Source organism: Streptomyces sp. NPDC031210 (assembly GCF_055570395.1).
Genome location: NZ_JBVIHH010000005.1, coordinates 1 through 57,671, shown reverse-complemented (window position 1 = coordinate 57,671; position 57,671 = coordinate 1). Strand labels below are relative to the sequence as shown.

General features: G+C 72.8%; 46 protein-coding genes and 1 rRNA gene (1 of these 47 running past the window's edge). 28 read left to right on the top strand and 19 right to left on the bottom strand.

Annotated features, from left to right (window positions below):
• From ACZ45Z_RS11635 to ACZ45Z_RS11625, 3 genes are all read left to right on the top strand, one after another.
• Window positions 1-615 carry the 3' portion of an LPXTG cell wall anchor domain-containing protein gene (locus ACZ45Z_RS11635; RefSeq protein ID WP_468360770.1) on the top strand. 93 nt of this gene lie to the left of the window's left edge, so the window shows 615 of its 708 coding nt (coding positions 94-708); the start codon falls outside the window, past its left edge; it ends in the stop codon at window positions 613-615.
• A gap of 1,044 nt (window positions 616-1,659) precedes the next feature.
• Entirely contained in the window at window positions 1,660-2,706 is a 1,047-nt protein-coding gene (locus ACZ45Z_RS11630) for a hypothetical protein (RefSeq protein WP_468360767.1), read from the top strand.
• A 44-nt stretch (window positions 2,707-2,750) separates the two neighbouring features.
• Window positions 2,751-4,130, top strand: coding sequence for a hypothetical protein (locus tag ACZ45Z_RS11625; RefSeq protein ID WP_468360764.1), 1,380 nt, complete (start codon window positions 2,751-2,753; stop codon window positions 4,128-4,130).
• A gap of 71 nt (window positions 4,131-4,201) precedes the next feature.
• On the opposite strand, the gene ACZ45Z_RS11620 is transcribed toward ACZ45Z_RS11625, so the two are convergent.
• The gene (locus ACZ45Z_RS11620; RefSeq protein WP_468359974.1) at window positions 4,202-5,731 is read right to left on the bottom strand and encodes a peptide MFS transporter; all 1,530 of its coding nucleotides are present in this window, start codon (window positions 5,729-5,731) and stop codon (window positions 4,202-4,204) included.
• 488 nt (window positions 5,732-6,219) lie between these two features.
• On the opposite strand from ACZ45Z_RS11620, the gene ACZ45Z_RS11615 reads away from it, so the two are divergent.
• Window positions 6,220-6,900, top strand: a complete 681-nt coding sequence (locus ACZ45Z_RS11615; RefSeq protein WP_397847611.1) for a response regulator transcription factor — start codon at window positions 6,220-6,222, stop codon at window positions 6,898-6,900.
• 68 nt (window positions 6,901-6,968) lie between these two features.
• Window positions 6,969-8,216: an ATP-binding protein gene (locus ACZ45Z_RS11610; protein WP_468359969.1), complete on the top strand. Its 1,248-nt coding sequence runs from the start codon at window positions 6,969-6,971 to the stop codon at window positions 8,214-8,216.
• Between the two features lie 96 nt (window positions 8,217-8,312).
• Here the strand turns inward: ACZ45Z_RS11610 and ACZ45Z_RS11605 are convergent, their stop codons facing one another.
• Window positions 8,313-8,819, bottom strand: coding sequence for a GtrA family protein (locus ACZ45Z_RS11605; RefSeq protein WP_468359966.1), 507 nt, complete (start codon window positions 8,817-8,819; stop codon window positions 8,313-8,315).
• A gap of 168 nt (window positions 8,820-8,987) precedes the next feature.
• The gene (locus tag ACZ45Z_RS11600) at window positions 8,988-9,419 is read right to left on the bottom strand and encodes a protease inhibitor I42 family protein (RefSeq protein WP_468359961.1); all 432 of its coding nucleotides are present in this window, start codon (window positions 9,417-9,419) and stop codon (window positions 8,988-8,990) included.
• A 175-nt stretch (window positions 9,420-9,594) separates the two neighbouring features.
• Here ACZ45Z_RS11600 and ACZ45Z_RS11595 point away from each other — a divergent pair, with 175 nt between their 5' ends.
• The 3 genes from ACZ45Z_RS11595 to ACZ45Z_RS11585 are packed head-to-tail and all read left to right on the top strand — an operon-like array spanning window position 9,595 to window position 12,469.
• On the top strand, window positions 9,595-10,725 hold the full coding sequence (locus tag ACZ45Z_RS11595; RefSeq protein WP_468360761.1) for a 5-(carboxyamino)imidazole ribonucleotide synthase: 1,131 nt from the start codon (window positions 9,595-9,597) through the stop codon (window positions 10,723-10,725).
• Entirely contained in the window at window positions 10,722-11,276 is a 555-nt protein-coding gene (gene purE, locus ACZ45Z_RS11590; RefSeq protein WP_468359957.1) for a 5-(carboxyamino)imidazole ribonucleotide mutase, read from the top strand. The genes ACZ45Z_RS11595 and purE overlap by 4 nt, the downstream gene beginning before the upstream one ends.
• Window positions 11,276-12,469, top strand: coding sequence for a dipeptidase (locus ACZ45Z_RS11585; protein WP_468359954.1), 1,194 nt, complete (start codon window positions 11,276-11,278; stop codon window positions 12,467-12,469). Before purE ends, ACZ45Z_RS11585 begins: the two co-directional genes overlap by 1 nt.
• 71 nt (window positions 12,470-12,540) lie before the next feature.
• Here the strand turns inward: ACZ45Z_RS11585 and ACZ45Z_RS11580 are convergent, their stop codons facing one another.
• Window positions 12,541-12,906: a VOC family protein gene (locus ACZ45Z_RS11580; RefSeq protein WP_468359951.1), complete on the bottom strand. Its 366-nt coding sequence runs from the start codon at window positions 12,904-12,906 to the stop codon at window positions 12,541-12,543.
• A gap of 74 nt (window positions 12,907-12,980) precedes the next feature.
• On the opposite strand from ACZ45Z_RS11580, the gene ACZ45Z_RS11575 reads away from it, so the two are divergent.
• A complete protein-coding gene (locus tag ACZ45Z_RS11575) occupies window positions 12,981-13,541 on the top strand; it encodes a CGNR zinc finger domain-containing protein (RefSeq protein WP_468359948.1) in 561 nt (186 codons plus the stop codon).
• Between the two features lie 52 nt (window positions 13,542-13,593).
• Here the strand turns inward: ACZ45Z_RS11575 and ACZ45Z_RS11570 are convergent, their stop codons facing one another.
• On the bottom strand, window positions 13,594-14,934 hold the full coding sequence (locus ACZ45Z_RS11570) for a UDP-glucose dehydrogenase family protein (protein WP_468359945.1): 1,341 nt from the start codon (window positions 14,932-14,934) through the stop codon (window positions 13,594-13,596).
• Between the two features lie 210 nt (window positions 14,935-15,144).
• On the opposite strand from ACZ45Z_RS11570, the gene ACZ45Z_RS11565 reads away from it, so the two are divergent.
• On the top strand, window positions 15,145-16,332 hold the full coding sequence (locus tag ACZ45Z_RS11565) for an acyl-CoA dehydrogenase family protein (RefSeq protein WP_468359943.1): 1,188 nt from the start codon (window positions 15,145-15,147) through the stop codon (window positions 16,330-16,332).
• 75 nt (window positions 16,333-16,407) lie between these two features.
• Here ACZ45Z_RS11565 and ACZ45Z_RS11560 read toward each other — a convergent pair whose 3' ends face one another.
• The gene (locus tag ACZ45Z_RS11560; protein ID WP_468359941.1) at window positions 16,408-17,682 is read right to left on the bottom strand and encodes an LCP family protein; all 1,275 of its coding nucleotides are present in this window, start codon (window positions 17,680-17,682) and stop codon (window positions 16,408-16,410) included.
• A gap of 251 nt (window positions 17,683-17,933) precedes the next feature.
• On the opposite strand from ACZ45Z_RS11560, the gene ACZ45Z_RS11555 reads away from it, so the two are divergent.
• Window positions 17,934-18,488, top strand: coding sequence for an acyl-CoA thioesterase (locus tag ACZ45Z_RS11555; RefSeq protein ID WP_468359938.1), 555 nt, complete (start codon window positions 17,934-17,936; stop codon window positions 18,486-18,488).
• On the opposite strand, the gene ACZ45Z_RS11550 is transcribed toward ACZ45Z_RS11555, so the two are convergent.
• The 3 genes from ACZ45Z_RS11550 to ACZ45Z_RS11540 are packed head-to-tail and all read right to left on the bottom strand — an operon-like array spanning window position 18,439 to window position 21,007.
• Window positions 18,439-19,011, bottom strand: coding sequence for a VanZ family protein (locus tag ACZ45Z_RS11550; RefSeq protein WP_468359935.1), 573 nt, complete (start codon window positions 19,009-19,011; stop codon window positions 18,439-18,441). The two genes, ACZ45Z_RS11555 and ACZ45Z_RS11550, sit on opposite strands and share 50 nt — an antisense overlap.
• A gap of 29 nt (window positions 19,012-19,040) precedes the next feature.
• Window positions 19,041-19,541 (bottom strand): hypothetical protein, encoded by a 501-nt coding sequence (locus ACZ45Z_RS11545; RefSeq protein ID WP_468359932.1) that lies wholly within the window; start codon window positions 19,539-19,541, stop codon window positions 19,041-19,043.
• Window positions 19,538-21,007: an LCP family protein gene (locus tag ACZ45Z_RS11540; RefSeq protein ID WP_468359929.1), complete on the bottom strand. Its 1,470-nt coding sequence runs from the start codon at window positions 21,005-21,007 to the stop codon at window positions 19,538-19,540. Before ACZ45Z_RS11540 ends, ACZ45Z_RS11545 begins: the two co-directional genes overlap by 4 nt.
• A 292-nt stretch (window positions 21,008-21,299) precedes the next feature.
• Here ACZ45Z_RS11540 and ACZ45Z_RS11535 point away from each other — a divergent pair, with 292 nt between their 5' ends.
• Window positions 21,300-22,343 carry a glycosyltransferase family 2 protein gene (locus ACZ45Z_RS11535; protein ID WP_468359926.1) on the top strand — a complete coding sequence of 348 codons (1,044 nt, stop codon included), beginning with the start codon at window positions 21,300-21,302 and terminating at the stop codon, window positions 22,341-22,343.
• Window positions 22,344-22,491: 148 nt separating this feature from the next.
• On the opposite strand, the gene ACZ45Z_RS11530 is transcribed toward ACZ45Z_RS11535, so the two are convergent.
• The 4 genes from ACZ45Z_RS11530 to ACZ45Z_RS11515 form a co-directional block, all read right to left on the bottom strand.
• A complete protein-coding gene (locus ACZ45Z_RS11530; RefSeq protein WP_468359923.1) occupies window positions 22,492-24,159 on the bottom strand; it encodes an LCP family glycopolymer transferase in 1,668 nt (555 codons plus the stop codon).
• A gap of 70 nt (window positions 24,160-24,229) precedes the next feature.
• Window positions 24,230-26,002, bottom strand: a complete 1,773-nt coding sequence (locus ACZ45Z_RS11525) for an LCP family protein (RefSeq protein WP_468359920.1) — start codon at window positions 26,000-26,002, stop codon at window positions 24,230-24,232.
• Between the two features lie 228 nt (window positions 26,003-26,230).
• On the bottom strand, window positions 26,231-27,688 hold the full coding sequence (locus ACZ45Z_RS11520; RefSeq protein ID WP_468359917.1) for an LCP family protein: 1,458 nt from the start codon (window positions 27,686-27,688) through the stop codon (window positions 26,231-26,233).
• Window positions 27,689-27,891: 203 nt separating this feature from the next.
• On the bottom strand, window positions 27,892-28,656 hold the full coding sequence (locus ACZ45Z_RS11515) for a TIGR03089 family protein (protein ID WP_468359914.1): 765 nt from the start codon (window positions 28,654-28,656) through the stop codon (window positions 27,892-27,894).
• A gap of 127 nt (window positions 28,657-28,783) precedes the next feature.
• Here ACZ45Z_RS11515 and ACZ45Z_RS11510 point away from each other — a divergent pair, with 127 nt between their 5' ends.
• From ACZ45Z_RS11510 to ACZ45Z_RS11500, 3 genes are all read left to right on the top strand, one after another.
• Window positions 28,784-30,139: a peptidoglycan recognition protein family protein gene (locus ACZ45Z_RS11510; protein WP_468359911.1), complete on the top strand. Its 1,356-nt coding sequence runs from the start codon at window positions 28,784-28,786 to the stop codon at window positions 30,137-30,139.
• Window positions 30,140-30,302: 163 nt separating this feature from the next.
• Window positions 30,303-31,385 (top strand): mannose-1-phosphate guanylyltransferase, encoded by a 1,083-nt coding sequence (gene manB, locus ACZ45Z_RS11505; protein ID WP_468359908.1) that lies wholly within the window; start codon window positions 30,303-30,305, stop codon window positions 31,383-31,385.
• Window positions 31,386-31,492: 107 nt separating this feature from the next.
• A complete protein-coding gene (locus ACZ45Z_RS11500) occupies window positions 31,493-32,398 on the top strand; it encodes a DNA-3-methyladenine glycosylase family protein (RefSeq protein WP_468359905.1) in 906 nt (301 codons plus the stop codon).
• A 24-nt stretch (window positions 32,399-32,422) separates the two neighbouring features.
• Here ACZ45Z_RS11500 and ACZ45Z_RS11495 read toward each other — a convergent pair whose 3' ends face one another.
• The 3 genes from ACZ45Z_RS11495 to ACZ45Z_RS11485 all read right to left on the bottom strand — a co-directional run bounded on the left by ACZ45Z_RS11495 (window position 32,423) and on the right by ACZ45Z_RS11485 (window position 35,338).
• On the bottom strand, window positions 32,423-33,754 hold the full coding sequence (locus tag ACZ45Z_RS11495; protein WP_468359902.1) for a coenzyme F420-0:L-glutamate ligase: 1,332 nt from the start codon (window positions 33,752-33,754) through the stop codon (window positions 32,423-32,425).
• Window positions 33,751-34,707 (bottom strand): 2-phospho-L-lactate transferase, encoded by a 957-nt coding sequence (gene cofD / locus ACZ45Z_RS11490; protein WP_468359899.1) that lies wholly within the window; start codon window positions 34,705-34,707, stop codon window positions 33,751-33,753. Before cofD ends, ACZ45Z_RS11495 begins: the two co-directional genes overlap by 4 nt.
• Before the next feature lie 100 nt (window positions 34,708-34,807).
• Window positions 34,808-35,338 (bottom strand): cysteine dioxygenase, encoded by a 531-nt coding sequence (locus ACZ45Z_RS11485; protein ID WP_468359896.1) that lies wholly within the window; start codon window positions 35,336-35,338, stop codon window positions 34,808-34,810.
• A 716-nt stretch (window positions 35,339-36,054) separates the two neighbouring features.
• Between ACZ45Z_RS11485 and ACZ45Z_RS11480 the strand changes: the two genes are divergently transcribed.
• From ACZ45Z_RS11480 to ACZ45Z_RS11470, 3 genes are all read left to right on the top strand, one after another.
• A complete protein-coding gene (locus tag ACZ45Z_RS11480) occupies window positions 36,055-36,318 on the top strand; it encodes a WhiB family transcriptional regulator (RefSeq protein ID WP_003983763.1) in 264 nt (87 codons plus the stop codon).
• A gap of 319 nt (window positions 36,319-36,637) precedes the next feature.
• A complete protein-coding gene (locus ACZ45Z_RS11475; RefSeq protein ID WP_468359893.1) occupies window positions 36,638-40,423 on the top strand; it encodes a glycosyltransferase family 2 protein in 3,786 nt (1,261 codons plus the stop codon).
• The gene (locus ACZ45Z_RS11470; RefSeq protein ID WP_468359890.1) at window positions 40,420-42,006 is read left to right on the top strand and encodes a DUF5719 family protein; all 1,587 of its coding nucleotides are present in this window, start codon (window positions 40,420-40,422) and stop codon (window positions 42,004-42,006) included. Before ACZ45Z_RS11475 ends, ACZ45Z_RS11470 begins: the two co-directional genes overlap by 4 nt.
• Before the next feature lie 82 nt (window positions 42,007-42,088).
• Here ACZ45Z_RS11470 and ACZ45Z_RS11465 read toward each other — a convergent pair whose 3' ends face one another.
• Window positions 42,089-42,571, bottom strand: a complete 483-nt coding sequence (locus ACZ45Z_RS11465; protein WP_468359885.1) for a metallopeptidase family protein — start codon at window positions 42,569-42,571, stop codon at window positions 42,089-42,091.
• A 259-nt stretch (window positions 42,572-42,830) separates the two neighbouring features.
• On the opposite strand from ACZ45Z_RS11465, the gene ACZ45Z_RS11460 reads away from it, so the two are divergent.
• From ACZ45Z_RS11460 to ACZ45Z_RS11435, 6 genes are all read left to right on the top strand, one after another.
• Window positions 42,831-43,286, top strand: coding sequence for a DUF3499 domain-containing protein (locus ACZ45Z_RS11460; RefSeq protein ID WP_468359882.1), 456 nt, complete (start codon window positions 42,831-42,833; stop codon window positions 43,284-43,286).
• Window positions 43,287-43,448: 162 nt separating this feature from the next.
• The gene (locus ACZ45Z_RS11455) at window positions 43,449-44,807 is read left to right on the top strand and encodes a phosphomannomutase/phosphoglucomutase (RefSeq protein ID WP_468359879.1); all 1,359 of its coding nucleotides are present in this window, start codon (window positions 43,449-43,451) and stop codon (window positions 44,805-44,807) included.
• 169 nt (window positions 44,808-44,976) lie between these two features.
• Window positions 44,977-45,189 (top strand): Trm112 family protein, encoded by a 213-nt coding sequence (locus ACZ45Z_RS11450; RefSeq protein ID WP_468359876.1) that lies wholly within the window; start codon window positions 44,977-44,979, stop codon window positions 45,187-45,189.
• A 75-nt stretch (window positions 45,190-45,264) separates the two neighbouring features.
• Window positions 45,265-46,401 carry an SIS domain-containing protein gene (locus ACZ45Z_RS11445; RefSeq protein ID WP_468359871.1) on the top strand — a complete coding sequence of 379 codons (1,137 nt, stop codon included), beginning with the start codon at window positions 45,265-45,267 and terminating at the stop codon, window positions 46,399-46,401.
• Between the two features lie 88 nt (window positions 46,402-46,489).
• Complete coding sequence (gene manA / locus ACZ45Z_RS11440; RefSeq protein ID WP_468359867.1) at window positions 46,490-47,722, top strand: mannose-6-phosphate isomerase, class I; 1,233 nt, start codon at window positions 46,490-46,492, stop codon at window positions 47,720-47,722.
• Window positions 47,723-47,906: 184 nt separating this feature from the next.
• A complete protein-coding gene (locus ACZ45Z_RS11435) occupies window positions 47,907-48,866 on the top strand; it encodes a cation diffusion facilitator family transporter (RefSeq protein WP_468359864.1) in 960 nt (319 codons plus the stop codon).
• A gap of 176 nt (window positions 48,867-49,042) precedes the next feature.
• Here the strand turns inward: ACZ45Z_RS11435 and ACZ45Z_RS11430 are convergent, their stop codons facing one another.
• Entirely contained in the window at window positions 49,043-51,274 is a 2,232-nt protein-coding gene (locus ACZ45Z_RS11430) for a fructose-specific PTS transporter subunit EIIC (protein ID WP_468360758.1), read from the bottom strand.
• Between the two features lie 665 nt (window positions 51,275-51,939).
• Between ACZ45Z_RS11430 and ahcY the strand changes: the two genes are divergently transcribed.
• Window positions 51,940-53,397: an adenosylhomocysteinase gene (ahcY, locus tag ACZ45Z_RS11425; RefSeq protein ID WP_468359859.1), complete on the top strand. Its 1,458-nt coding sequence runs from the start codon at window positions 51,940-51,942 to the stop codon at window positions 53,395-53,397.
• A 147-nt stretch (window positions 53,398-53,544) separates the two neighbouring features.
• A complete protein-coding gene (locus ACZ45Z_RS11420) occupies window positions 53,545-54,159 on the top strand; it encodes a hypothetical protein (RefSeq protein ID WP_468359854.1) in 615 nt (204 codons plus the stop codon).
• Window positions 54,160-54,643: 484 nt separating this feature from the next.
• Here ACZ45Z_RS11420 and ACZ45Z_RS11415 read toward each other — a convergent pair whose 3' ends face one another.
• On the bottom strand, window positions 54,644-55,723 hold the full coding sequence (locus tag ACZ45Z_RS11415; protein WP_468359850.1) for an RDD family protein: 1,080 nt from the start codon (window positions 55,721-55,723) through the stop codon (window positions 54,644-54,646).
• Window positions 55,724-55,834: 111 nt separating this feature from the next.
• Between ACZ45Z_RS11415 and ACZ45Z_RS11410 the strand changes: the two genes are divergently transcribed.
• A complete protein-coding gene (locus tag ACZ45Z_RS11410) occupies window positions 55,835-56,842 on the top strand; it encodes a stage II sporulation protein M (RefSeq protein WP_468359847.1) in 1,008 nt (335 codons plus the stop codon).
• A gap of 744 nt (window positions 56,843-57,586) precedes the next feature.
• Window positions 57,587-57,671 (top strand): 16S ribosomal RNA (locus tag ACZ45Z_RS11405); the annotation flags it as partial.

The window sequence follows — 57,671 nt, the reverse complement described above, 5'->3', positions numbered from 1 at the left end:
CTCACCGCACCGGCCGCCCACGCCGCGGTCGTCGACGTCAACTACCAGTGCAAGACCCCGATCGGCAACAAGGGCGCCGTATCGCCCATCGACATCAAGGCGACGCCTGGCGGCAGCGCGTACAAGCTGGTCATGTCCTTCCAAAAGGGCGTCTCCTCCAGCCCCGTCGAGCTGGGCAAAGGGGCGATGAAGCCCAGCGCGCTGATCAAACTGGGCGGGGCCGAGAGCGGCACGGTCGCGGTCGCCGGGCCCCCCAATGACCAGGCGATTCCGGCCAACACCCCGATCAAGATCAGCGACCTGAGCGGTACGTACACGCCCAAGGGCAGCGGCAAGGTCACCTTCACGGCCTCCACCCTCACCATCAAGGCCCTGGGGACCACCACCACCTGCACGCCGAGCAACAGTCCCGGTCCCTCGCTCACCCTGGACGTCAAGGGAAGCGGCGGCTCTGGCGGGAGCGGGGGCGCGGGCGCGGGTTCCTCCGGTGGCCGACTGCCGCAGACCGGACCGGCGGACTCCGCCGTGGCGCTGGGCACCCTCGGCGGGACGGTCCTGCTGGCCGGCGCGGCCGGCGCGCTCTGGCTGACCCGCCGCCACCAGCGTCCGGTCTGAGAGCCGCCGATGCCGTTCCGTACCCGCACAGGGCTCGCCGGCGCGGGCCTCGCGGCCGTCGCCGTGCTGCTGTGCCCCGCCACGGCAGGGGCCCGGCCGGCCGCCGCACCCCTCGCCGCGCCCACCTCCGGCACCGGCTGGTCGGCCGTGCCCGCGCCCGCCGACGGCGCCCGGCCCGGCGCGCGGGACCGCCCGTACTTCTACCTGGAAGGCGGGGCGGGCGCCGTCATGACCGACCGGCTCTCCCTCACCAACCCCTCCCGACACACCGTCACCCTCCGGCTGCGCGCCGCCGACCACGGCTCCGGCGCCGGGGCGTGGATCGCGCCGGCCGCCAAGGAGGTGCGCATCCCGCCGCGTACCCGCGCCGGCGTGCCGTTCACGGCCACCGTGCCCCGGGACGCGCGCCCCGGCGACCACCCCGCGCTGCTCGTCGCGACGGGCGCCGGCGCGACCGCCCGCGTACCGGTCTATCTACGGGTGACCGGACCGGCGTTGTCCGCGCTGACCGTCGAGAACGTGTCGGTGAGCGGGCGGGGAAGCGCCGCGGTCATCGCGTACACGCTGGTCAACCGCGGTAACACGGTCCTCCGGCCGCGCCTGGCGGTACGCGCCGACGGTGCGGACGGGCCATCGCCCCGCCCCGAGGCCCGCGCCCTGCCGGTCGAATTGCCGCCGGGCCGGCGCCTCCAACGCACCGAGAAATGGCCCGATCCACCCGCTTTGGGCACGGCGAAGGTGCGGCTCACGGTGACCGCCGAGGGCGGCGCGCGCGGTACGGCCACGGCCACCTACACCGCGGTCCCGTGGGGCGCGGCGGCCGCGGCGGCGCTCGCCCTGGTGACGGCGGGAGCGGGCGGCTGGGCGGTTGTACGGCGCCGGGGCCGGGGCGGGGAGGCGGAGGAACGCGGTGAGGCGGCGGAAGGGGGCGCGACGCCGTGTGCGGAGGGCGATGGCCGGACCGCCGTCCCGTCCGCCGCCCCGCGCCGTCCCGTCCGCCGAGCCCTGCGCCGGGCCGCCACCGCGCTCGCGCTCCCACCGGCCATGGTCGTCGCCTTCGTGCTCGCCCTGGGCCTGTCCCTCACCCCGCCGCCCACGGCGCACGCCGCCTCTCCGTACGAGACGAGCCCCCGCCCCCACCCCTCCGTGGCGCTTTCCGACCAGGAGGCCGGCAAGGGCGGCACCCTGACCGTGACCGGTCACGGCTGGCGGCCCAAGGCGCTGCTCACGCTGCTGATCTGCGGACAGAACATGATCGGCGGTACCAACGCCTGCGCGAACGGCGACGGGCGGGCCGTCACCACCGACACCCGGGGCGCGTTCCGCAAGCGTCTGCCGGTCGCCGAGCCGCCCAAGCCCTGTCCATGCGTGGTGCATGTGGCGACCGTGACGGGAGGGACGCAGGCCGCGGACGCCGTGCTCAAGGTGGCGGGCCATCCGGTGGCGCCGCTGCCCCGGGAGAGCACCGGCGGCCGCCTGGCCGTAGTGGACCGGCCCCGGCTGGAGGGCAGCGGCGGCCTGCTGACCTGGTTCGGCGCGCCGCCGCAACGGGAGTTGGTCGTCACGGTCGGCAACGTCGGTTCGGCGCCCGCCACCGACCCCGTCTTCCAGGTCGGCACCTCGCACGGCGTCTTCGCCCCCGTATGGGAGGAGCAGCAGTGGCGGGGCAGCGTGCCCGCCGGGAAGAAAGCCGAGATCAGACTGCCGGTGGAACTCGCGGTCGGCGCGCACGGCGACTATCTGGTCTCGCTGAAGTACGGCGGCAGGATCCTGGTCGAGCAGCCGTGGGGGGTCGGCCGGCCGTGGGGTGTGACGCTCTTCTGGGTGCTGCTGTGCCTGGTGATCCCGACGGCGGTGTTCCGTATCGGGATGGCGATCGTGGACCGCCTGCGTCCGCGCCCGCACCGGCCGCACCGCCGCGCGAACGACGGGGGCAGACCCCCCGTACGCGGCAGATCCCCCGTACGCGGCAAGGCGGGGGAGCGGCCCGGTCCGCCGGACGGCTCCGCCGCGCTGCCGTGGTTCACCCCGGACACCGCACCGTCCACGACCACATCAACCGAACGACCGACGTCGAAAGGTTCTGCGTGATGAGGCAACGGAGGAGAGCCGGTGTGGCCTCGGCGGCCGCGCTGATGCTCGCGGGTGCGGGTGTCCTGGTCACGGCCGGGCCCGCCCGGGCCGCGGAAGTGGCGTACCGGACGGAGTGTCTGCCGCCGCCGATATCGGGGCTGCCACCGGTCCAGGGCACGACGAAGGTGGAGGTCAGCGCGCCGGCGACGGCGAAGGTCGGCGACGAGATCGAGGTGGTGTGGAAGACGGTCGAGGGAGCGTCGAAGAACCCCGACATCCTCGATCTGGGCGCCGACACCGTCCAGCCGACCGGCATCATCAAGGTGGCCGGGGCACAGGCCGGGGAGCTGGCGATGAAGGGCGCGCGGGAGAATCCGCCGATCCCGAAGAACAGTCCGATGAAGCTGTCCGACATGAAGGGCCGGCTGAAGCTGGAGAAGCCCGGCGAGGTCACGCTGGCGCCCGGTTTCTACAACATCAACGTCAACAAGCCGATCTCCACGGACACCAAGTGCTCACCCAAGGAGGCCGTGAAGCCCGCGGTCACCATCACGGTGACCGATGGCGGGGGCACGACGGGCGGTACGACCACCGGCGGCAGCGGCGGTACCAGCGACGGCGGTACGAGCACCGGCGGGACAAGCACCGGCGGGACGACCGACGGCGGCACGAGCGCCGGTACGTCGGGCGGTTCGGGCACGTCGGGCGGTACGGCCGGCTCTGGCGGATCGGCCGCTTCGGGCGGATCCGGCGGTACCGGCGGCGACCCCGACGGCACCGCCTACAAAGGCACGGAAGTGCAGGTCCCCTACGCCTGCAAGACCCCCATCGGCGACAAGAAGGCGACCTCGCCGGTGCAGATCAACGCCGTGAAGAAGGGCGGCGCTTACGACCTCACGGTGAAGTTCCGCAAGTCCGTCATGGACAGCCCGGCGGACATTCCCAAGGGTTCGGTCAAACCGTCGATGGACGTCAAGGTTGGCGGCGCGGACAAGGGGACGGTCAAGGTGGACGGTCCGGCGAACGCCGAGCCGATCAAATCCGGGCAGCCGATCGAGATTCCCGATCTGAAGGGCACGTACAAGCCCGGCGCGACCGGGAAGGCGACGCTGACACCGGGCGTGCTCACCGTCAACGCCCTGGGGACGACCACGACCTGCACCCCGGAGAAGGACCCCGGCGTCTCCCTGGCACTGGACACCTCGGCCCAGCCGGGCGGCGCTTCCGGAGGCTCGGCGAGTGGTTCCGCGGGCGGCTCGGCCGATTCCGGCGGTGCCACCGCCGGGACGGCCGGCGCCTCCGGCTCCACCGGCGGCGGACTGGCCGAGACCGGCGCGAGCGACCACGGCGGCCTGGCCGCCCTCGGCCTCGTCGCCGGGACCGTCATCCTGCTGGGCGGCGCGGTCTTCACCTTCACCCCGTGGCGGCGGCTGCGCCGTTAGCACCCGCCCACCGCACACAGAAGGGCCCGGCACGATCAACGTGCCGGGCCCTTCCACGGTTAACGGTCGCATCAGTGGACATCGCCCATCAGCGCGACGATCTTCTTGCGGCTCAGGTAGATCGCCAGACCGGCCAGCACCGCCACCCCGGCCTCGACGGCCAGCACCGGGATACCGCTGAGGTCCGCGCCGCCGGTGGACAGCAGAGTGACGACGCAGTCACCCGCGGTGACGGCCAGGAACCACACGCCCAGCATCTGGCTCGCGTACTTCTGCGGCGCCATCTTGGTGGTCACCGACAGGCCGACCGGGGACAGGCACAGCTCGCCGATGGTCTGGATCATGTAAATGGAGAGCAGCCACAGCGGGCTGACCTTCGAACCGTCCGAGGCCATCAGCATCGGGACGATGAAGACGGCGAACGAGGCACCGATGAAGACCATCGCCATCGAGAACTTCAGCGTGGTGCTCGGCTCGCGGTCGCGGCGCGCCAGCCGCAGCCACAGCCAGGCGAACACCGGGGCGAGGGCCATGACCCACAGCGGGTTCACGGACTGGAACCACGAGGAGGGGAAGCTCAGCCCGAAGACCTCGCCGTTCGTCTTCTTCTCCGCGAAGACGGACATCGTCGAGCCCGCCTGGTCGAAGATCATCCAGAACACCGCGGCGGCCACGAAGAACCAGATGTAGCCGCTGACCTTGGTCTGCTCGGTGTCGGTCAGCTCCTTGTCGCGCTTGATGCGCGCCAGGACCGTGATCGGGATGATCAGGCCGAGCAGGGCGAGCGGGATCAGCGCCCAGTTCAGCGTGAAGTGACCGGTGAAGGCGACCACGCCGTAGAAGACCGCGGCGACCGCGACCCAGATCAGGCCCTTGCGCAGCCAGGTGGTGCGCTCCTCCGCCCGCAGCGGGGTCGGCACGACGCTGGACTTCGGGTTGAGGTGGCGGGTGCCGATCAGGAACGACACCAGGCCAAGGCCCATGCCGAGCGCCGCCAGCGCGAAGCCCATGTGCCAGTTGACGCTCTGGCCGACGGTGCCGATGACCAGCGGCGCCGCGAAGGCACCGATGTTGATGCCCATGTAGAAGATGGTGAAGCCGCCGTCCCGGCGGGGGTCCTGGGGGCCGTCGTAAAGGTGGCCGACCATCGTCGAGATGTTGGCCTTCAGCAGACCCGAGCCCACCGCGACCAGCGCCAGGCCGACGAAGAACATCGCCTGGCCCGGTACCGCCAGTGCCAGGTGGCCGGACATGATCACGCCGGCTGCGACCGCGACGGTCTTGCGCGGTCCCCAGACGCGGTCGCCGAACCAACCTCCGGGCAGGGCCAGGAGATAGACCATCGCCACATAGATGGAGTAGATGGCCGAGGCGGTGGCCGCGTTCATGGCCAGACCGCCGCCCTGGGCGCCGGTTTCGGCGTCCGGGCCGCCGGAGATCAGGTAGACGACGAGCAGGGCGCGCATGCCGTAATAGCTGAAGCGCTCCCACATCTCGGTCATGAAGAGAGGGGCCAGTCCGCGGGGGTGGCCGAAGAAGGTCTTGCCGTCGTCCGCAGGGGTTCCCTGCTGGGCGGTGTCCTTCGTCAGGCTGGACGCCATGGAAGATTCCTTGGTCTGCTCGGGACGCGTTCGAGAGTCCCGATACGCGCCCTTGTGGGGGTGACCGGCACCGGTGCAGACATGCCCGCCCCCACGTCCGGGGGGTTCGGCACCATGCGAGGCGGTGCCGGCAGGACGGTCGTGCACCGGGATCCACGCCCCCCGTGCTGCTGCGCGGCGGACCCGGTCGTCAGGTCATTCACTGCGTGCGGGGCTGGTGGTTCCAGCCCCGCACACAACAGGGACCGCCGGCTCTCAGTTAAGAGCCACGGTCCCGGAGTTGTGCGACGGACGTCCGGACACCATACGTCGCGTTAACGCTCGTTTGGGGACCGTGAGACAACGCTCACATTCGTTCCGGGAACCTTCGTTGCCGCCCGGCCCGCCGGTGGCCGCCCCCCTCGGACCGCCGGCGGCGAAACGGTCCGCCGTCGTCGCGCCCCCCTGGTCCGCCCCTCGGGCGCGATACATCGGACTACCATCGGGCCATGACCCGTGTACTGCTCGCCGAGGATGACGCGTCCATCTCGGAGCCGCTCGCCCGCGCACTGCGCCGCGAGGGTTACGAAGTCGAGGTGCGCGAGGACGGCCCCACGGCGCTCGACGCCGGTCTCCAGGGCAACATCGACCTGGTCGTACTCGACCTGGGACTGCCCGGCATGGACGGTCTGGAAGTCGCGCGCCGGCTGCGCAACGAGGGCCACTCCTTCCCCATCCTGGTGCTGACCGCCCGCGCCGACGAGGTGGACACCGTCGTGGGGCTGGACGCCGGTGCCGACGATTACGTCACCAAGCCCTTCAGGTTGGCCGAACTCCTCGCCCGCGTACGGGCGCTGCTGCGCCGCGGCTCCAGCGCCGAGCCCCAGCAGCCGCCCGCCACCCACGGCGTACGCATCGACGTCGAGTCGCACCGCGCGTGGATGGGGGAGGAGGAACTCCAGCTCACGGCGAAGGAGTTCGACCTGCTGCGGGTGCTGGTGCGGGACGCCGGCCGGGTCGTCACCCGCGACCAGCTCATGCGCGAGGTCTGGGACACGACCTGGTGGTCGTCGACGAAGACGCTGGACATGCACATCTCCTGGCTCCGCAAGAAGCTCGGGGACGACGCCGCCAACCCCCGCTACATCGCCACCGTCCGCGGTGTCGGCTTCCGCTTCGAAAAGAGCTGAGGCGCCCGGGCCCCTGCCGCGGGCGGGAGACCGGAAGAGCACCGTCGAGTTCCCGCCCGGAGGGCACCGTGCGCCGCCGCCTGATCAACTCCACCCTCGCCGTGGTGCTTGTCGTGATCGCCGTCTTCGGCGTCTCGCTCGTCATCGTCGAGACCCGCACCATCCAGTCGGGCGCGCAGGAGAGCGTGGCGTCCGAGGCGGTCCGGCTGGTGGGCATCGTGGAGAGCCGGCTGGGCAGCGGCGAGAAGATCACCCCGCAGATCCTCTCCGAGCAGATCACCGCCAAGCGGCACGCGCTGATCAAGGTGCCCGGCAAGCCGCCCATCGAGATCGGACGGCGTCCCTCGGGCGAGGTCATCGAGTCCTCGGTGCACGGTGACCGGGGCGAGGCCGTCACGGTCCAGGAGTCCCGCTCGACGGTCAGCGCGGAGATCGGCCGGACGCTGCTGGTCATCCTGGCCGTGGCGCTGCTGGCGATCATCGCCGCCGTGATCCTCGCCATCCGCCAGGCCCGCCGGCTGACCGCCCCGCTCACCGACCTCGCCGAGACCGCCGAACGGCTCGGCTCCGGCGACCCCCGCCCGCGCCACCGCCGCTACGGCGTCCAGGAGCTGGACCGGGTCGCCGACGTGCTGGACGCCAGCGCCGAGCGGATCGCCCGGATGCTGACCGCCGAGCGCCGCCTGGCCGCCGACGCCTCCCACCAGCTCCGGACGCCGCTGACCGCGCTCTCCATGCGGCTGGAGGAGATCACCCTCACCGACGATCCGGACACCGTGAAGGAAGAGGCCACCATCGCGCTGGCGCAGGTGGAGCGGCTCACCGACGTCGTCCAGCGGCTGCTGACCAACTCGCGTGATCCGCGCAGCGGCTCGGCGGTCGCCTTCGATCTGGACGAGGTGGTCAAGCAGCAGATCGAGGAGTGGCGGCCGGCCTACCGCAGCGCGGGGCGGGCCATCGTCCGTTCCGGGAAGAAGGGGCTGCGGGCCGTCGGCACGCCCGGCGCGGTCGCCCAGGTGCTGGCCACCCTCATCGAGAACTCGCTGATGCACGGCGACGGAACGGTCGCGCTGCGTACGCGGGTCACCGGCAACCAGGTGGTCGTGGAGGTCACCGACGCCGGCCCCGGGGTGCCCCCGGATCTCGGCTCGCGGGTCTTCGAGCGGACGGTCTCGGGGCGCAACTCCACCGGGCTGGGGCTGGCCGTGGCCCGGGACCTGGCGGAGGCGGACGGCGGGCGGCTGGAGCTGGTGCAGCAGTCGCCGCCGGTGTTCGCGCTGTTCCTGGCCCGGGAGGCCGGCCCGAGCGAGGAGTGAGGCCCGCCCGCCTCGGGGACGAAGCACGTCGCGGGGGACGCAGCACGTCGCGGGGGACGAAGCGCGGCCGGGATGCGAAGCCCGGCCCGGCGACGGCTACTTACGGGTGGTGGTGCGCGGCCGCCGGGAGTCGGCGAGGAACGACTCGGCGGTCTCCACGGCCTCGCGGGCGGGCAGTGCCCGGAAGACCCAGGTGCGGTAGGACCAGAAGCGGAAGAGGGTGGCGACGCCGATGCCGAGGAACTTGAAGATGTTGCTCTGCAGCGGGCTGTCCCAGCCGAAACCATAGGTCGCGGTGTAGAGGACGCCGTTCTCGATCACCAGGCCGGCCACGCTGAACAGCAGGAACAGCGCGAGCTCTTTGGTGCGGCCCCGCCGGTCGCGGTCGCGGTAGGTGAAGTAGCGGTAGCCGAGGTAGTTGGTGCCGGTCGCCACGACGGTCGCCAGGATGCTTGCCCGCACGACGGGCACCTCGGTCAGGTGCCGGATGAGGTTGAACACCGCGAGATTCACGACGACTCCGGTGCCGCCGACGGCGCCGAACTTCAGCACTTCCCGGGCGAGCGCCTCCAGCCTGGACCGCAGTGCGCTCCGTTCACTCATCGTGGTCGTTCAGCTCCCCGTCGTGGGCGGATGTCGCGGGCCGTCAAGCGTGGTCCCCCCTCATGCTAACCAGCGCCCGGAGGCGCTGCCCGCCGCCCGTCGGCCGCGGCTCAAAAGGGACCCCCCGGCACATCGCGCCGGAGCGCGGAGGGCGGGGCGCGCGGGCGGTCAGCCCACGGTGACGCGGAAGTTGAGGGAGCCGGCGCCCTCCTCGTCGGCCGCCGCGGAGCCGCAGCGGCGGCAGTGCAGCAGCCGCAGGTCCGTACGCCCGGCGCCCACCGCCTCGAAGTCGAGGTAGCGGAAGCCGTCCGAGCCGGGGCGTGGCCCGTCGTCGGAGTCGGCGTGCCCGCCGGCGGCTTTGAGGACGGCCGGATCGGGGCGGGGCGCGGCGATGATCCAGTGGAAGCCGTCGGCGGGGTCGTCCCTGACCTTCACCGCGAAGTGTTCGCCGGGCGAGACGGATATCTCGCCACCTTCGGGGCCGAAGACCTCGGGGCCGGAGAGCTGGCTGATCACCGAGTGGACGGCGACCAGCAGCGCCGCGACCGCGACGATGATCACCAGTGTCCCGGAGTGCCTCGATATGCCGCCGTTCCTCATCCGGCATCCCCCTTCGCCGCGTCCCGTTTCCCCGCCGCGTCCCGAGCGTAACCGTCCCCGTCGATCTTGGGTCGAACTCCCCTCGAACGGGCGCTCCTGGATGATCCTCCAAGTCGGGGTCGGGGCAGCGCCTCCGGGCGGATACCCTGGGGGCGTGACGTTCCCGGTAGTCGGCATGGTCGGCGGCGGTCAGCTCGCCCGTATGACCCACGAGGCAGGCATCCCCCTCGGCATCAAGTTCAAGCTCCTCAGTGACACCCCGCAGGACTCGGCGGCGCAGGTGGTCGGCGATGTCGTCATCGGCGACTACCGCGACCTGGCGACACTGCGCGCCTTCGCCCGCGGCTGCGATGTGATCACCTTCGATCACGAGCACGTCCCCACCGAGCACTTGCGGGCCCTGGAGGCCGACGGCATCCCCGTCCGGCCCGGCCCCGACGCGCTGGTGCACGCCCAGGACAAGGGCGTGATGCGGGCGAAGCTCGACGCGATCGGCGCGCCCTGCCCGCGCCACCGGATCGTGAGCGACCCGGCCGACGTCGAGCGGTTCGCCGCCGAGGGCGAGGGCTTCCCGGTGGTCCTGAAGACCGTTCGCGGCGGCTACGACGGCAAGGGCGTATGGGTCGTACGATCCTCCAAGGAGGCGGTCGATCCGTTCCGCGCCGGGGTGCCCGTCCTGGCGGAGGAGAAGGTCCCCTTCGTCCGGGAGCTGGCCGCCAACGTCGTGCGCTCGCCGCACGGCCAGGCCGTCGCCTACCCGGTCGTGGAGTCGATCCAGGTCAACGGCGTCTGCGACACCGTGATCGCCCCGGCCCCCGGCCTTTCCGACCGGCTCTCCACCCACGCGCAGGAACTCGCCCTGCGGATCGCGGACGAGCTGGGCGTCGTCGGCCACCTGGCGGTCGAGCTGTTCGAGGTCCGGGACGCCGACGGCGCACCGGCCGTCCTCGTCAACGAACTCGCGATGCGCCCGCACAACTCCGGCCACTGGACGCAGGACGGCGCGATCACCTCGCAGTTCGCCAACCACGTCCGCGCCGTCCTGGACCTGCCGCTCGGCGATCCGCGCCCGCGCGCCCCGTGGACGGTCATGGCCAACGTCCTCGGCGGCGACTACCCGGACATGTATGCGGCGTTCCTCCATTGCATGGCACGTGATCCGCGGTTGAAGATTCACATGTACGGCAAAGACGTGAAGCCGGGCCGCAAGGTCGGACACGTCAACACCTACGGCGACGACCTGGCCGACGTGCGCGAGCGCGCCGCGCACGCCGCCGGCTACCTGCGAGGAACAATCACCGAATGACCTCCAGCTCTCCCGGGGCGCCGGCCGGCTCCCCCCTCATCGGCATCGTCATGGGTTCCGACTCCGACTGGCCCGTCATGGAGGCCGCCGCCAAGGCCCTCGACGAGTTCGAGATTCCCTACGAGGTCGACGTCGTCTCGGCCCACCGCATGCCGCGCGAAATGATCGCCTACGGCGAGAACGCGGCCGAGCGCGGCCTGAAGGCGATCATCGCCGGCGCGGGCGGAGCGGCCCACCTCCCCGGAATGCTCGCCTCCGTCACCCCGCTGCCGGTCATCGGCGTCCCCGTCCCGCTCAAGTACCTCGACGGCATGGACTCCCTGCTCTCGATCGTGCAGATGCCGGCCGGTGTCCCCGTCGCCACCGTCTCCGTCGCCGGCGCCCGTAACGCCGGACTGCTCGCCGCCCGCATCCTCGCCGCCCACGACGACGAACTCCAGGGCCGCATGCGGGAGTTCCAGCAGGAGCTGAACGACCAGGCCACGGAGAAGGGCAAGCGGCTGCGCAGCAAGGTCGCCTCCCCGGACGCCTTCGGCTTCGGGAGCAAGTGATGCCCGCGGCCGCGCCCGACCCGCGGGTCGCCGAGCTGCTCGCCGAGTTCCCGGTCGTCGACGGTCACAACGACCTGCCCTGGGCGCTGCGCCAGCAGGTCCGCTACGACCTCGACCGGCGCGACCTCGCCGCCGACCAGTCCGCGTATCTGCACACCGACCTGCCACGCCTGCGGGCCGGCGGCGTCGGCGCGCAGTTCTGGTCGGTCTACGTCCGCTCGGACTACCAGGGTGACGAGGCGGTCAGCGCCACCCTCGAACAGATCGACGGCGTACGGCAGTTGGCCGCCCGCTACCCGGACGACCTGCGGCTGGCGCGCACCGCCGACGACATGGAGGCCGCCCGCGCGGACGGCGTCATCGCCTCCCTGATGGGCGCCGAGGGCGGCCACTCCATCAACAACTCGCTGGCCACCCTGCGCGCGCTGCACGAACTGGGCGTCCGCTACCTCACGCTCACCCACAACGACTCGCTGGCCTGGGCGGATTCGGCGACCGACGAGCCGCGGGCGGGCGGCCTGAGCGCCTTCGGCGAGGAGGTCGTCCGCGAGATGAACCGCCTCGGCATGCTCGTCGACCTCTCCCACGTCGCGGCCGAGACGATGCGCGACGCGCTGCGCGTCAGCCGGGCGCCGGTGATCTTCTCGCACTCCTCCGCCCGTGCGATCTGCGGCCACCCGCGCAACATCCCCGACGACGTCCTGGAGCGGCTGCCGGACAACGGCGGCATCGCGATGGCCACGTTCGTCCCGAAGTTCGTGGTCCCCGCGATCGGCGAGTGGACGCTGCGCGCGGACGAGAACATGCGGGCGCACGGCTTCCACCACCTGGACACCACACCCGAGGCGATGCGGGTCCAGCGGGCGTTCCAGGCCGACCACCCGATGCCGCAGGCCACCGCGGCGGACGTCGCCGACCACCTCGACCACATGCGCGAGGTCGCCGGCATCGACCACCTCGGCCTCGGCGGCGACTACGACGGCACCGCCTTCACCCCGGCCGACCTGCCCGACGTCGCCGGCTACCCCCGGCTGCTCGGCGAACTGCTCGACCGCAACTGGTCGTCCGCCGACCTCGCCAAGCTCACCTGGAAGAACGCGGTCCGCACCCTGCGTGCCGCGGAGGACGTCGCCCGCGCGGAACGGGCCGAACGCGGCCCGTCGAACGCGACGATCGAGCAACTGGACGGCTGAGCGCCGCCCCGTGTGACGGCCGCCGGGCTCAGGTGGCCGTCACACGCAGGCGGCGCCGCCTCAGGCTGCCGTCACTTCATGCAGAGGCAGAAGGGGTGCCCCACCGGGTCGAGGTAGACCCGGAAGTCGCGTACGCCCTCGTCGCCCTGGACGAGCTTGGCGCCCAGCGCGAGGACCTTGGCCTCGGCCTCGGCGATGTCCGCGGTGCGTACGTCGAAGTCGAGGTGGAGCTGCTGGGGCTGGTCCTGGCCGGGCCAGCGGGGCGGCTGGTAGTCGGCCACCCGCTGGAAGGCGAGCTTCCTGCCCTCGGGGCCGGCGACTTCGTACCACTCGCCCTCACCGCCGGCCCGCCAGCCGAGCACCTCGGCGTAGAAGTCGGCCAGGGCGGCGGGGTCGGGGCAGTCCAGCACGGTCACACCTAGCTCGATGAGGGCCATGGCGTTACCTCCTTGTCGCTTCAACCGGTAACCTCGTTACTGCATGATGGCCTTCCGGCGGTAACGTTTCAAGGGTGGCCGACCGAACAGCTCCGGAAGTCCTGCTCCTGGTGCAGGACCTGGTGAACACCTTGGACGTGGAGACCGGCGCGGACGCGCTGACCGCCGAGGACGGCCTCGGCGCGTTCCTCCGCGCACACGGCATGCCGGAGCCCGGCGCGGGCCAGGACGAGCGGGCGGCCGTACGGGAGCTCCAGGAGCTGCGGGAGGCGCTGCGCGCCGTCTGCCTCGCCCATACCGTCCGCGGCGCCGTGCCGGGGGAAGCGGCCCGCACCCTGGACCGGCTGCTCGGCCGCGCGCCCCTGGTGCTGTCCTTCACCCCCGACGGCGGCGCGGCGCTGCGACCGGCCGACGGCCTCCAGGGCACCGCCCGCCTGATGGCCCGGATCTCCGCGGGCATCGCCACGGCGGTCGCCGACGGCACCTGGCAGCGCCTCAAGGCGTGCGAGGCGGACGACTGCCGGTGGGCCTTCTACGACAGGAGCCCGGCCGGGCGTGGCCGCTGGTGCACCATGGCGGTCTGCGGCAGCCGGGCGAAGATGCGGGCCTACCGCGCCCGCCGCGCCATGGACTAGGCGCCCGGCGCGGTCGTCCACAGGGCCCGGTCGTCCCGAGGGCCCCTCGCCGTCAGGCGCGCGGGCGGCCCAGCGCCCGGTAGGTCCAGCCGGCCTTGCGCCACAGCTCGGGGTCCAGCGCGTTGCGGCCGTCCAGCACGCGCCGCTCGCTGACCACCTCGCCCAGGGCGGCCGGGTCCAGCTCGCGGAACTCGCGCCACTCCGTCAGATGCAGCACCACGTCCGCGCCGCGCGCCGCCTCGGCCGCGGTGTCGGCGTAGCCCAGGGTCGGGAAGAGCCGCCGGGCGTTGTCCATGCCCTTGGGGTCGTAGACGGTGACCTGCCCGCCCTGGAGGTGGATCTGGCCCGCCACGTTGAGCGCGGGGGAGTCGCGCACGTCATCGGAGTCCGGCTTGAACGTCGCGCCCAGCACGGCGACCCGCTTGCCCAGGAAGCTGCCGCCCACCGCGTCACGGGTCAGCTCGACCATGTGGCCGCGGCGCCGCATGTTGATGGAGTCGACCTCGCGCAGGAACGTCAGCGCCTGGTCGGCGCCCAGCTCGCCGGCGCGGGCCATGAACGCCCGGATGTCCTTGGGCAGGCAGCCGCCGCCGAAGCCGATGCCGGCCCGCAGGAACTTCTTGCCGATCCGCTCGTCGTGCCCGATGGCCTCGGCCAGCTTCACCACATCGCCGTCGGCCGCCTCGCACACCTCCGCCATCGCGTTGATGAAGGAGATCTTCGTCGCGAGGAAGGAGTTGGCGGAGGTCTTGACCAGCTCCGCGGTGGGGTAGTCCATGACGATGAACGGCGAACCCTCGCCGACCGGCGTGGCGTAGACCTGCCGCAGCAGCTCCTCGGCCCGCTCGCTGGCGACACCCACGACGATCCGGTCGGGGTGCAGGGTGTCCTGGACGGCGAAGCCCTCGCGCAGGAACTCCGGGTTCCAGGCCAGCTCGGCGTCCTCACCGGCCGGAGCCAGGTCCGCCAGCCGCCGGGCGAGCCGGGCCGCGCTGCCCACCGGCACCGTGGATTTGCCGACGACCAGCGCGGGCCGGGTCAGATGCGGCGCGAGCGAGTCGAAGGCGGCTTCCACGTACGACATGTCGCAGGCGTATTCACCGTGCTTCTGCGGGGTATTCACACAGACGAAATGCACATCGCCGAACGCGCCGGCCTCCTCGTAGGAGGTGGTGAACCGCAGCCGGCCGCTGGAGCCCTCGATACCGTCGACGTGCTTGCGCAGCAGTTCCGCCAGCCCCGGCTCGTACATGGGGACCTCGCCGCGCCCCAGCATCTCGATCTTCTCGGGGACGACGTCCAGGCCCAGCACCTCGAAGCCCAGCTCGGCCATGGCGGCCGCGTGGGTGGCACCGAGGTAGCCGGTGCCGATCACGGTGATCTTGAGGGCCATGGATGCTCCAGACGCGTAAGGGGAAACTGCGCGGACCGAGCATAGTCGCGCGCGGAGGAGCCCACTCCAGCCGTGCGGCACCGGGGCCCCACCGGGCCTGTCGGCAACCTCACGTATCCCCCCGGCGGCCCCGGCGCCTAGAATCCGGTGCGTAACGGGTTACTTAACGGTAGTTAGCATTTCAGTCAGCTCTCAGGGGAGTGAGAAACCTTGGCGCCAGCGGGAAAAAACTCGGTCGCTGATTTCGGTCTGTACCGGCCGTCCGAGGAGCACGACATGCTCCGCGAGTCGGTGCGTGCGCTCGCCGAGGCGAAAATCGCGCCCTTCGCCGCCGCTGTGGACGAGGAGGCGCGCTTCCCCCAGGAGGCGCTGGAGGCGCTGGTCGCCGCCGACCTGCACGCCGTCCACGTACCGGAGGCTTACGGCGGTGCCGGCGCCGACGCGCTGGCCACCGTCATCGTCATCGAGGAGGTCGCCCGCGTCTGTGCCTCCTCCTCCCTCATCCCGGCGGTCAACAAGCTCGGCTCGCTGCCGGTCATCCTCTCCGGCTCCGAGGAGCTGAAGAAGAAGTTCCTCACGCCGCTCGCCAAGGGCGACGCGATGTTCTCGTACTGCCTGAGCGAGCCGGACGCCGGCTCCGACGCGGCCGGTATGAAGACCAAGGCCGTCCGCGACGGCGACCACTACGTCCTCAACGGCGTGAAGCGCTGGATCACCAACGCCGGCGTCAGCGAGTACTACACGGTGATGGCCGTCACCGACCCCGAAAAGCGCTCCAAGGGCATCTCCGCCTTCGTGGTGGAGAAGGGCGACGAGGGCGTGTCCTTCGGCGCCCCGGAGAAGAAGCTCGGCATCAAGGGCTCGCCGACCCGCGAGGTCTACCTCGACAACGTCCGCATCCCCGCCGACCGCATGATCGGCGCGGAGGGCACCGGCTTCGCGACCGCCATGAAGACCCTGGACCACACCCGCATCACCATCGCGGCCCAGGCGCTCGGCATCGCCCAGGGCGCCCTGGACTACGCCAAGGGCTACGTCCAGGAGCGCAAGCAGTTCGGCAAGCCGATCGGCGACTTCCAGGGCGTGCAGTTCATGCTCGCGGACATGGCCATGAAGCTGGAGGCCGCCCGCCAGCTCACCTACGCCGCGGCCGCCAAGTCGGAGCGGATCTCGGCCGGCGGCAAGGACGAGGACCTGACGTTCTTCGGCGCCGCCGCCAAGTGCTACGCCTCCGACGCCGCCATGGAGATCACCACCGACGCCGTCCAGTTGCTCGGCGGCTACGGCTACACCCGTGACTACCCGGTCGAGCGCATGATGCGGGACGCGAAGATCACCCAGATCTACGAGGGCACCAACCAGGTGCAGCGCATCGTGATGGCGCGCAACCTGCCGTAACGCCCGCGCCCGCGAAAAGGGGCCCCGGACCGCTGCCGTGCGGTCCGGGGCCCCTCGTCGTTATCGGGCGGGCGGTCAGTCGCCGCTGACGGTGACCTTCTCGTCCGCGTTGAACTGCTGGACGAGCTGGGTGAGCTTGGCCTTGTCCCACAGCAGGTTGCCGCCGCTGCTGCCGGCGATCGGCATGTTCATCGACTTGCCCTCGCCGCCCGTGACGCCCTTCATCGCGAAGAACATCTGGCCCAGGTCCCACAGGCTCATGTCCTTGTCGGTGATGAGCGTGTCCAGGCCGGCGCCCATCGTCGGGTAGAGCTTGAAGGGGTTCAGGACCGTGCCCGGGGTGGCCGCCTGGCTCGCCAGCGAGGCCAGGAACTTCTGCTGGTTCTTCGTGCGCTCCAGGTCCTGGGTCGCGAAGGCGTGCCGGGTCCGGACGAAGGCCAGCGCCTGCTGGCCGCTCAGCGTCTGCTTGCCGGCGGGGAAGTCGGCGCCGGAGTCCTTGTCCTTGAACGCCTTGGGGATGTTCATCTCGACGCCGCCGATCGCGTCCACGATGTTGGCGAAGCCCGCGAAGCCGATCTCGACGTAGTGGTCGATGTGCAGCTTGGTGTTGAACTCCACGGTGCGCACCAGCAGCTCGGGGCCGTCCTCGGCGTAGGCGGCGTTGAGCTTGGTGTGGCGGCCGGTCCCCGGGTACTTCTTGCCCGAGTCGGAGCCGACGAACGAGGGGATCTCGACGTCCGAGTCACGCGGCAGGGACAGCAGGGTGGGGCCGTTGCCGCCGTCGTGCAGGATCATCATGGAGTCGGTGCGCTTGCCCTCGGCGGAGCCGGTGTGCAGCTTCTTCTTCTCCGCGGCGGACATGCCCTCACGGCTGTCCGAGCCGACGATCAGGTAGTTCGTGCCGTCGCCGGCCTCCGGCCGGTCGATGACCTTGCTCAGGTCCACCTCCCGGCGCACCTTGCCGTCCGCCCAGAAGTAGGTGGCGACGGAGACGACGAGCAGCAGCGTCACCAGGGTCAGCGCGGTCCACTTGATACGGCGGCCCCAACGGGGGCGGGGGCGGGCGCCACGGCCGGGGCCGTCATAGCCGTCACCGCCGCCGTCGCCGTAGACCTGGCCGGTGTTGTAGCCGCTGTCGTAGTCGTCGTAGACCGGGGGCCGCTGCGGGGCGCCGCCGGGGCGCGGCGACATCTGGGGCGGCAGCGGCGGCTCGCGCCGCGCGTATCCGGGCGCGGCCTCACGCCGCACCTGCGGCATGGCGCGCACGCCGTCCGGCTCGGCGCTGCCGCTGCCGCGTCCGTACCGGTTGCCGTTCTGGTCGCCGGACCACCCATCGCCCCACTGATTCATACCGGCAGTGTGCATGCCGTGGGGGCCCGCTCGACAGGCCGGGTGCCGGATCGGGCCGGGGCTGTTGCAGAGCTGATGCAAAGTGACGGGGGCCTTTGACCGCATACCGCAAGGGGACGCCACCATTCCGGCGCGGCCGATGGAATCCTTCATTCCGGAACGTTTCGGGGCGGCCGCCGGGCGCCGCGGCGAGACGGTCGTCACGTTCCGTGCGGCACGGGGCCGGGGTGCGGCCCGCTTAGGCTGGCGGTATGAGCGAACTCGTCACCAACCCACCGGAGGGCGAGCTGGTGGGCAAGCCCACCTCCGTCTCGCGCACCACGCTGTCGCACATCATGACCGCCGGTGACACCAATCTCCTCGGGACCGTGCACGGTGGCGTGATCATGAAGCTGGTCGACGACGCGGCGGGCGCGGTGGCCGGGCGGCACTCCGGCGGGCCCGCGGTGACCGCCTCCATGGACGAGATGGCCTTCCTCGAACCCGTCCGCGTCGGCGACCTGGTCCATGTCAAGGCGCAGGTCAACTGGACGGGCCGGTCCTCCATGGAGGTCGGCGTACGGGTCCTGGCCGAGCGCTGGAACGAATCCACCCCGGCGCAGCAGGTCGGCTCCGCCTACCTCGTCTTCGCCGCCGTCGACGAACAGGGCAAACCGCGCCGGGTGCCGCCGGTGATCCCCGAGACCGAGCGGGACAAACGCCGCTACCAGGAGGCGCAGATCCGGCGCACCCACCGCCTCGCCCGGCGGCGCGCCATCATGGAGCTGCGCGGACGACGTGCCGCCGAGGGACTCGACGACGCGTAACCGCCACCGCCAGCAGCGCCAGGCCGGCACCGAGGAAGCTGCCGGCCGCCGCGCACAGCACGTCGTCGACGTCGGCGGTCTGCCCGGCGCGCAGCAGGAGCTGCGCCGCCTCGATGGCCACGCACAGGCCCACCCCGAGCAGGAACCCCGCCGCGCCCGAGCGGTCCGGCGCGGCGAACCGCAGGAGCAGCGGCCCGGGCAGGAACATCGCCGCGTTCGCGACCTGCTGGCGCACCAGCATCGCCAGCTCCTCCGGCGGAAGCTGGGCGCCCGGGTCGAGCAGCCCCTCGCCGGGCCGCCACCACACCGTGGCGTCCCCGGAGCCGATCGGCTGGGAGGGGATGAGCGTCGCCGCCAGGACCAGCCCCAGCCAGCCCGCCAGCAGGACCGCGGCGGTGGTGCGCGGCGCGGTGGCCGCGGGGGAGCGGGCCGCCCACAGGGCGAGCGCCAGCGCCAGGGCCAGGGCCGCGGCCAGGAAGAGCGCCACGGTGGTGGGGGTGATGCCCAGTACGACCTGCCACACGACGGACCCCTCTCAGGACATCCCGGACATCAGCTACAGCTCCACTTGGTGACGAACACCGTCGGCCCGTGCTCCATGACGCCCCGGACGCATTCATCCGGCCGCATCGGGACGCGGCCGCTCAGCCGGACCGCGCCGCGCACCGTCCGCCGCGTCCCGAACCAGCCGGGAAACGCGGTGATCCGCGCGTTCCTGCGCTGATAGCCCAGCCGTACTGTGATCTCCTCGCGGGCGCCGAGCGCGCCCGGGAAGGCGGCGCCGGTGCCGGGGCCCGTGGCGGGCGCCCCGTCGCGCCGGTAGGTCACGGTGTACGTCCCCGGCGCCCCCACCGGCCCGCGCAGGCACAGCCGGCCGCGCACCAGGTCGCCGCAGCCGGTCGGCACGGCGGGAGCCGGCTGCGCCGCGGCGGCGGTGGCCGCGATCAGGCACAGGGCCGCGACGGCGACCGCGGCACGGCGCGCGCGAGGGGGCGGTGCGGACCGGCCCTCGGGCGGGCCGAGCGCGGTGCGGCGGGGCGCGGGAACGTTCACCGGCACACCGCCTCGTCACCGGTGATCGCCGAGAACGCGCCCGGATCACGTGGCGTCTCCTCCGCCCGGACCAGGTGGACGGCCTTGAAGTCCCGGCCGAGCGTGACCCGCATCATCGGCCCCTGCGACGGCATCGGGCGCAGCTCCGCGCCGGGCAGCGCCGCGGCCAGCGAGCGGGCCGAGCGGTCCCACCGGGGGTCGTAGCCGATGACCGTACGGGGAGCGGCGCCGCCCGCGGTCATGGTGGGCCGGCCGGTGGTCGCGAAGCCGGTGGCGCGCAGCGCCTTCTCGACCCGCTCGCCCAGGCCCTGCCGCTTGGTGCCGTTGTCGACGTGCACCCGGACCTGACCCGGCGGGACGTCCACGACCGTGGGCCGCGGCTCCTTCCTGACGGGGCGGACCGCGAGCGGCTCGTCGTCGCGCAGGGCCTGGAAGAGCCGCCGGGACTTCTCCGGGTCCCACCGCACCGTGGAGCCGACGCCGGGCACCTTGTGGCTGATGCTGGCCAGCGGCACGGAGGTGAATTCCGAGGAGGAGGGCGTGAAGCCGCGCATGGCCTGGCCGAGGTCGACCATGGCGTTGGCGTCGAAGCCGGCGTCGGCCCGTACCGACTCCAGCATCGTGTCGGCGACGTTCTTGAAGCGGATCGGATTCATCAGCACTCCGGAGGAGGTGATCTCGTGGATCAGGGAGGCCAGGAAGCGCTGCTGGCGCTGCATCCGGCCGAGGTCGGCGGAGCCGTCGACATGCCGGGAGCGCACGTACTGCAGCGCCTGGCCGCCGCTCAGCCGCGTCGTGCCGACCGGCAGGTTCAGGCCCGAGTAGCTGTCCTTCAGCGGCCGTACGGTGCAGATCTCCACCCCGCCGACCGCGTCCACGCTCCGCATGAAGCTGGTGAAGTCGACCTCCACGTAGTGGTCGATGTGCACGCCCGTCATGTGCTCGACGGTCCGCACGGTGAGCGTGGGGCCGCCCTCCGCGTACGCCGCGTTCAGCTTGATGGGGCGGGCGGGGTGCTCCTTGCCGGTGGCGTCGGTGTGCGCGGGCACCTCCGCGTAGGAGTCGCGGGGCAGGCTGACGACGCTGGCGCGGTCCCGGTCGGCGGAGAGGTGCACCAGCATCAGGGTGTCGGTGCAGTGACAGGGATCGCCGCCCAGGTGGTACTGGTTCCTCTGTTCCTTCGACAGCTTGTCGCGGCCGTCGGTGCCCACGATCAGGAAGTTCAGGCCGTCGCCGCCCCCGGGCCGGTCGTTCATGCCCTTGAAGGCGTCCACCCGGCCGATTCCGATCTCCACGCCGGTGACCATGGCGTGCCCGACCCCGCTCGCACCCATCAGCAGCGCGGAGAGGGCTCCGCACAGCCGCAGGCCCCAGCGCGTCCGCGGCGGCCGCCGGCCACCGCCGCGCCGCCGCCCGCGGGCGGCGCGGGAGGAGGCGGGCGGGGCGGTGCGGGACGGCGCGGTCAAAAGGGGACACCTCCGCGGCGGGACGGGTGTGAGCGGCGGCCGGCGGGGCGGGGCCCGGCCGGAGCCGGGGCCGGGGGAAGAGGCGGGACGGGTCGGGACGAAGCCGGCGGGGACACCGTAGGCCCATACGATCTGCTGCAAAGCGCCACACGCCGGGCATCGGCCGGCCGGCCACCCGGCTGCCGTCCGCCGGTGTCCCCCGTTCGCGGTAACGTGAGGCGCGATACCGCAGTCTCCCGGCGAGCGCTGCCGTCGATGGCGGCTCCGCCGCGGGCCGTACCTTCGAGGAAACATGCCCCAGCAGCAGCCCCCGGCCGTCTCCGTGATCATGCCGGTGCTCAATGAGGAACGTCACCTTCGCGACGCGGTCCGGCACATCCTGGAGCAGGAGTACGCCGGCGAGATGGAGGTGGTCATCGCGCTCGGCCCGTCCACGGACCGTACGGACGAGATCGCCGCCGAGCTCGTCGCGGAGACCGCCGCCGACCCGCGCGCCCGGGTGCACACCGTGCCGAACCCGACGGGCCGCACCCCCGCCGCCCTGAACGCCGCGATCAAGGCGTCCCGGCACCCGATCGTGGTCCGCGTCGACGGCCACGGCATGCTCTCGCCGGACTACATCGCCACCGCCGTACGCCTCCTGGAGGAGACCGGCGCGCAGAACGTCGGCGGCATCATGCACGCCGAGGGCGAGAACGCCTGGGAGGACGCGGTCGCCGCCGCGATGACCTCCAAGATCGGCGTCGGCAACGCCGCCTTCCACACCGGCGGGCGGGCCGGCGAGGCCGAGACCGTCTACCTGGGCGTGTTCCGGCGCGAGGCGCTGGAGCGGCAGGGCGGCTACAACGAGGAGTTCATCCGCGCCCAGGACTGGGAGCTGAACTTCCGTATCCGCGAGGCCGGCGGACGGATCTGGTTCTCGCCGGAGCTGAAGGTCAGTTACCGGCCGCGGCCGAGCGTGAAGGCCCTCGCCAAGCAGTACAAGGACTACGGCAAGTGGCGCCATGTCGTCGCGCGCTACCACTCCGGCTCGATCAACCTGCGCTATCTCGCGCCCCCGACGGCGGTGTGCGCCATCGCGGCGGGCCTGGTCGTCGGCGCGGCCGTCACCCCCTGGGGCTTCGTCGTCCCGGGCGGCTACCTCGCGGCGATCACGGCGGGCTCGGTGCCGGCCGGCAAGGGCCTGCCGCTCAAGGCCCGCCTCCAGATCCCGCTGGCGCTGGCGACCATGCACCTGTCGTGGGGCGTGGGCTTCCTGACCAGCCCCCGCTCGCTCGCCAGGAAGGTCATCGCCAGCCGCCGCCCGTCGGTGCCCGCCCCGGCGCCGGCCGAGTAACACCCGTACGACAAGGGGCGGGGGGGGGGGGGGGGGGGGGGGGGGGGGCGGGGGGGGGGGGGGGGGTGGGGGGGGAGGGGGGGGGGGGGGGGGGGGGGGGGGGCGCCCCCCCCCCCCCCCCCCGCCCCTTGTCGTACGCCGCGTCCGGCTAGAACGTGTACTGCGGATTGACCTTCATGCAGGCTTTCTTGTCCTCGCCGTTGAGCGCGTCGGCGCTGTCGGGGGCCTTGTCCGCGGCCTTGTCGCGGCCCGGCTGCTTCGGGTAGGCGTCGCCGGCGCGCCAGTCGTTGCCGACCACCAGCCGCAGCCCCGAGGCCGCACTGGACTCCTTGACCGCGCCCTTGGGCAGACCCAGCGCCTTGGCCAGTGCCAGGGCGTCGCCGCGCTGGGACGTGTCCCGGTAGGTCAGCGTCGTGTCGGCCTGGGTGATCAGGGCCGAGTCGGTGCCCGCCGCGGTGTAGCCGAGGCCGGCCAGCCGCTGCTGGACGACGCTCGCCCGGCCGGACACCGGGCCCGTCAGGCTGCTGTTGGTGCCGTTCTGCACGACAACCTTCAACTGGCCCTTGGCGGTCGACGGCTTGGGATCGGGCGCCGGCTTCTTCTTGGCGTCCTTGCCGTCCAGCGCGGTGTCGTTGCGCAGCAGCGCGAAGGTCTGCTCCGCCTCGCCGGGCTTGGGCATGACGTAGGACTCGCCGGGCCCGTACTGCCAGGGCATGGTCACCATCGTGATGCGCTTGGTCGGCACCCGCTGGAGGTCGCCGCCCAGGTCGTAGAGCTTCTTGACGGTGCCCAGGCCGTCATCGACGGTCAGCGCGCTGGTCGCGGCCTCCGCCAGGTCGCGCAGCCGGCCGGGGTCGGTGAGCTTGGTGCCCGCCTTCAGTTGCCGGACCATCGAATTCATGTACATGTGCTGGGCCTTGGCCCGGCCGATGTCGGTGTTGTCCTCGAAGCCGTAGCGGGTCCGCAGCCACTGGAGCGCCTGGACGCCCTTGACCGGGTGGGTGCCCTTCTTCAGGCGCAGCCCGCTGCCGTGCCCGCTGCGGTCGTGCGAGTAGATGTTGTTGTCGACGCACACCGGCACGCCCCCGATGGCGTCGGCCATGTCCACCACACCGGCGAAGTCGACCATCATGTAGTGGTCTATGTAGATGCCGGTCAGCTCCTGCCAGGTGGCGAGGGTGCAGCCCGGACCGCCGTGCTGGAGCGACTGGTTTATGGCGGCGGTGGTCTGCGGGTAGACCGTCTTGTCCTTGGGGTCCGTGCACTTGGGGATCGGTACGCGGGTGTCGCGCGGGATGGAGATCACCGACATGTTGCTGCGGTCGGCGGAGACGTGCAGCAGCATCTGGACATCGGCCAGCGGCTTGCGGTCGGCGTCCTGGCGGGCGCCGCCGAGCTTGATGTTCTCCTTGCTGTTCCGGCCGTCCGACCCCAGCAGCAGGATGTTGAGCGGACTCTGCCCGAACGCGTTGGGGTCCGGCTTCTTCAGCCCGCCGCCGCTCAAGTCCCTGGGGCCCTTGCGGAGGTTGGAGTTGAGGTGCTCGTAGTAGAGGTAACCCGCGCCCGCGCCGCCCAGGATCAGGACGGCGAGGCCGAGGGCGGTCCAGCGCAGCACCTTGCGGCCCTTGCTCCGGGGCGCCCGGCCCTTGCGGTGGGCGCCGCCGTCGTCGGCGGGCACGGCGGCACCACCGGGCGGCGTCCAGCCGGGCGCGTCCGGCGGCGGGCCGCCCTCGTAAAGGCTGTCGTCCCAGCCCAGTTCCTCGGCACCGGACCGGCGCCGGCGTGATCTGTCACCACGCACACTGCTCTGCCGCATTGGGCTCTCTCCCCGTTGTCAGTTCTGTGGTGCACTCGGCGCCCGCCGCGGCGGCCGGATACCGCTGAGGTCACTTCGCGCAGATGTTCTTGTCATCCGCGTTGACGTTCTGCACCCCGTCCGGGGTTTCGGTCGGCGCCTCGATCGGTGTGCCCGGCGCCGTGAAGTCCTTGCCGAGGATGAGCTTCATCGGCACCCGCGGACCGGCGTCCTGCGTCGTCTTCTTCAGCGCGCTCTTGGGCAGGCCCATCCAGTCGGCCAGGGTGGCGGCCTGGTCGGCCTGGTTCGGGGCGTATTCCAGCCGGGTGGCGGACAGCTTGGTCGGGGCGTTGCCGGCGTTGGTGGAGAGCCTGGCGGCCTTGTTGTTCTGCAACCAGTCCACGGTCTCCTGGGCGGCGCCGATCGGCCCGCCGCCGTTGCTGACATCGACGCGCACCAGCTCCGGCGGCGCCTTCTTGACCGACCCCGAGCCCTTCTTGCCCTTGCCCTTCTTCCCCTTGGCCAGGGCGTGGTCCGCCCGCACCATGGCGAACAGCGGGTCCGCCTTGGCCCGGTCCAGGACGACGGTCGCCTTGTCCTGCGGGTTGTCCAGGACCGGCACCGTCGCGAAGGTGATCTTGTCGATGTCGACCTTCTTGAGGTCGGAACCGAAGTCCAGCAGCTTGCCCGCCGTACCGATACCGGTGTCGACGGTCAGCGCCTTGGTCGCCGCCTGGCTGATGTCGTACAGCTTGCCGGGGCTGCTGAACGCGCTGGACTTCATCTTGCGGATCATCGAGCTGAGGAACTGCTGCTGGAGCTCGATCCGGCTCAGGTCGCTGCCGAAGCCGACGGTGTGCCGGGTACGGACGAACGCGAGGGCCTGCTCGCCCTTGACGATGTGCCGGCCGGCCTTCAACTTCAGGTGCGACTTGGGGTCGTTGATGTCCTTGCCGGCGCACACCTCGACGCCGTCCACCGCCTCGGACAGCTCCTTGACCGCGTTGAAGTCGGCCATCATGAAGTGATCGACCTTCAGACCGGTCAGCTTCTCGACGGTGCGCCAGGTGCAGCCCGGGTCGCGGCCCGCCTGGCCGAGGCTGGTGTTGAAGCGCACCCCGTGCTCGCCGGGAATGACCTTCTTCGACTCGTCCTTCTGCACCGTCGGGCAGTCCGGGATGTCGGTGATCATGTCGCGCGGGATGCTCAGCGCGGTCGCGTTCGTGCGGTCCTTGGAGATGTGCATCAAGATCGTGGTGTCCGCGTGCCCGACACTGCCGGCGTCGCCGTAGCCCTGGTTGCCCTTGCCGGAGCGCGCGTCCGTGCCGATGATCAGGAGATTGACCGGCCCGTCGGAGACCGCGTCGTTCTCGACGCCGACATCGACCTTGGAGATGTTGCCGTCGAGCTGCTGGTAGATGAGGTACGCGCCACCGCAGCCGGCGAGGACGACGAACCCCACCACACCGGCCGTCCAGTGCAGCGCCTTCTTCTTGCCCGACTTCTTCGGCTTCGGCTTGCGGCGGCTGGCCGAGGCCGCCGCCGAGGCGTTCGCCGCGCGGCTCGCGGCCGCCCGTCGCTCCGCCCGGCCGCCGGTGGGGCGCTCGTCCCCGCCGGCGTCGCTCGCGGTCCGGCCGGTCCGCCGGCCGCGCTGGGTCGGCAGCGGCCGGGTGTCGGTGTCGCCGTCCGCACCCGCGGTGCGGGCGGCACGTCTGGAGCCGGGCCCCTTACGCGCGGAGGGTCGGTCCGCCGCCTGACCGGCAGCGTCGAGCCGCAGCTCGTAATTGCCGGTGTCCGGGTCGAACACCCACTGATCGGCGGGATCGACATTGTCGCCCGCCCGCCCACGGCCTTGCGCGTCCACGGTGCCTTGAGTCCTCCGTCGGTGCCACGCGGCGCCATCCCCTCAAGGCGCTCGGTCGGTCGATTGTGCATTTACGTCATGGGCCGGTCCAACTGGTCGCGCGGACCGGATCGCTCACACTATCCGCCCAGTTCAGCGCCACGCGACGCCCGTGACAAATTCCACTTCCCTACAACTGGGCAATCCGCCCAATCCATTCGAGTCGTTGAGCGTACCTTTGCGGCCTCTTTATTCGCAGATCCCGCGTTCTGCGGTGGTTCCCGTAAAGGTCGGCTCCGAACTCGGCGTGGGCGAGGGCGATCTGTCCGGTTTGCCGTCCGCGGTGCCGGTGGCCGCGGCGGGCTTCACCTCCACCGGGAGATCCTCGCGCAACTGCCGGAACAACTGGTCGGCGGCCGGTTGCACCAGCTCGTCGCGGTTGGCGTCGAGGTGGTACTCCCGGCGCGGCACGGTCAGGAACCGCACCCGCTCGGTGGGAATGCCGCGGGTGCTGCGGACCAGTTCGTACAGGCCACGCAGCGACGCCAGGCCCTCGTCGGTGGTCAGGGAGCTGGTCGCCGCGTCCATCAGCGGGTACATCCGCGTCGGATTGAGCAGCACACCATTGCTCTGCACTTTCTTCACCAGAGCGCCAAGAAACTGCTGTTGGCGTTCCATACGCTGGGTGTCGCTGCCGTTGCCCATGCTCTTGCGCGCCCGGACGTATCCGAGCGCGGCCTCGCCGCGCAGCGTCTGGCGGCCCCGGGGGAGCGTGAGATGGGCGGCCTCGTCGCGCACGGGACGGGGCAGGCACACCTCGACGCCGTCGACCGCGTCCACCATCTTCTTGAAGCCGACGAAGTCGACGATCATGTGGTGGGTGAGGCGGACGCCGGTCATCTTCTCGACCGTACGGATCGTGCAGCCGGCACCGGCGAACTCGAAAGCCCAGTTGAACGGCATCATCTGGGCGTTCACCCGGGTGCCGTCGGAGCGTTTGCAGTGCGGCACCTGCACCATCAGGTCCCGCGGGATGCTGACCGCCGTGGCGCTGCGCCGGTCCGCCGCCAGGTGCAGCAGGATCGTGGTGTCCGAGCGCTGGGTGCCGCTGTCCTCGCCGTACTCGCCGTTGCCGTCGCCGCGGGTGTCCGAGCCGATCACCAGGATGTTCTCGGCGTTGGGCGGGCCCGCCGCGGGCCGCTCGGCCTCGTACTTCTCCAGTTCGTTGCGGGTGGCGCTGTCGGTGCGGATGTTGCCGTTGAGCTTGGTGTAGAGCGCCCAGCCGGTGCCGGCCGCGACCAGCAGGAACAGGATCAGACCACACGCCGCCCAGAGCGTCCAGCGCCTGCGGCGGGCGGGCGAGCGCGGCGGACCGGGCCGGTCGGACAGCGGACCGCGCCATGTGGTGGGGCGCTCCGCCCAGAGGCCGCCACCGGGTATGCGCGTGGAGCCGGATTCGGAGGCGGGCGGGGTGTCGGGGTCGGATGTGGCGTCGGGGCCGGATGCGGTGTCGGGGTCGGGTGTGGCCTCCGACTCGGACGCGGCCCCCGAGTCGGAAGTGCCCTCCGAGTCGGACGCGGCCCCCGGGCCGGTCGTGGCCTCAGCATCGGACGCCGCCCCCGAGTCGGAGCCGGATCCCGGGCCCGCCGGCCCGGCGCCCTCGGCGGGGCCATGGCCGTCGGAAGGGGGCTCGGGGCTCTCGGTCACGTGTGCGTCCATCCCTCACGGAGTCGGCGTCGCGCCCGCACGCGGGGCCGAAGCCGCAAAGGAGACGGACGGACCCCCGCGCAGGGTGGTACGTACCCAAGATCATGGCCCGAAAGCGGCGGACCGGCCCCTCCCGACGCCGGTCCGGTCCGCCGGACGGGGGAGCACGGCCCGGCAAGCGGCGGTACGCGCCCCCGGTGCGGCTACGCGGCGGCCGGCGGCGCCCTGAACGTGATCTTCTCGCTGGTCTCCCGGGCCGCCGCGGCCTCGGCGGCCAGATGTTCCGGATGACGGCACAGCACCACCGAGCCGCCCGCCGCCAGCGGCGCGTACAGCCCGTACGACAGGCCCTGCCAGGTGTCGTAGCCCAGCCGCGACAGCACCCGGGGCGCCGGCGGCATCCCCGCGGCGCGGGCGTCGGCCAGGGCGCGGGCCCCGATCCCGGCGCCGGTCAGCTCCTCGTCGCCGACGGCCAGCGCGGGCGCCCCCGGATCCACCGGCGCGAACGGCGCGAAGCGGTCGCCCTGCCCCGGCACCTCCACGGCGTAGTCCGCGAAGCCCGCGGGCGGCTGCGGGAAGCGGCCGCCCATCGGGCGCAGCGCCAGCGCCACCCGCTCACCGGAGCAGGCACGCGCCGCGTCGAGGCCGTCGGGACCGCTGACGACGAGGTCGGCCGCGGCCGGGTCGCCGCCCACCTGGGCGACCACGCCGACCGACGAACAGGCCAGCAGCCAGACGGCGGTCTGCCAGTGGGCGGGCAGCAGCAGCGCGAGGCGGTCACCGGGCTCGGCGGCCAGGTCGCCCTGGAGGTAGTTGGCGGTCTTCGCCACCCAATTGGCGAAGGTGGCGACGGACAATTCCACGCGCTCACCGGTGGCGTCGTCGTAGAAGGTCACCAGCGGGCGGGCCGGGTCCGCGGCGAGGGCGGAAGACAGCAGGTCGGCGGGGGTGCGATCGGTGGCGTTCATCGCGGCCAGATTACGCGCGGCGGCCGCTGACGGTCAGTCGGGCACGGCAGACAGAACCACCGGTTCGGCCGATACACCGTCAGCTCCCCGATGGCGCGGTCCGCCGGGGCGGCTCAGGATTTGGACCATGCGTGCCCTCCTTGCGACTTCCCTCGGCGCCGCCGCGTGCACCGCCCTCGCGCTGACCTCGGCGGCGCCGGCCGGCGCGACCGCCGCCGCCCTCCCCCCGTCCGCCCCCTCCCCGCCGGCGACCCGGACCGCCGCCGGCGACGTGCCCGGCAGTACCCAGTCCCTGCCCCTGGAGGACCTGGGCACCGCCACCCCGCGCTCCACCGAGGGCGCCCCGCCCTCCGCCAATCCGCCCGCCCCCGGCAGCCGGGGCCTGTCCGCCCGCGCCGTACGGCCGTTCTCGCTCGTCGGCGTCGTCTGGGAGGACGCCGGAGCCGAACTGCGGGGCCGGGTCCAGATCCGCACCCGCGCCACCGGCACCCACGTCTGGTCCGGCTGGCAGGACCTGCCCGCCCACAACGACGACGGCCCCGACCCCGGCGCCGCCGAACGCGGCGGCAGCCAGGCCCGGGGCAGCACCGCACCCCTGTGGGTCGGCGACTCCGACGCCGTCCATCTGCGCGTCAGCCCCGAGACGGGACGGCGTGCTCCGGCCACCCTTCCCCGCGGGCTGCGGCTGGAACTGGTCAACCCGGGCACCGACCCGCGCGCCGCCCACCCGGCCCCCGCGCCCACACCTGCCGACGACCCCGCCGGCGAGCCCGCCACCGACACCCGCGTCACCCAGCCCGGCGTCCCCGAGACCCCCGCGACGGACGAGGCCGCTACCCAGGCCGCCGCGGACGGCCCGCGGACCGGCGCGAAGCCGTACATCGGGCCGCGCCCGCGGATCGTCACCCGAGCCGGCTGGGGCGCCGACGAGCAACTGCGCGAGCGCGGGTTCCTCTACAACCGCACGGTGCGCGCCGCCTTCGTCCACCACAGCGCCAGCGGGAACAACTACTCCTGCGCCCAGGCGCCTTCGGTGATCCGCGCCATCTACCGCTACCACGTCAAGAGCAGCCACTGGCGGGACATGGGCTACAACTTCCTGGTCGACAAGTGCGGCACGGTGTACGAGGGCCGCGCGGGCGGCATGGACAAACCGGTCATGGGTGCCCACACCCTGGGCTTCAACGCCGAGAGCACGGGCATCGCCGTCCTCGGCACGTACACCGACGTCGAGCCGCCGAAGGCCGCGATCGACGCGCTGTCCGCCCTGACGGCCTGGAAGCTCGGCCTGCACGGCCTCGATCCGGAGGACAAGAGCCGGCTGACGTCCGGCGGCGGAAACCGCTACAGAAAGGGCACCGAGGTCTCGATGGACGTCATCTCCGGCCACCGCGACGGCTTCAACACCCAGTGCCCCGGTGCCCGCCTCTACACCAGGCTCGCCACGGTCCGGACCGCCGCCGCCCGCCTCCAGGGTCGCTGACACTTCCCGCACGGTTACCGTCCGGTTGTCCCGCGGATGAACCGACCTCCGGTGCGCGGCGTCCTACCGACCACGATCGCGCACCACCGCGGCGCACGACCGGAAAGGTCTGCCTACACTGGGCGGCCGATCGCCGACCCCAGCAGGAAGCAGAGACGACAAGGTGACTGAAGCGATCCTCCTGGTCGGCGGCAAGGGGACCAGACTGCGCCCGCTGACGGTGCGTACGCCCAAACCCATGGTCCCGGCGGCCGGTGTGCCGTTCCTCACCCACCAGCTCGCGCGCGCCCGCGCCGCCGGTATCGACCACATCGTCCTCGCCACCTCCTACCTCGCCGAGGTCTTCGAGCCGCACTTCGGCGACGGATCGTCCCTCGGCCTGCACCTGGAATACGTCACCGAAGAAGAGCCGCTGGGCACCGGCGGCGCCATCCGCAACGTCGCCTCCCGACTGCACTCCGCCCCCGGCGACCCGGTGCTCATCTTCAACGGCGACATCCTCACCGGCCTGGACATCGCGGCCCTCGTCGACACCCACCGCACCACCGGCGCGGACGTCTCGCTGCACCTGACGCGCGTCGAGGACCCGCGCGCCTTCGGCCTGGTCCCCACCGACGGCACGGGCAAGGTCACCGCCTTCCTGGAGAAGCCGCAGACCCCCGAGGAAATCGTCACCGACCAGATCAACGCCGGCGCCTACGTCTTCAACCGGTCGGTCATCGACACCATCCCGGCCGGCCGCCCGGTCTCCGTCGAACGCGAGACCTTCCCCGGCCTGCTGGCCGACGGCGCCCACCTCCAGGGCATGGTCGACTCCACCTACTGGCTCGACCTCGGCACCCCGCAGGCGTTCGTCCGCGGCTCCGCCGACCTCGTCCTCGGCCGCGCCCCGTCCCCGGCCGTGCCCGGCCGCCGCGGCGACCGCCTGGTCCTGGAGAGCGCCGAGGTCGCCGCCGACGCCAAGCTCACCGGCGGCACCGTCGTCGGCGCCCGCGCGCACGTCGGCGCCGGCGCCCGGATCGAGGGCAGCGCCGTCCTCGACGGCGCGGTGATCGAACCCGGCGCCCAGGTCCGCGACTCGTTCGTCGGAGCCGGTGCGCGCGTCGGGGCCCGTACGGTCCTGGACGGCGCGGTCATCGGTGACGGCGCGGTCATCGGCGCCGACAACGAGCTGCGCGGCGGCATCCGGATCTGGTGCGACGCCCGCGTCCCGGCCGCCTCGGTGCGCTTCTCCTCCGACCAGTAGGCGGGCCGGCACGCCGCTGACCCGGGCCGGCACGCCGCTGACCCGGGCCGGCAGGCCGCTGACCTGGGCCCCGGCCGCGCCCGGCCCCGATCGCCTAACCTTGCAGAATGCCCGCCCGCACCTGGGTCCCGCCCGGTCCCTACGATCTGCACCGCACGCTGGGCGTGCTCCGGCGAGGGCCCGGCGATCCCGCCTTCGCGGTGCGCGGCGGCGAGGTGTGGCGGGCCTGCCGTACGCCCGGGGGGCCCGGCACGCTGCGGGTGGCGGCCCGCCCGGCCGACGGCAGCGTCGAGGCCGAGGCGTGGGGGCCCGGCGCCGACTGGCTGCTGGAGCGGCTGCCCGACCTGCTGGGCGCCTGTGACGACCCCGCCGGGCTGACCGCCCGCCACCGCGTCGTCCACGAGGCGCGTCGCCGCCACCCCGGCGTCCGGCTCGCCAGGACCGGCCTGGTCCTGGAATCGCTGATCCCCTCCATCCTGGAGCAGAAGGTCACCAGCGACGAGGCATACCGCGCCTGGCGGCTGCTGCTCCAGCGGCACGGCGAGCCCGCCCCGGGGCCGTGGGAGCGGATGCGGGTGATGCCCGACCCGCGCGACTGGGCGCTGATCCCCTCCTGGGAGTGGCACCGCGCCGGCGTCGACGCCAAGCGCTCGTCCACCGTCGTGCGGGCGGTGCGCGCCGCCCACCGGATGGAAGAGGCCGCCGGTATGGACCTCGCCGCCGCCACCGCGCGGCTGACCGCGCTCGCCGGCATCGGCCCGTGGACGGCGGCCGAGACGCTGCAACGCGCGCTCGGCGCCCCGGACGCCCTCACCCTCGGCGACCTGCACCTGCCGAAGATCATCGGCTACGCCCTCACCGGCCGCCGCGGCACCACCGACGCGCAGATGCTCGAACTCCTCGCCCCCTACGAGGGCCAGCGCCACCGCGCGGCCCGGCTGATCCTGCTCTCCGGCCGCACCCCGCCGCGCCGTGCCCCGCGCTTCCCCGTCGGCGACATCGCCCGACTCTGACGCCGCCGGGCCCCGCGGGTCCCGCTAGCGCACCACCAGGAAGTCCGCGCCGTCCCGCTCCGGCCGCTGCTTCGGTGGTGCGGCCGGGCGCCCCACGGCCACCGCGCCCATCGGCTCCCAGTCCGCCGGCAGGCCGAGCACGTCGCGTACGACGTCCCGGCAGAACATCGTCGACGACACCCACGCCGACCCCAGCCGCTCGCCGGCCAGCGCCACCAGGAAGTTCTGGATGCCCGCGCCGCCCGCCACGACGAACATCTCCCGCTCGGCGGCGGCGCGCCGGGCGTCGGGGTAGCGGTGCGAGCCGTCCGTCACCAGGCAGGGCACGACCAGGTAGGGCGCGTCGCGCAGCACGTCGCCGCGCCGTACCCGCTTGGCGACGGCCTCGTCGCCGAAGCCGTCGGCGCGCAGGTCCGCGACCCACGCCTCGCGCATCGCGTCCACCAGCCGCAGCCGGCTCTCGGCGGACTCCAGCAGGACGAACCGCCACGGGGTGGTGTGGTGCGGCGCCGGCGCGGTCAGGGCCGCGGCGACGGCCCGGCGCACCGCGCCGCCGTCCACCGGATCGTCCCGGAACGCGCGGACCGTACGCCGCATCGTCATCGCCTCGCGTACGGCTTCGGAGGTGCCCAGCCGGAACATGTCGTCCTCGGCGTCGCGCACCAGGGCCCGTGCCCCGTCGTTCCCCTCCGCCTCCGCCACGACGTGCGGGAGGCCGCGCAGCACGGCGACCGGCAGCCCGGCGGCCTTGCCCTTCACCAGGTCGCCGGCGGCGGCGAGTTCATCGGCGGTGGCCACCACCGTCGCGGTGAGCGGATTGCCGTACGCGTCCGTCCCGCCGCGCAGATCGTCCAGCACCCGCACCCCGGCCGCGCCGATGGCGACGTCGGTCAGCCCGCTGCGCCAGGGCCGGCCGAAGGTGTCGCTGATGACGACGCCCACGTCGGCGCCGAGCGTCTCGCGGATGCCGGCGCGCAGCGCGCGGGCCGAGGCGTCCGGGTCCTCGGGCAGCAACAGCACTGTCCCGGCGGGGGTGTTGGAGGCGTCCACGCCGGCCGCGGCCATCACCAGGCCCTGCCGGTTCCGCACGATCCGCAAGCCCCCGCGGCGAGCCACCAGGCGCACGGTCTCCTGGTCGATGGCCGCCTCGCGGTCGGCGGCCTCGACCACCCGGCCCTCCGCCTTGCTGACGATCTTGGAGGTCACCAGCAGCACGTCGCCGTCGGCGAGTCCGGGCATTTCGCCGGCCGTGGCCGCCGCGGTGATCAGCTTGACGAGGTCGTCCCCGGGCCGCACCTCGGGGATGCCCGGCAGCGCCCACACCCGGTAGCCGGGCACGCCGTCGGCACCGCTCATGCCCGGACCTCCTCGGCCAGCGCCAGCGCCTCGCGCACCATCGCGGCCGTGGCGTCCACGTCCGTCATCATCAGCGGTACGGCGCGGCAGCGGATGCCGGCCGCCTCGATCTCCGGGACGGCGGCCGCGTCGACGGAGTCGACCAGCCAGCCGTCCAGCAGTCCGGAGCCGTAGTGCGTCGCGACCGCCGTCGCGGTGGCCTCGACGCCGACCGCGGCCAGCACCTTGTCGGCCATCCCGCGCACCGGCGCGTCGCCGACGATCGGCGAGAGGCCCACCACCGGCACCCCGGCGTCCGCGATGGCCTCCCGGATGCCGGGGACGGCCAGGATCGTGCCGATGCTCACCACGGGGTTGGACGGCGGGAAGAGCACCACGTCCGCCTCGCCGATGGCCTCCAGCACGCCGGGCGCGGGCTTGGCCTGGTCGGCGCCGACCGGCACCACGGCGTGTGCGGGCACCGAGGCGCGCAGCCGCACCCAGTACTCCTGGAAGTGGACGGCCTTGCGCTCGCCGTTCTCGTCGACGGCCACATGGGTCTCGACCCGGTCGTCGGTCATCGGCAGCAGGCGCACGCCGGGGTTCCAGCGGGCGCACAGGGCTTCGGTGACGGCGCTGAGCGGATAGCCGGCGGCGAGCATCTGGGTGCGCACGATGTGCGTGGCGAAGTCCCGGTCGCCGAGCCCGAACCACTCGGGGCCCACGCCGTAGGCCGCCAACTCCTCCTTCACCCGGAAGGTTTCGTCGGCGCGGCCCCAGCCCTGCTCCTCGTTGATGCCGCCGCCGAGCGTGTACATCACGGTGTCGAGGTCGGGACACACCTTGAGTCCGAACAGATGGATGTCGTCACCGGTGTTGCCGATGACGGTGATGTCCGCGTCCGGAGCCGCTGCCTTCAGTCCCCGCAGAAAGCGGGCGCCGCCGATACCGCCGGCCAGAACCACAATGCGCATAGCGACAGTGTGTCAGTCGGAGGCTGATTCCATGAGGGGCGGTGGTCGGGCGGCGGGAGGGACTGTCAGTCGGAGGCTGATTCCATGAGGGGCGGTGGCGTCAGGCGGTTGTCGTCCTGGGGGCCGGGGCCGCGCAGCGGGCGGTGTGGGCCGCGTCGGCCGCTTCCGGTCCGGCGGCGGGGAGCATCGGCATCTCGGTGAGGCCCGGGAAGTAGATGTGCAGGCTGACGGCGGGGACCAGGGCGTCGTTGACGACCTCGTGGACGTAGCCGGGGGCGAAGACGCGCTGTGCGCCGGCCCGCAGGGCGTGGCGGCCGGCAGGCAGGCGTTCGGTCAACTCGCCTTCCAGGACGGTCAGCACACCGGAGGACGGCCCGTGGTCGTGCCGGCCGCTGCCCTGGCCCGGCACCCAGCTCAGCAGCCACACCTCGTAACCGGGGCCGGTGCGCAGCCGGTGGTACCAGCGGGTGGTGGCGTCGTAGCGGACGAGCGGGGCCCACGCGGCGCGGTCGGCGGCGATCGTGCGGGCCAGTCCGGCGAAGCCCGCGACGGTGGCCGGGTGGGCGGGCACGGGCGGCAGCAGGTGCGGGATGGCGAGCGGGTCGCCGGCGATCTGGACGTCGCTGTTCATGTGCTTCGGGTTCCTCGGCGGAAGTGCTGGGCTGACGCTGGGGGTGTCTCCCGGCGTCGGCCGGGGGAGGGGTGCGGCACGGGCGCGGGCTTGCCCTGTGGGGAGCGCCGGCGCGTACGCGGAGCAGGGGGCTGCGAGGGTGGTGCGAGCGGGAAAGCTGGAGCTCGGTGGCTTCAACAGCTGGAACAGCGACAGCGGGCCTGCACAGCGCAGAGCGACCCGTAGGCACGGGTCAGTCGGGGCGCGGCAGTCACTGGCATGGGGTCAAGGAGACCGGGTTCGCGGCGCGATGTCAATCGGATGCCGGTTTTGCCGCACATCTTTCACCTCATCCGGTTACCGCACCCGGCGAAAGGTTTGTGCACCCGCTGACCAGGAGAGGTCGCCCATCAACCGCGCTTCCAAACGCCGTTGCGGCTCCGTGATCGGTCTGTGATCTTCCCCGCTTCGACGCGCGGGGTGCAACGTGTGTGTGGTTCGGACGCGTCTTGGTGGTGTGGAGGGAGCGCCGGAGCGCGCCCCCGGGAAAGTGTCCTGGTTTTTGGTGATGTGAACACTTTCCGCATACGCTTGGTTCCGCAGAGTGAATAAGAGGCCCAATAGCAGATCTCGGCTTGACTGGCCCGGATCAGCACACTTGTAATTTCACTCGTGTCGTTCAGCCGTTATCGATCACGGCAAGAGCACGGGGACGCAAAGACAGACGAGGGGCGCACATGACCGAGCTGTTCCAGGAATTGCTGGTCGAGGAGGCGGACGAGGAGCTCGGCTGGCAGGAGCGCGCACTGTGCGCCCAGACCGACCCCGAGTCCTTCTTCCCGGAGAAGGGCGGCTCCACCCGCGAGGCGAAGAAGGTCTGCCTCGCCTGCGAAGTCCGCTCCGAATGTCTGGAATACGCCCTCGCCAACGACGAACGCTTCGGTATCTGGGGCGGTCTGTCCGAGCGCGAGCGGCGCCGACTGAAGAAGGCCGCCGTCTGAACATGTCGCGGCAGTACGAGAGACCGACGCAGAGCGGCCCCGCGGACCACGCGGCCGCACCACCCCAACTCCCCATATCCCCCCATAGCGAACACTCCGCCTCCAGCGCCACGCCCGCCGGAGGCGGACTGCTGTCCACGGAGCCCACCGGCGCACCGGCGCGAACCATTAGTGTGGGGCCCCGTCCGAGACGTGCCGACGCCCCCACCACGGGGCGCGCGCGTCCCTCGTAGTCCGTCGCAGTGTCTTCCGGGGGCGGGGGCCTTGAGCGACTTCGCCGCGGGCCCCGGACTCCCGGGTCCGGAGGGCCCGTACCTCGATGTCCGTGCACAGCCAGTCGGCGGCCCAGGCCGCCTCATATGCAGCCGCCACCCCAGAGTTCCCGCGGCACGTCGTCACCGCCGTGATCGTCTCCCATGACGGTGACCGCTGGCTGCCCGACGCGCTCGCCGGCCTGCTCGGCCAGGAACGCCCGGTGCAGAACGTCGTCGGCGCCGACACCGGCAGCGCGGACACGTCCGCCCAGCTTCTCGCCGACGCCATCGGGGACGAACGGGTCCTGCACCTCGCCCGCCGCTCCGGCTTCGGCACCGCCGTCGACGAGGCCGTCCGCACCGCCGGCACCCTCACCCCCGACGACCTGCCCTACCTGCGGCGGCCCAGCGGCTGGGACCCGGTCAGCCGCACCTGGCGCGACGACGCCTACGACATGCCGGAACTCCCGCACGGCGAACCCGTCCAGTGGCTGTGGCTGCTGCACGACGACTGCGCCCCCGCCCCGGACGCGCTCGCCGAACTCCTGCGGGTCGCCGACGCGAGCCCCTCCACCGCCATCGTCGGCCCCAAGCTGCGGAGCTGGTACGACCGCCGCCAACTCCTGGAGGCCGGCGTCAGCATCGCGCGCAGCGGCCGCCGTTGGACCGGTCTGGACCGCCGCGAACAGGACCAGGGCCAGCACGACCAGGTCCGACCCGTACTCTCCGTCTCCACCGCCGGCATGCTCATCCGCCGCGACGTCTACGAGGAGTTGGGCGGCTTCGACCGCCGGCTGCCCCTGATGCGGGACGACGTCGACCTGTGCTGGCGCGCCCAGGCCGCCGGCCACCAGGTGCTCATCGCCCCCGGCGCCGTCCTGCGGCACGCCGAGGCCGCCGCCCGCGAACGCCGCCCCATCGACTGCGTCGGCCGCTACGTGGCCAACCCGCACCGCGTCGACAAGGCCGGCGCCGTCTACACCCTGCTCGCCAACACCCGCGGCGCGCTGCTCCCCTACGTCCTGCTGCGCCTGCTGCTCGGCACCTTCCTGCGCGTCGTCGCCTACCTCGTCGGCAAGGTCCCCGGCCAGGCGCTCGACGAACTCGCCGGACTCTTCGGCACCCTCCTGCGCCCCGGCAAGATCCTCGCCGCCAGACGCCGCCGCGGCCGCCCCGCGGTCGACCCCGGCGAACTGCGCCCGCTCTTCCCGCCACCGGGCGCGACCGTACGCGCCACCGTCGAACAGGTCGCGGGCAACCTCGGCGGACGGGCCGCACCGGACGTGGCGTCGGCCGGCCGGCACGGCGCCGTCGAATCCGGGCCCGGCGGCGACGACGCCGACTTCCTGGAGGTCGAGCAGTTCGCCCGGCTCAAGCGGATCGCCCGCAAGCCCGGCCCGGTGCTCTTCCTCGTCCTGCTGCTGGTCTCCCTCGTCGCCTGCCGCGGCCTGCTCGGTTCCGGCGCCCTGACCGGCGGAGCCCTGCTGCCCGCGCCCGACCGGGTGTCCGACCTGTGGTCCTCGTATCTCGATAGCTGGCACGCCGTCGGCGTCGGCGACACCGCCCCGGCGCCGCCCTACCTGGCGGTCCTCGCCCTGGTGGCCACCGTCTTCTTCGGCAGCACCGGCTTCGCCCTCACCCTGCTGCTGGTCTGCTCCGTCCCGCTGGCCGGCCTGACCGCCTACTTCGCCTCCCGCCCGCTGGTCACCTCCCGGCTGCTGCGCGCCTGGGGGAGCATCGCCTACGCCTTCCTGCCCGCGGCCACCGGCGCGCTCGCCGGCGGCCGGCTGGGCACCGCCGTGCTCGCCATCCTGCTGCCGCTGATGGCCCGCGCCGCCGTCGCCGCGAGCGGCCTGCGCCTGCCGGCCGGCACCCGCCCCAGTTGGCGCGCCACCTGGGCGTACACCCTCCTCGTCACCTTCACCATGGCCTTCACGCCGGTCGTGTGGCCGCTCGCGGTGCTGCTCGGCGCCGCCCTGCTGGTGCGGCGCCTGATGACCGGCGGCCGCGACCAGCTCCTCGCCCACCTCCTGCGCTTCCTGGCCGTGACGCTCGCGCCGCTGCTCGTGCTCGCCCCCTGGTCGCTGTCGCTGCTCACCCACCCCGCCCGCTTCTTCCGGGAAGCGGGGCTCGACTACGGCGCCGGCTCCGCCTCCGTACTGGACCTGGTGGGCCTGAGCCCCGGCGGGCCGAAGGCCGCCGGCGGGATGCTGCTGTTCGGCATCGTGCTGGCCGCGCTCGCCGCGACGCTGCGCGACGCCCGGCACAAGGCGATCCGTACCGCCTGGGCGGTCGCGGCGGCCGGCCTGCTGTGCGCGGCGCTGGGCAACGGCTCCGGCTGGACCGGGCCCGCCATGCTCGTCTACGGCCTGGCGCTGCTGTGCGCCGCCGCGGTCGGCGCGGAGGGCATCCGCACCCGCATGGCCACCCTCGGCTTCGGCTGGAAGCAGCCGGTCGCCGCCCTGATCGCGCTGGCCTCCGTACTCGCTCCGCTCTACGCCGCCGTCACCTGGATGATCACCGGTGCGGCGGGACCCGTGGAGCGCCGGGACCCGGTGCAGGTACCGGCGTTCGTGGCCGAGGAGTCCGGCAGCGTCGACCGGGCCCGCACCCTCGTCCTGGACGGCGAGCGTGGCCACGTCGACTACACCCTCGTCCGCGGCTCCGGCGCCCGCCTCGGCGACGCCGACCTGGCCGCCGCGGCCGGCGAGAACCCGCGGCTGGGCGGGATCGTCGCCAACCTGGTGGCCGGCTCCGGCGCGGACCAGGCCAACCAGCTCGGCGGCTACGCGGTGCGCTACATCCTGGTGCGCGACGGCGCCCCGCGCGACATGGGCCGCGTCCTGGACGCGACGCCCGGCCTGACCCGGCTCAGCCAGGACGACGGCAGCGCCCTGTGGCGCGTGGACCGGCGCGTCTCCCGGATCTCGATCGTCGCGGACGAGGCGCGGGACGGCACCCGGGCGGGAGAGACGGCCGCGCCGGTCCCCGTACCCGCCGAACCGGTCGAGGCGCACACCGAACTGCCCGACGGCCCCGCCGGCCGGGTGCTGCGGATCGCCGACGCCGCCGATCCGGGCTGGCGCGCCACTCTGAACGGCACCGCCCTGAAGCCCGTGACGCTCGACGGCTGGGCGCAGGGCTTCACCCTCCCCGCCGGCGGCGGCCGCCTCGACCTCACCCACGACAACGCGCTCGGCCACAACCTCTGGCTGTGGGCGCAGGGCCTGCTCGCCGTCGTCCTGGTGGTCATGGCGCTGCCGGGCCGCCGCCGGGAGATCGACGACGACCTGCCCGAGGACGCCGCGGCCGCGGACGCCGCCCAGGCCGCCGCGGCGGTCACCGGGGACGGCCGGCGGGCCCGCCGGCTGCGCGCCGCGGTCCAGGCCGCCGAGGTGCCGGAGCCGCGCGACGAGCCGGCCCCGGACGGCCCGGCGCCGGACCCGGCCGCCGGTGCGGCCCCCGCGCCCGAGGTGCCCGGATCCGTCGACCCGTACGCGGCGGTGCCGCACCAGCAGTCCTACGAGGACTGGCAGCCCGCCCAGGCCGAGGCCCAGCAGCCCTACGCCCCCGCCGACGCCTACCAGGACACCACCTACGGGCAGCAGCCCTACCCGCCCGCGGACCCCTACCAGGCCGACTACCAGGCTGACCCCTACGCGGCGGACCCCTACCAGGCGGGCGGATACGACCCGTACGGCTACGGGCAGCAGCAGCCGGGCCACGACCCCGCGCAGCCGCCCCAGCCGCCGTACGACCCGGCCCAGCAGCCCCAGCAGCCCTACGACGACGGCACGACGTACCACGGCTCCTACCCCGAGCCGCGCCGCGACGGGAGCGACCAGCAGTGAAGCGCACCATGAAGTCCCTCATCGGCGCGGCCGTCGCGCTCGCCACCGCGACCGGGGTCGCCGCCGTGGCGGCGCCCGGCGGCGCGGCCGAGGACACGCCGCGCGGCGGCTCCCGGCTGCCCGTACAGCGCTCCGCGCTCCTGTGCCCGGCCCCGACCTCCTCGGCGGTGAGCGAGACGACGTACACGGCCTTCGCACCCAAGGGGGCCGCGGCCGGCAGTGAGGCGAAGCGGGGCACCGCCCGGCTGCTGCCCGCCGGCACCGTCAAGGAAGCCGGCGGCGCGGGCTTCGCCAAGGGCAAGGACGGCAAGAAGGGCGGCTCCGGCAAGGGCGAGGGCGCAGCCGCCTCCGGACCGCAGCTCGTCGCGCCGCGCGACAACAAGCCCGTCGCGCCCCTGAAGGAGGCCGGGAAGCCGGTCACCGCCACCACGGACAGCGCCGAGGCGCCCGCCCTGGTCGGCGACGCCGACGGCACCCTGGCGCCCGGCTGGACCGTCCAGCAGACCACCTCCGTCGCGGCCGGCACCGGCCGCGGCCTCCTCGGGCTGAGCTGCGCCGCGCCGGACACCACCTTCTGGTTCCCCGGTGTGAGCACCGACAAGGACCGCCAGGACTACGTCCACCTGACCAACCCCGACGCGACCCAGGCCGTCGTCGACCTCGAACTGCACGGCAAGGACGGCCCGTTGGCCGCCGGCGGCGGCGAGGACGTCGCCGTCCCGCCGCACTCCACCGTCCCGGTGCTGCTCTCGACCCTGACCGGCGAACCGACCACCAACGCGGCGCTGCACGTCATCGCCCGCGAGGGCCGGGTGGGCGCCTCGGTCCAGGCCGGGGACGCCCGGCTCGGCAGCGACTGGCTGCCGGCCGCCGCCGACCCGGCGGCCGGTGCGGTGCTGCCCGGCATCCCCGCCGACGCCACCTCCGTCCGGCTGATCGCGGTGGCCCCGGGGCAGTCCGACGCCGACCTCAAGGTGCGGCTCGCCACCCCGACCGGCATGATCACCCCGGCCGGCCTGGAGACGCTGCACGTCAAGAGCGGCATGACCACGGCCGTCGACCTCAAGGACCTGACCAAGGGCGAGGCCGGCTCACTGGTGCTCACCCCCGCCGACGGCTCCAAGGCGCCCGTCGCGGCCGCGCTGCGGGTGATCCGCGGCAAGGGCGCGAACCAGGAGATGGCGTTCATCTCCTCGACCCGGCCGGTCGAGACGCGCGCCACCGTCGCCGACAACCGCGCCAAGGGCTCCACCCTGTCCCTGCTCGCCCCGGAGGCGGGCAAGGACGTGAAGGTCAAGGTCACCGCCTCGGCGGGCAGCGACGGCGGCACCGAGGTGACCAAGACGTACACGGTCAAGGGCGGCACCACGCTCGCCGTCGAACCGCCCCGCCCCCAGGGCCTGAAGGGCTCCTACGCCCTCACCGTCCAGCCGGAGCCCGGCAGCGGCCCGGTCTACGCCGCGCGCACGCTGGCGCGGCCGCAGGGCGGCATTCCCGCCTTCACCGTCCAGACGCTGCCCGACGACCGGGGCTCGGTCCTCGTCCCGACCGCCGGCCAGGACCTGTCGCTGCTGACGGACTGAGGCGCCGCGCCGGAAAGCGCCGGGGCCCGTCCATAAAAGGCGGGCCCCGGAGACCCCGTGGGCCCGGAGACCCCCTACGGCCTCAGTCCTGGCCGTAGCGCGGGTCCACCGACTCCGGGGCGAGCCCGAGGAGTTCGGCGACCTGCTCGACGACCACCTCGTGCACCAGCAGGGCGCGTTCGTCGCGGCTCTTGCTGCGGATCTCGACCGGCCTGCGGTAGATCACGATCCGGTCGCGGTGCGGGCCGGCGGCCGACAGCGCCCGGCCCAGCGGCACCGTCCCCGCGTCCGCGTCGGCGTCCGGCCCCGTGTCCGGCCCGAAACCGGGCGCCTCCAGGACCAGGAAGTCCACTTCCGAAAGCTGCGGCAGGCGCCGCTCCAGACGGTCCCGGGAGTCGTAGACGAGGTCGACGAAGGCGTCGGCGCGGGTCACCGACAGCGGCACCTGCGGCGGCGCGATCGGTCCGCGCATGCCACGGCCGTGGCGGTCGCGGCGGCGCGGTCGCGGCTCCGGCGAACTGGAGGTCGCCCCGGTGGGGGCCGGGGGAGGTGCGGGTGTGTCCATCAACATCGAGCGTAGCCGCCGAGCGGCCCGCGCGACCGCCGACTGCGCCAACGCACCTGATGTCGCTCCGTGATCGCCCGGATGCCTGCTGTGTTCGCTTTACTCTCCACATCCGATCGCAAAACTCCCACGAAATGACATGAATTGCCGCGAACGGCGACGGGATTCCCCGCCCGGCGGCCTCCGTTCGCCCCTGGCCGGCGCAGGTCATCCCGAGCGGGTGCAGGTCAGACGCATCGGACGAAGCGGGACGACACGGTTGGGTGAGCCGGGGGAGAGTCGTCGCGGCCCGGTCAAGAGTGCGGTACCGTCCAACGTCGTGAGCCCTGTACGTCGCTGTTCGCGCACTGCGTGCGGCCGCCCCGCCGTCGCAACGCTGACGTACGTCTACGCGGATTCGACCGCAGTCCTCGGACCGCTCGCCACGTATGCCGAACCGCACTGCTACGACCTGTGCGCCGAGCACTCCGAGAGACTGACCGCCCCCCGTGGCTGGGAAGTCGTCCGCCTCGCCATCGATTCGGGACCGTCCCGCCCCAGCGGCGACGACCTCGAAGCGCTCGCCAACGCCGTCCGCGAGGCGGCCAGACCGCAGGAGCGCGCCGCGGGCGGCAACGGCGGCCCGCAGGCCATGGGGCCCGGCGGCCGCGACGCCCAGCCGATGGAGGTGGCCCGCCGCGGCCACCTGCGGGTGCTGCGCTCCCCCGACTCCTGAGCCACGCCTCCCCGCCACCGCGGACAGGCCGCCGTCACCGGGCACTTGGCCGCCGCCCGGCCGCCCGGGCGTGGAGTCGCGCACACCGGCCGGATTCCGGACCCCCGTCCACGCCCTACGGGTAGGTTTGGGGATCCGTAGAGACACCAGGAGGGCTTGGCTGTGGCTGATCTGTCGCGGATCGTGAAGGCGTACGACGTGCGCGGTGTGGTCCCCGACCAGTGGGACGAAGCGCTGGCCCGGCTGTTCGGTGCGGCCTTCGCCGAGGTCACCGGCGCGGCGGCGATCGTGACCGGGCACGACATGCGGCCCTCGTCCCCGGGCCTGGCGGGCGCCTTCGCGCGCGGCGCGGCGGCGCGCGGCGTGGACGTCACCGAGATCGGGCTGTGCTCCACCGACGAGCTGTACTACGCCAGCGGTGCGCTCGGACTGCCCGGCGCGATGTTCACCGCCTCGCACAACCCCGCCCAGTACAACGGCATCAAGATGTGCCGGGCGGGCGCCGCCCCCGTCGGCCAGGACACCGGCCTCGCCGACATCCGCGCCCTCGTCGAGCGCTGGTCGGAGCAGGGTGCCCCGGACCCCGCCGCGAAGCCGGGCACGATCGTGCTGCGCGACGTGCTGGGCGACTACGCCACGCATCTGCGGAGCCTGGTGGACCTGTCGGGCATCCGGCCGCTGAAGGTCGTCGTGGACGCGGGCAACGGCATGGGCGGCCACACCGTGCCCACCGTCTTCGAGGGCCTGCCGCTCGAACTCGACGCCATGTACTTCGAGTTGGACGGATCCTTCCCCAACCACGAGGCCAACCCGCTGGATCCGAAGAACATCGTCGACCTCCAGGCCCGGGTCCGCGAGGTCGGCGCCGACCTCGGGCTCGCCTTCGACGGCGACGCCGACCGCTGCTTCGTCGTGGACGAGAACGGCGACCCGGTCTCCCCCTCCGCGATCACCGCCCTGGTCGCCGCCCGCGAGCTGGCCAAGCACCCCGGCGGCACGGTCATCCACAACCTGATCACCTCCTGGTCGGTGCCCGAGGTCGTCAAGGAGAACGGCGGGCGGGCGGTCCGCACCCGTGTGGGGCACTCCTTCATCAAGGAGGAGATGGCCAAGACCGGCGCGATCTTCGGCGGCGAGCACTCCGCGCACTACTACTTCCGCGACTTCTGGAACGCCGACACCGGCATGCTCGCCGCGATGCACGTCCTGGCGGCGCTGGGCGGTCAGCAGGGCACGCTGTCGCAGTTGGTCGCGCAGTACGACCGGTATGCGGCCTCCGGCGAGATCAACAGCACCGTGGACGACCAGACCGCCCGCCTCGCCGCGATCCGGGCCGCCTACGAGGGCCGCGAGGGGGTGACCCTCGACGCCCTGGACGGGCTGACGGTCACCGCCGCCGACTGGTGGTTCAACATCCGCGCCTCCAACACCGAGCCGCTGCTGCGGCTGAACGTCGAGGCCCGGGACGCCGCCACCGCCGACCGGGTGCGCGACGAGGCCCTCGCGATCATCCGGGGCTGAGCGGCCGGGGGCGTACCCACGCGGCCGAGAACGGACCCAAGCGGCCGAGGGGCGGATCCACCACCCCCGGCCGCCCCTCCGCCACCCCGGATTCCCCCGCCGAGCAGGCCACCGCCCCCGCTCCGGCGGTAGGCTTGCTGAGCCGCAACCACCCGAAGGAGCAGCCTCCATGCCGGTCGAAGCCAGCCTGATCGAGATCCTCGCCTGCCCGGCGTGCCACGCCCCGCTGGAGGACCGCTCGGCGGCCGACCCCGCCGAGCTGGCCTGCACCTCCGCGGACTGCGGCCTCGCCTACCCCGTCCGGGACGGCATTCCCGTACTCCTCGTCGACGAAGCCCGCCGCCCCCACAGCCCTGAAGGCGGGGGCCCCACCCCTGCCTGACGGGCGGCGCCGGGGCCGCCCCGGCACCGCCCGGTGTTCCCCCGCCCGTGCCGGCGATCGGAGGCCGCGCCCACCATGCTCGACGAGTCACTCCTCGACGCCCCTGAGGCGCTGGCCGGCGCCGACCGCTACGGTCTGCTGCGCGGCGTCGCCGAATCCGGCGCCCGCGCCCGCACCGCCGCCCGCAGCGCCACCGAAGCGGGCATCCCGGGCCTGACCCCCGACGGCCGGCCGCGCAGCGTCCTGGTCGCCGGACCCCACCCCGCCGCCTCCTGCGTCGCCGACCTCCTCGGCGCGCTCGGCGGCGGCAGTTGCCCGGTCACCCTCATCCGCCCCACCGGCGTCGCCCCGCTGCCCGGCGCCCTGCGCTGGGCCCTGCCCGGCTGGACCGGCCCCCTGGACCTGGTCCTGATCGCCGGCCCCGACGGCTCCGACCCGGGCCTCGCCGAGCTGGTCGAGCAGGCGTACCGCCGCGGCTGCGCCGTCGTCGCCGTCACCCCGGCCGGCGGCACGCTCGCCGACGCCGTCGTCCAGGCCCGCGGCCTGACCGTCCCGCTCGCCACCACGCCCTACGACGCCGAGTTCGACATCGAGGGCGCGCCCCCGGCCGCCCCCGGCACCCTCTGGTCGCTGCTCATCCCGCTCCTCGCGCTCGCCGACCGGATCGGCCTGCTCAGCGCCCCGCCCGACGCCCTCGGCCGCCTCGCCGACCGCCTCGACCACCTCGCCGAACGCTGCGGCCCGGCCGTCGCCACGTACTCCAACCCCGCCAAGACCCTGGCCGCCGAGGTCGCCGACGCGCTGCCGCTGATCTGGACGGAGGGCGCCGTCGCCGGAGCCGTCGGACGCCACTTCGCGACCGCGCTGACCAATCTCGCCGGCCGCCCCGCGCTCGCCGCCGAGCTGCCCGAAGCGCTGGGCGCCCACCGCACCCTCCTGGCCGGCGCCTTCGCCGCCGGAGCCGACCCCGACGACTTCTTCCGCGACCGCGTCGACCAGCCCCCCGCGCTGCACGCCCGCATCGTGCTGCTGCGCGAGGGCGACCCGGGACCGCTGTCCGCCACCCGCTCCGCCCTGGAACTCGCCGACGAACGCGACACCGCCGTCAGCGAACTCCAGCCGGAGGACGGCAGCGAGCTGGAATGCGCCGCGGAGCTCCTCGCCATCACGGATTTCGCCGCCGTTTACCTCGCGCTCACCGACTCCGAGTGACCATGGACCGCCGGCCCGGCGGCACGCCCCCGGCGGTCCGCCGCGCCACCCGGTAACCCGTACGGAAACGTCAGGAAGCAGCAGCCCCATGGACCGCCTCGCCAACACCGTGCGCCCCTACGCCTGGGGCTCGGCCACCGCCATCCCCCGGCTCCTGGGCGTCGAGCCGACCGGCGCACCGCAGGCCGAGATGTGGATGGGAGCCCACCCCGGCGCCCCCTCCCGCGTCGACCGCGGCGCCGGACCGGTCTCCCTGGCCGAGGTGATCGACGCCCACCCCGAAGCCGAACTGGGCGCCGCCGCCGTACGCGCCTTCGGCCCCCGGCTGCCCTTCCTCCTCAAGCTCCTCGCCGCCGGCGCGCCCCTCTCCCTCCAGGTCCACCCCGACCTCGCCCAGGCCGCGGCGGGCTACGCCGACGAGGAACGCCGCGGCGTCCCCGCCGACGCCCCCCACCGCAACTACAAGGACGCCAACCACAAACCCGAGCTGATCTGCGCCCTGACCCCCTTCGACGGCCTCTGCGGCTTCCGCCACCCCGCGCAGACCGCCGACCTCCTGGAAGCCCTGGGCGTCGACACCCTCAAGCCGTACGTCGACATCCTGCGCGCCAGCCCCGAGGCGGCCGCGCTGCGCGAGGTGCTCACCGCCGTCCTGACCGCCGAACACGACGCGATGACCGAGACCGTCGAGCGGGCGGCCGCCGCGGCCGAACGCCTCGCCGGCGCGGACGGCCCGTACGCCGCCGCCTACGGCGCCTACGCCACGATCGCCCACCACTACCCGGGCGACCCCGGCGTCATCGCCGCCATGCTCCTCAACCACGTCCGCCTCCAGCCCGGTGAGGCCCTCTTCCTCGGCGCCGGCATCCCGCACGCCTACCTCAGCGGCCTGGGCGTGGAGCTGATGGCCAACTCCGACAACGTGCTGCGCTGCGGCCTGACCCCCAAGCACGTCGACGTCCCCGAGCTCCTGCGCGTCGTCCGCTTCGAAGCCGGCGACCCGGGCGTGCTGCGCCCCGAGGAGACCGGCGGGGAGGAGGTCTACGACACCCCCGTCGACGAGTTCCGGCTCTCCCGCTTCGCCGTGGCGCCCGGCGCCGCGCCGCACCCGCTCGACTCCCGTACGCCGCAGATCCTGCTGTGCACGGCGGGCACCCTCACGCTGACCGGCGGCCCGAGCCCAGCGGCGCACACCGGCCCGGACCCGGCCGCCACGGACGAGCTGACCCTCGGGCCCGGCGAGTCCGCGTTCGTCCCGGCCGGCGAGCACGTCACCCTCCGCGGCGAGGGCACCCTCTTCCGCGCCACGGTCGTCGCCTGACGGTGCGGTCGAGGGCATCCGACGGCATCCGACGGCATCCGACGGCTCCCGACGGTCCGCCTGCGGATGACCGGTCGGTGACCTCCTGGCGGCGTCCGGTGACCGGGCTGCGACAATGACCGCCGCACACATTAAAGGGGCGGTAAAGCGAGAGCCCCGTAGACGGAAGGGATATGCGGCACTTATGAGCGCATCAGGCGGGACAAAGGCGATCGTCGCGGCGCTGGGCGCCAACCTGGCGATCGCCGCAGCGAAGTTCGTGGCCTTCGCCTTCAGCGGCTCGTCCTCGATGCTGGCCGAAGGCGTGCACTCCCTCGCGGACTCCGGCAACCAGGGCCTGCTGCTGCTCGGCGGCAAGAAGGCCCAGCGCGCCGCCACCGAGGAGCACCCCTTCGGATACGGCCGCGAGCGGTACATCTACGGCTTCCTCGTCTCCATCGTCCTGTTCACCATCGGCGGCGTCTTCGCGCTCTACGAGGGCTACGAGAAGATCCACGACCCGCACGAGCTGGACAACTGGTACTGGCCCGTCGGCGTCCTGGTCTTCGCCGTGATCGCCGAGGGCTTCTCCTTCCGCACGGCCATCAAGGAGTCCAACGAGCTGCGCGGCAAGCAGACCTGGGCCCAGTTCGTCCGCCGCGCCAAGGCCCCCGAGCTTCCCGTCGTCCTGCTGGAGGACTTCGGCGCGCTGGTCGGCCTGATCCTGGCGCTGTGCGGCGTCGGACTCACCGTCGTCACCGGCGACGCCGTCTGGGACGGCATCGGCACCATGTGCATCGGCGCGCTGCTGGTCCTGATCGCCCTGGTCCTGGCCGCCGAGACCAAGTCGCTGCTGCTGGGCGAGGCCGCCGGCCCCGAACAGGTCGCGCAGATCCGCTCCGCGGTCGTCGACGGCGAGGTCGTCACCGGCGTCATCCACATGCGCACCCTCCACCTCGGCCCCGACGAGCTGCTCGTCGCCGCCAAGATCGCGGTACGGCACGACGACACGGCCGCCCAGGTCGCCGACGCCATCAACGCCGCCGAGGCCCGCATCCGCGCCGCCGTACCGATCGCCCGGGTCATCTACCTCGAACCCGACATCTACAGCGAGGCCACGGCCGCCGCGGGCAGCGACCCGGGCAAGCAGCCGGGCGGGAACTGACCTCGGGGTTTCCCGGGCCTGTGGCCCCGCGGCCCCGGGGGAGTCCGTGGACCGCGTGAATCCCGTGGACTCCGCGCACAGAGGACGGCCCCCGCGCTCGACGTGAGCGCGGGGGCCGTCCGCCGTTTGCCGCCGCATGCCGGTACCGGCAGCCTCGTACGGAGGCCGGCCGCCGACTACCGGATCTCGGCCAGCACCCGCAGGATCGCCGCGTCGTCCGGCGCACCGCTCAGCCGGTCCCGGAAGCCGGCATCCATCAGCTTGCGCGACAGCAGTGCCAGGATGCGCAGATGCTCGTCCCCGGCCGCCGCCTCCGGCACCGCGATCAGGAACACCAGCTTGGCCCGCGTCCCGTCCGGCGAGCCCCACTCGATGCCGTCCGCCGACCGGGCGAAACCGACGACCGGTGCGGTCACCGCGTCCGTCTTGGCGTGCGGAACGGCGATCTCCTCGCCCAGCCCGGTGGTCCCCTGCTCCTCCCGGGCCAGCGCCACCCGGACCAACTCGTCGAGGTCCGCCACCGTGCCGGCGGCGGCCACCAGCTCCGCCATCTCCCGGATGGCCGCCACCTTCTCACCGGCCGCGAGCCGCGTCTTCACCGTCCGGGAGGTGAGGTAACCGGACAGGACGGAGCCCTCCCCGGCGGCGCGGTCCCGACCTCCGGCCGCGTCTTGGTCCGCGTCCCGGGTTCCGCTTCCGTGGGCTCCGTCTCCGTCTCCCGCTCCTGCGCCGTCTCCCGCTCCTGTGGTGCCGTGGCCGGCCGCGCCACCCCCGGCCGTCTCGGCCGCACCGGACCCCATGCCGGACGCCGCCGGGGCGCTCACCGACGCCCCGCCCCCGGCCGCCACCCCTACGGAGACGGCTGGCGGCTCCGGCACAGCACCCGCCACCGAAGCGGAACCCGCCACCGGAGAGCCGAGGGCCACCGGCGCCCCGTCCACCCCGTCCGCCCCATCCAACGCTTTCCGCCGTCCTTCCGCCCGCCCCTTCGCCCGCTCCGCGAGGTCCACCAGCGTCACCGTCGTGACCGCCGTGACCACCGCGCCGACGACCACCGCGACGAAGAACGCCGGGACCCCGCCGACCGCCCCGAGCACGGCCACGATCGGACCGCCGTGCGGCACCGCGTCCCGCACCCCGGCCAGCCCGGCGAGCGCACCGGCCACCGCACCGCCCAGCATGTTCGCCGGGATGACCTGCGCCGGCCGCGCCGCGGCGAACGGGATCGCGCCCTCCGAAATCCCGAACATCCCCATGAACAGCGCCGCCATACCCGTCTCCCGCTCCTGCTCGGAATACAGGCGCTTACGGATCAGCGTGGCCAGTCCCTGCCCCAGCGGCATGACCGGAATCGCCGCGGCACACATGCCCATCACCGTCTGGTTGCCACCGGCGATCAACCCGGCGCCGAAGAGGAACGCCGTCTTGTTGACCGGCCCGCCCATGTCGAACGCGATCATCAGCCCCACCATCGCGCCCAGCAGGATCGCGCTGGACCCGTTCATCCCGCCGAGCCAGTCCGTGAGATGCGTGAAGACCCAGGAGATGGGCCGGCCGATGACGTAGATGAAGAACAGGCCCAGCGCCGTCGTCGCCACGATCGGGATCACGATGATCGGCATGATCGGCCGGACGAACCTGGGCACCTGGACCTTCTTGATCCCCAGCACGAGATAGCCGGCCAGGAACCCGGTGACGATGGCGCCGATGAAGCCCGCGCCGGCCTTGGAGTCGTACAACGCACCGGTGTTGGCGATCCAGCCGCCGATCATGCCCGGTACGAGCGCGGGCCGGTCACCGATCGCGTACGCGATATAGCCGGACAAGATCGGCACCATGAGCGTGAAGCCGATGACACCGACGTCGTTCACGTGCTCCCAGAACGACCCGTCGGGTATGACCAGGCCGCCCTCGGGGTTGGCGTGGCCGCCCACCGCCAGCGAGACCGCGATCAGCAGACCGCCGACCACGACGAACGGGATCATGTAACTCACGCCGTTCATCAGCGCCCTGTACGTGACCCCGCGCTCCCTGCCCCGCCCCTCCGGGCCCCCGCGCGCGCCGCGTACCGGCTGCGCGCTCCCGCGGCCGGAGCCCGCACCGTGCGCGCCGTCCGGCTGCACCGGCGCGCTCCGCACCCGCTCGATCAGCTCCTCGGGATGCCGGATGCCCTCCGCGACCCCGACCGCCAGCACCCTCTTCCCGGCGAACCGCGTCCGGTCGACATCCTTGTCCGCCGCGATGATGACGCCGTCCGCTTCTCTGACATCGTTGTCAGAGAGCACGTTTTCGGCCCCGAGGGATCCTTGCGTCTCCACCTTGATCTCGTGGCCGAGGGCGGCCGCCGCCTGCGTCAGCTTCTCCGCGGCCATGTACGTGTGGGCGATCCCGGTCGGACAGGCGGTCACCGCGAGCAGCTTCAGCCGCCGCTCGCCGTCCCTCCCCGCGCCCTCGGGGTGATCGGCTGGAGTGGTGGTCACGTGGTTCTCCTAACGAACGTGCCCGCAAGGCCGTGCGGGGAGTACGGATGGTGCGGACGGCGCCGACGGTGCTGGTGGTGCGCACCTCGCGGAAACCGAGGGACTGCCGCCGAGCACGAGTCGCCACCGCCTATCGCCGCCCATCGCCGACAGTCGCTGCCTGCCGCACCCCTCGCCGTCCTCGGTGCCGCCGCCGGCTCGCCGTCGCCACCGGCGAACATGTGACGGTTCTCGCGCCCCCCGCATCCTGCAACACCCCACCGCCCCGGCAAAGCCCTAAGGCCCCGGTCACAGGCGCGCACCGCGCGGAAGCCGGCGCCCGGCCGCCCGTCCGGCCCCCCACGACGGCCCGGAACAGGCCGATGCGGGCTGGGGTCGCTGGGCCGATCGGTGTAGATTCGTGACCAGTGCCAGACGTCGCTGCTGATGGCGGTCGGGCGGCCCGCACTGCGGACCGGCCGAGGGAGAGAGGGCCTCCGACGGACTGCGCTGCGGCCAGGGGAGAGGTGTGTCCGCTTACGCGTACGCTCGTTCCTGCCCGCGCCGCAGACTGCCCAGCCCGAATCCACCTCGACGCTCGAGGAGCAGCCCGTATGACGACAGCAGCCACCGGCCAGGACTTCAAGGTCGCAGACCTCTCCCTCGCCGCTTTCGGCCGCAAGGAGATCACCCTCGCCGAGCATGAGATGCCCGGTCTGATGGCGATCCGCAAGGAGTACGCCGCCACCCAGCCGCTGGCCGGCGCCCGGGTCACCGGTTCGCTGCACATGACCGTGCAGACCGCAGTCCTGATCGAGACCCTGGTGGCTCTCGGCGCCGAGGTCCGCTGGGCGTCGTGCAACATCTTCTCCACCCAGGACCACGCGGCCGCGGCCATCGCGGTGGGCCCGACGGGCACCCCCGACAACCCGCAGGGCATCCCGGTCTTCGCCTGGAAGGGCGAGTCGCTGGAGGAGTACTGGTGGTGCACCGAGCAGGCCCTGACGTGGCCGAACTCGCCCACCGGCGGCCCGAACATGATCCTGGACGACGGTGGCGACGCCACCCTCCTGGTGCACAAGGGCGTGGAGTACGAGAAGGCCGGCAAGGTCCCCGCGATCGAGACCGCCGAGAGCGACGAGCACCGCGCCATCCTCGAACTCCTCACCCGCACGCTGGCCGAGGCCCCGCAGAAGTGGACCCGCCTGGCGTCCGAGATCCGCGGCGTGACCGAGGAGACCACCACCGGCGTGCACCGTCTGTATGAGATGCAGCGCGACGGCGAACTCCTCTTCCCGGCGATCAACGTGAACGACGCCGTCACCAAGTCGAAGTTCGACAACAAGTACGGCTGCCGCCACTCCCTCATCGACGGCATCAACCGCGCCACCGACGTCCTGATCGGCGGCAAGACCGCCGTCGTCTGCGGCTACGGCGACGTGGGCAAGGGCTGCGCCGAGTCGCTGCGCGGCCAGGGCGCCCGCGTCATCGTCACCGAGATCGACCCGATCTGCGCACTGCAGGCGGCGATGGACGGCTACCAGGTCACCACCCTCGAAGACGTCGTCGAGACCGCCGACATCTTCATCACCACCACCGGCAACAAGGACATCATCCTCGCCTCGGACATGGCGCGGATGAAGCACCAGGCGATCGTCGGCAACATCGGTCACTTCGACAACGAGATCGACATGGCCGGCCTGGCCCAGTTGCCCGGCATCGTCAAGGACGAGGTCAAGCCGCAGGTCCACACCTGGACGCACCCCGACGGCAAGGTGCTGATCGTGCTGTCCGAGGGCCGTCTGCTGAACCTGGGCAACGCCACCGGTCACCCCTCCTTCGTGATGTCCAACTCCTTCGCGGACCAGACGCTGGCCCAGATCGAGCTGTTCACCAAGCCCGAGCAGTACCCGACCGACGTCTACGTCCTGCCCAAGCACCTGGACGAGAAGGTCGCCCGTCTCCACCTCGACGCCCTCGGCGTCAAGCTCACCGAGCTGCGCCCGGAGCAGGCCGCCTACATCGGCGTCTCCGTCGAGGGTCCGTACAAGTCCGAGCAGTACCGCTACTAGCCCGACCCGTACGGCTACTAAGAACACCAGCAGCCGGTGAATCCAGGCCCTCGCCGCACGCGGCGGGGGCCTGGCCCATAAACGCCCCGGCCCCGCACCAAGAGCCCGTTCCCCGCTGACCGGCCCGTCCGAAGGACTGCCCACCCCATGCCCCGCGGCCACTACTCCCTCTACGACCCGCACGATCACACCCCCCTCGGCGAAGAGCACTTCCACTGCGCCACCGGCCCCTCCGGCTGGCGCTACGTCTCGCAGATCACCACCCCCTCCGGCGATCACGCCGGCTCCGTCGACCTCACCCTCGACGACCTCGGCCGCCCCATCCGGCTCGAACTGAACGCCTCCTCCTGGCAGGTACGCGCCGCCGCCCTGGACGGCGTCACCTGGGTACGCACCGACCCGACCGGCGAACACGCCACCGAAGGCAACGTCCCCGCCCACGCCTTCACCGGCGCGTCCCCCGCTTTCCTGATCGCCACCGCCCGCCTGCTGCGCCCCGTCCCCGGCGCCGGAGCCGTCCGCACCCGCCTCGTGGCCTTCACACCCCCCGTCCTCGCCCCCCGCACCCTCGACCAGTCCTGGGCCCTGCTCAAAAGCACACCACACGCCACTGACAACGCCCCCCTCATCGCCGACGAATACCAGGTCAACGACCTGGAAACCGGCGAGCAGCACACCGTCCACATCGCCGGCGACGTCGTCCTGGCCGCCCCCGGCATCGAACTCGAATCCCTCGAATCCCCGCCCTCGACCTTCACCTGACCCGAACACCCCTTGCCGGACCCCGGCCCAGCCGCTCAACCACCCCCAGCCCGCCGAGCCCACTCCCGGCCCAGCCGCTCACCCCCCGGCCCGCCGAGCCCACCGCAGCACCTGAGCCGGCACCCGCGCCCGCGCCCGCCCGGGGGACAGCCCGCCCATGCCCGCTCACCCACCGCTCGCACGCGGGACCGCCCACCAGCCGCGCCAGCTCGCGCGCGCCCACCTCAGCCGGTCGTCCACACCCACCACCCCAGCCCGCGCTCGTACCGCAGGCTGCCGACCGGCCGACTAGCTGCTGCCACAACCAAAGCCCCAGCCGCTGCTCGCACACGCGGCTGGCCGCCCGCCGCGCCAGCTCCCGCTCGAACGCCGCGACCGGCCGTCAACTCCAGTCCGCCAGAAGCCGCGCTTGCACCGGAGGCGGCCCGCTACACAGCCGCCCGCCAATGCCCGCGGCACCTCCAGCTCTTCCCCGCCCGGGCCCTCAGACCGGCGGCGCAAACCCCGTACGCGCCCCCGCCCCCGCACTCGCGCCCCCGCCACTCGTCTCCTCGCGGCGCCCCTCACCAGCCCCACGCCCAGGCCCAGCCGCCACCGGCCCAGCAGCTCCACCAGCCGCTCCTCTGGCCACGACATCCCCGCCGCCCCCCGGCACCGACCAGGCCCCGCCTGCCCCAGCGTCCCCGCCGTCCCCGACCTCCGCCGCCCCAACCGTCATCCCCCAGGACTCCGCCCCGACCGCCACACCCATCGACCTCGCCCCTGGTGTGTCAGACCCCGGCATCCCCGTCCCCGCCGTCCCGAAAGCCCGCCGCGCCTCCCGCGCCTGCCGCTCACCCACCACCGCGGCCAGATACACCGCCGGATGCACCCCCGCCGTCCCAGCCAGGCCCGCCGACCCCGACGCCCCCGCGAACCCCCGAAGGTCCTCCACGAGCCTTCCGGCCACCACCCCGCCGAGCTGAGGATCCAGTTCCCCCGTCCGCGCCAGGAACTGCCGTACGGTCAGCCACCACGCGTCCGGCACCCGCGACAGGTCCAGCGCCGCGACCTCGGCCGCAAGCCACGGCGGAGGCGGCGGAAAGGCGATCCCGGCCTCCGCCGCGGGTATCCGCTCCCGTATGACCAAGGTGCCCGCGAACACATCCCCCAGCCGCCGGCCCCGAGCCGACACCAGTGACGCGAGACAGGCCACGACCCCCATGGTCAGCACGATCTCGATGGCCCCCAACGCACCCCGCACCAACGCGTGCCGGAACCGGATCGGCCCGCCGTCCTCCCGCACCACCCGCAACCCGCAGATGAGCTTGCCCAGCGAACGTCCGTGACTGAGCGTCTCGATCGCGATCGGTATCCCGACCTGCACCAGGACGAACAGCGCCACCGACACCGCGGCCACCGCGGCACCGTCCATCGACGAGGTCGCACTCACCAGCACCAGCGACGCCACCAGGTAGCCGCCCCAGGCGACGACAAGATCGACCACCACCGCCAGCCCCCGGCTCGGCAGCCTGGCCGGCCGCAGCCCCAGCACCACCGCTTCACCCGTCACGAGCTCGCTCACCGCGCCCCACACCCTCTCGTTGCCACAAGTCCCGCCCACCCCACGCCGTGCCAGGCCAGTCTGCCAAGCTGACCCGGCACCCACCTACGGCGCTGCGAGGAGCGACACCGCATGGACCTCGATGTCTTCGTTACGGCCCATCGCGCCGAATGGGACCGCCTCGAAGCGCTCATACGCCGCAAAGGCCGCCTCACCGGATCCGAGGCCGACGAGCTGGTGACCCTCTACCAACGCGTCACCACCCACCTCTCCCTCCTCCTCTCCAGCGCCCCCGACCCCGCGCTCACCGGCCGCCTCACCTCACTGGTGGCCCGTGCCCGCAGCGCGGTCACCGGCGCCCGCAAGGCTTCCTGGCGCGACGCCGCCCGCTTCTTCACCACGGCCTTCCCCGCCGCGGTCTACCGCCTGCGCCACTGGTGGATCCCCACCGCGGTCCTCTCCGTGGCCGTCGCGGCCCTCCTCGGCTGGTGGATAGCCGCCCACCCGGAGGTGCAGGCCGCCATCGGCGCCCCCGAGGAACTCCGGGAGATGACCCGCCCCGGCGGCCAGTACGAGACGTACTACTCCAGCCACCCCGCCGCGTCCTTCGCCGCCCAGGTATGGACGAACAACGCCCAGGCCGTCGCGCTCTGCCTCGTCCTGGGCGCCTTCGCCGGCGTCCCCGTCCTGTGGGTCCTCTTCCAGAACATGCTGAACCTGGGCGCCGGCATCGGCCTGATGTCCTCGGCGGGCCGCCTCGACACCTTCCTGGGCCTGATCCTCCCGCACGGCCTCCTGGAGCTGACCGCCGTCTTCGTCGCGGCCGGCATCGGTCTGCGCCTGGGCTGGACCCTCGTCGACCCCGGGCCCCGCACCCGCCGCACCGCCCTGGCGGAAGAGGGCCGCTCCGCCCTGGGCGTCGCCATCGGCCTGGCCGCCGTGCTGTTCGTCTCCGGCGCCATCGAAGGCTTCGTCACCCCCTCCGGCCTGCCCACCTGGGCCCGCATCACCATCGGCGTCGCCGCCGAACTGGCCTTCCTCCTGTACGTCTACGTGCTGGGCGGCCGCGCCGTCCGCGCAGGGGAGACGGGCGACGTCGCCGCCGCCGACCGCACGGCCCCGCTGCCCACCGCCGCCTGATGTGCGTCGGACCCCACCGACCTGCTAATCTCCTCTTCGCCCCAGGAAACCCGTTGACACGGGCGCCAGGGGGAGGTAGATTCGAACGGTTGAGGGGGAGCTGGACAGGCTCCCAGGCGACCGATAGTCTCTCGACTGCTTCGGCCGGAATTCCATACGGCGAGGCACCTCCGACCACTTACCGGAAGCGCCGGTCGATTTAATTCGACCGAATAGCTTCTGATAAAGTCGGACCAGCCGAAAGGCCCCCCTCCGACGGGGAATCGGAAACGAATTCGGACCGGAAACGGAACGAACCGGATCTGATAGAGTCGGAAAGGCCGGAAAGCGAAAGCCGGAAGGCCAACCCCGACCCCACAGGGACCGGAAACGGAAAGCGGAAACGCGAAACGGATCTGGTAGAGTGGGAAACGCGAAGAAGCCGAAAGGCGGAAACGCACCGGCGAAAATCAGGACCGCGAGGATCTGATAGAGTCGGAAACGCAAGACCGAAGGGAAGCGCCCGGAGAGCCTGGTGAAACAGGACCGAAGGAAGCGTCCGTTCCTTGAGAACTCAACAGCGTGCCAAAAGTCAACGCCAGATATGTTGATACCCCGTCCACCTCGGTGGATGAGGTTCCTTTGAAAAGTCCACCCGGCATCACGTCCGGGTGGCGCACACAGCGAGGACGCTGAGAATCACGGGCCTTATTCCGGCTCTGTGATTCCGCTCAACGCGAGTGTCACCCGATAGCCGGGTAAACATTCACGGAGAGTTTGATCCTGGCTCAGGACGAACGCTGGCGGCGTGCTTAACACATGCAAGTCGAACGATGAACCTCCTTCGGGA

Bases quoted from the DNA above. Each gene is read 5' to 3' on its own strand.
- ACZ45Z_RS11630 (WP_468360767.1), top strand. From the start codon at position 1,660: ATGGTCGTCGCCTTCGTGCTCGCCCTGGGCCTGTCCCTCACCCCGCCG.
- ACZ45Z_RS11625 (WP_468360764.1), top strand. From the start codon at position 2,751: ATGCTCGCGGGTGCGGGTGTCCTGGTCACGGCCGGGCCCGCCCGGGCC.
- ACZ45Z_RS11620 (WP_468359974.1), bottom strand. From the start codon at position 5,731: ATGGCGTCCAGCCTGACGAAGGACACCGCCCAGCAGGGAACCCCTGCG.
- ACZ45Z_RS11615 (WP_397847611.1), top strand. From the start codon at position 6,220: ATGACCCGTGTACTGCTCGCCGAGGATGACGCGTCCATCTCGGAGCCG.
- ACZ45Z_RS11605 (WP_468359966.1), bottom strand. From the start codon at position 8,819: ATGAGTGAACGGAGCGCACTGCGGTCCAGGCTGGAGGCGCTCGCCCGG.
- ACZ45Z_RS11600 (WP_468359961.1), bottom strand. From the start codon at position 9,419: ATGAGGAACGGCGGCATATCGAGGCACTCCGGGACACTGGTGATCATC.
- ACZ45Z_RS11595 (WP_468360761.1), top strand. From the start codon at position 9,595: ATGGTCGGCGGCGGTCAGCTCGCCCGTATGACCCACGAGGCAGGCATC.
- purE (WP_468359957.1), top strand. From the start codon at position 10,722: ATGACCTCCAGCTCTCCCGGGGCGCCGGCCGGCTCCCCCCTCATCGGC.
- ACZ45Z_RS11585 (WP_468359954.1), top strand. From the start codon at position 11,276: ATGCCCGCGGCCGCGCCCGACCCGCGGGTCGCCGAGCTGCTCGCCGAG.
- ACZ45Z_RS11580 (WP_468359951.1), bottom strand. From the start codon at position 12,906: ATGGCCCTCATCGAGCTAGGTGTGACCGTGCTGGACTGCCCCGACCCC.
- ACZ45Z_RS11570 (WP_468359945.1), bottom strand. From the start codon at position 14,934: ATGGCCCTCAAGATCACCGTGATCGGCACCGGCTACCTCGGTGCCACC.
- ACZ45Z_RS11560 (WP_468359941.1), bottom strand. From the start codon at position 17,682: ATGAATCAGTGGGGCGATGGGTGGTCCGGCGACCAGAACGGCAACCGG.
- ACZ45Z_RS11555 (WP_468359938.1), top strand. From the start codon at position 17,934: ATGAGCGAACTCGTCACCAACCCACCGGAGGGCGAGCTGGTGGGCAAG.
- ACZ45Z_RS11535 (WP_468359926.1), top strand. From the start codon at position 21,300: ATGCCCCAGCAGCAGCCCCCGGCCGTCTCCGTGATCATGCCGGTGCTC.
- ACZ45Z_RS11530 (WP_468359923.1), bottom strand. From the start codon at position 24,159: ATGCGGCAGAGCAGTGTGCGTGGTGACAGATCACGCCGGCGCCGGTCC.
- ACZ45Z_RS11515 (WP_468359914.1), bottom strand. From the start codon at position 28,656: ATGAACGCCACCGATCGCACCCCCGCCGACCTGCTGTCTTCCGCCCTC.
- ACZ45Z_RS11510 (WP_468359911.1), top strand. From the start codon at position 28,784: ATGCGTGCCCTCCTTGCGACTTCCCTCGGCGCCGCCGCGTGCACCGCC.
- ACZ45Z_RS11500 (WP_468359905.1), top strand. From the start codon at position 31,493: ATGCCCGCCCGCACCTGGGTCCCGCCCGGTCCCTACGATCTGCACCGC.
- ACZ45Z_RS11495 (WP_468359902.1), bottom strand. From the start codon at position 33,754: ATGAGCGGTGCCGACGGCGTGCCCGGCTACCGGGTGTGGGCGCTGCCG.
- cofD (WP_468359899.1), bottom strand. From the start codon at position 34,707: ATGCGCATTGTGGTTCTGGCCGGCGGTATCGGCGGCGCCCGCTTTCTG.
- ACZ45Z_RS11485 (WP_468359896.1), bottom strand. From the start codon at position 35,338: ATGAACAGCGACGTCCAGATCGCCGGCGACCCGCTCGCCATCCCGCAC.
- ACZ45Z_RS11480 (WP_003983763.1), top strand. From the start codon at position 36,055: ATGACCGAGCTGTTCCAGGAATTGCTGGTCGAGGAGGCGGACGAGGAG.
- ACZ45Z_RS11475 (WP_468359893.1), top strand. From the start codon at position 36,638: ATGTCCGTGCACAGCCAGTCGGCGGCCCAGGCCGCCTCATATGCAGCC.
- ACZ45Z_RS11465 (WP_468359885.1), bottom strand. From the start codon at position 42,571: ATGGACACACCCGCACCTCCCCCGGCCCCCACCGGGGCGACCTCCAGT.
- ACZ45Z_RS11450 (WP_468359876.1), top strand. From the start codon at position 44,977: ATGCCGGTCGAAGCCAGCCTGATCGAGATCCTCGCCTGCCCGGCGTGC.
- ACZ45Z_RS11445 (WP_468359871.1), top strand. From the start codon at position 45,265: ATGCTCGACGAGTCACTCCTCGACGCCCCTGAGGCGCTGGCCGGCGCC.
- manA (WP_468359867.1), top strand. From the start codon at position 46,490: ATGGACCGCCTCGCCAACACCGTGCGCCCCTACGCCTGGGGCTCGGCC.
- ACZ45Z_RS11435 (WP_468359864.1), top strand. From the start codon at position 47,907: ATGAGCGCATCAGGCGGGACAAAGGCGATCGTCGCGGCGCTGGGCGCC.
- ahcY (WP_468359859.1), top strand. From the start codon at position 51,940: ATGACGACAGCAGCCACCGGCCAGGACTTCAAGGTCGCAGACCTCTCC.
- ACZ45Z_RS11420 (WP_468359854.1), top strand. From the start codon at position 53,545: ATGCCCCGCGGCCACTACTCCCTCTACGACCCGCACGATCACACCCCC.
- ACZ45Z_RS11410 (WP_468359847.1), top strand. From the start codon at position 55,835: ATGGACCTCGATGTCTTCGTTACGGCCCATCGCGCCGAATGGGACCGC.